This is a genomic window from Microcoleus sp. AR_TQ3_B6, assembly GCF_036702785.1.
Lineage (GTDB): Bacteria > Cyanobacteriota > Cyanobacteriia > Cyanobacteriales > Microcoleaceae > Microcoleus.
The window spans coordinates 57,672-115,342 of record NZ_JAUBVJ010000014.1 but is presented as its reverse complement, the minus strand read 5'-3'; the positions used below and the strand labels follow the sequence as shown (position 1 = coordinate 115,342).

Below are 57,671 nucleotides of genomic sequence, written 5' to 3'. Positions count from 1 at the left end.
CGACTGCAAGTTAACCGCCACTTCATTTGGCTTGCCCTTGTTCAAAAGAAACTTCTGATTCTTGAGCTTAATTTTGGTTTTGAAAGCGTAGTATTTCCGCAGTTCAGTAGGAGGCTCAGCATCGCTGCTAATCTCTTTCACTTCACCCTCAGCAGTACCAAACTCCAGAGCCGGGAAAGCTTCTACATTAACTTCCACAGGCACGCATTGGTATTTGGTCAAGCCCAGTTTCTCTCTGTTAATTTCCTTCTCTGGACAAACGCAACTTTTACCTTTTTCGCAGTCAACCTTTTCTCCGTCTAATTGTTTGCCGTGATACGGCTCCAATTTTTCCCGTTTCTGCCTCAAAGCATCCAATACCAGAGCCACATTGCTGTTTTCCAGGTAAACAACTGCTTCCAGACCGTTTTCGTCATCCAAAACCTTGAGTAGCTTTTCAGTTTGTTGCGCTTCGTAATAAGCTTCTTCGCAGCGTTTTGGGCGCGGTTCGCCCGGTTTCACTACAGAATTAATAATGGATTGGCAGATAGGATCTTTCGCCAGATCCAGCTTAGCTTGCTCCTTCTTAGAAGGTTTTAAATCGAAGATAACACCGGATACCGGAGCCTTCAGAACTTGAGTATCGCGGTTTTGTTGAGCCTTTTCTAGCTGAGCGTTCACCTCGGACAACTTTTTCAGGTTTTCCACTTTGAAGCGGCTTAGCTGAGAATCGCTGCTGGCAATTAGTTTTTCGTTTTCAGCTATTTTGCTGTAAAGTTCTTTTGCCCAGGCATCCTTGGTGTTTTTTAACTGTTCTTGAGCGCGGTTGATCGACTGCTGAATGCGGTCTTGCTCTCCTTGTTGACGCTGTATATCAGCAGTAATTTTTTGGATTTCACCTTGACGCGCGTTAATTTCACCTCGGCGCGTATTGATTTCACCGAGGCGCGTGTTAATTTCGCCGAGGCGAGAGTTGATTTCACCTTCGCGCTGTTTGATTTGATCGAGCTGTTTGAGAACGTCGCTTTGGCCTTTGAAAACATCTTGTTCTTGACGTTCTTTTTGCAGTTCAGCGATGGCTCCTTCCTGCACCAGGGGGCCGAGTCTACCTAGAATGTTTTGATTCGACTTCAATACTTGTTGGGCTTTCGCTAACTGTTCTTGGGCTAAATCTTTCTGGGCCTGAGCCGATTTTATTTGCTCTTTCGATGAATCTAACTGCTGCTTGGCATAATTTAATTGGTTTTCGGCAAAACCCAATTGTTGCTGTGCTACGGTCATTTGATCGCGGGCGGCTTTCTCAGCATCTTGAGCTTGCTTCAGTTGTTTTTCCAACTCCTGAACTTGACCTTGGGCGGAGGCTACGCGAGACAGAAACTCCGATCGATAATTAACATAAAGTCCTTGTTGGGCAGCATCAAAATTTCCGCTGGCTCCCCTGTTGAGGTACAGCTCGTCAATCAAAGCTTGCAGCACTTGATTTTGTGCTGTCAGGCTCTGTCTGTCCTTGATTGTTGATTGTAGGTTAGAAGGAACGGGGCCTTGAATTTTGCCGCTCACCACATCTTCGTAAAATTTATTTTCCTTTTCCAGAGCTTCTTTAGTTTTCTGAATCGATGTTAAATCGGCACTGGGTGCAACGGGGTTGAAAGTGAGCAGAGGCTGGTTTTTTTCCACGCGATCGCCATTTTCAACGTGAAGTCTCACCACAGCGCCCGTAGCAGGTGCTTGGATGTCTCTAGCACCATCTTTTAGCTCTAATTGGCCCACAGCGGGGACAGCTTGCTCTACGCTAGCAAAATAAGCCCAAACTACAGCGGAAGTGGTTATCAGCATGATCATCCACAAAAACAAGTGCGACCAAATCGCTGGTTTTTCGAGAATGACTGGTTGCTCAGAAAGTATTACCGATTTCATTGCCATTTGTTAGTTGTCAGTTGTTAAGCGTTAGCGATAGGTTGTGAGTTTTTAGCTATCAGGTATTCGATGACTCTTGTTGTTGGAAGAGGCAGTAGTAACGCCCTTTAAGGGCCATTAATTCTTTATGAGTTCCCCGCTCTACTACAGAACCTTGATCCATCATAATAATTATGTCGGCGTTTTGGATTGTCGTCAGGCGGTGAGTAATGAAAAACACCGTGCGGCCGGCGAAAGCTTCTGCTAAATTATTACAAACTTGGCGTTCGGAATGGTAGTCGAGGGCGCTTGTAGCTTCGTCCAAAATCAGCAGTTTCGGGTTTTGCAAAATCGTGCGGGCGATCGCCAAACGCTGCCTTTGACCCCCAGAAAGCGACGCACCCCGCTCTCCGACTATCGTATTGTAGCCAGCAGGCAAGCCCATAATAAAATCGTGAGCTACCGCTAATTTCGCAGCTCGCACAATCTCATCCGTACTCGCATCGGGATTGCTCAGAGCAATATTTTCCTGTACCGAGCAGTTAAACAGCAAAGTATCTTGCAGCACTACCCCAAGTTGGCTGCGGAGCGAGTACAGTTCCACCTTAGCAATGTCATAGCCGTCAATAAATATCCGGCCCGACAGCGGCGGATAAAGACGCTGCAACAGCTTCATCGCCGTACTTTTACCGGAACCGCTTCCTCCCACAATTCCCACAAAACTGCCAGCGGGAAATTCCAAATTCACATTCGCCAGTTGCAGTGCCCCGCTTTCGAGGAATCGGAAGGAAACTTCCTCATAGGTAACCTGCCCTTGAATTGCCGGCAGCGGTATATTGCTCCGGTCTTCATCGCTGGTTTCCGTCGGCTTATCGACGATATCCTTGAGCATATCGATCGACATCGAGACTTCTTGGAAGCTCTGCCACACGCTGACAAAACGCAGCAGCGAACCTGTCACGTTCCCGGAAATAATTCGGAAAGCAATCAACTGACCCAAAGTAATCTCATTTCCCAGTACCAAATAAGCTCCCACCCACAACTGAGCTAAGTTACCCACCTGGTTTAAAAAGCTGCTAACCGTACCTGCGGTAGTTCCCGTGATAATTGTTTTAAAACTGGCTGTAATGTATTTTGCGTAGCGGCTAGACCATTCCCAGCGGGATTTCAATTCAATATTTTGAGCCTTAACAGTTTGAATCCCGCTGACTACTTCCACTAGATAAGATTGAGAGTCAGCAAAACGCATATTTCTCTGTTTGATCAGGCGCAGCACCAGCGGATTGATTAGAACAATCATCAGCCCCAGTATCGGTACCACTGCCAAAGATACAAACGTTAGCTGCACGCTGTAAGAGAGCATAACGGCGACGTAAACCACCGAAAATACCGCATCGAGAACCACTGTCAGAGCTGTACTCGTCATGAATTCCCGAATCTGGCCCATCATGCTGAATTTGTAAACCAGATCTCCCACGCGCCGATTATCAAAGTAATTCTGGGGCAGCCGGAGCAAGTGATCGATTACCTCCGCACTCAATTTGACATCGATGCGGTTTGAGGTGTCTATAAACAAAAAGGTACGCAAACCGTTGAGCAGTCCTTCAAACAGGGCGACACCTAACAGAAATGCCCCCAAAATATCCAAGGTGTCAATGCTGCGCTGACCCAATACTTTATCAATAATTACTTGGCTGATTAATGGGTTGGCCAGACCAAATAACTGTACAAAAAACGAAGCGAGCAACACCTCAAAAAACACTGTTTTGTGTTCCATCAGCGCCGGCACAAACCACCAGAAGCTGAACTGCTCTTTTTGTTCGACTTGCGGAGCTTGCAGCAGCAGGACTTCTCCTGATTCTCCCCAGATTTCTTTAAACTGAGGTATCCGCTTCCGCATCAACCCTTTTTCGGCTGTCGCCATCACCAATTCTTGCTCGGTAATGCTGTAAATAATGGCAAAGCTGTCTTCCCATTTAATCATTACCGGGGCTTTGATTCGGTTGATGGCTTCTGCTGGCACTTGCGCCAATTGGGGCGTGAGGCCGATGCTTTGGGCGATCGCACCGCAGGCTTGGATGCTGATGGAACCGGCGGTTTTTAACTGATTGTCTAGAACTTTGCGGATGATATCTCGACGAAATTTGAGGCCGAAATACTTGCTCAACATTTGGAAGCAAGCTAGCGGGGCGTCAATCTGCCCTTTGGCTCGGAAAACTGGGTATCTCGCCGCATCCTTTGGTTGGTCGGTTGTGGGTTCTGGCGGACGCTCTGGGGCTATCTGAATGTCGAGCAGTTTTCCGGTCGGATTCTGGCTGTCGACAGCAGGCTCTACCGTGCCATTTAATTGGTCTGGCTCGGGTTGGGGTTCTGGGGGTTCCCGGAAGCCGACCAAGCGGGCGCCGAGGCGACCTTCTACTTTTAACGATTTGGCTGCGTTTTCCACTATGAAGCGGCTGCCGGTGGGAAAGTCGCCCAATACGCCGCTGCTGACGAGCCAAACTCGATCGGCATCTAGCTCTTGGGCGAGGTCTTGAGTTTTTTTGTTGCCGTTTGGTACGTTGACAACTGCCGCGTCTTGCCAAGCTTGCAGGGTGAGTTCCTTGATATTGGAAGTGCCGTCGGCTTGGCGCTGCAACTCCAGGCTCAACAGTTCAAATACTTCGCTCAAGGAACTGTGTTCGCGAAAGGCTTCTCCAAATGTCGGCTGTTTTTCCACTACGCTCAGGAATTCTTCGGCAGGTAGGACGATCGCGATCACATCTGTAGAGGCTATCGCCGTCTCGCAGGGAACTCCCCTGAGCAAGCCAGCCCAGCCGAGAATTTCCTTCGACTGCACCAAGCGCAAACTTACGTGGCGCTGCGAGCGCTGGTCAAAGCCGAGCAGCCTCGCCTGACCTTGATAGATAATTGCCACCTGAGTGGGCATTTTTTCCCGTTCAAACAGGGGTTGCCCCGTCCGGTAGCCGAGGAGTTGGCATTTAGCCACCAAGGCTGACAGAGCCGTCTCTGAGAGTCGGTCAAAGGGAGGTGTTTTACCTAGGAAATCCTGAATTTGGGAGAGGGAAACAGCGGAAGAAGTCATCCGATTTTAGATTTTAGATTTTAGATTTTAGATTTGAATCCACAGATGAATCCGGAGGCTTTTTGTCAGGATGCTACGCTTTTTAAAGTCTCCACGGGTAAATCCGGGGGCCAAGGAGCAAAATTGCTTTCGGTCATGATATTGAAGACACGGAAGAGAGGGGCTGTAGCGGGCCTATTTGCGATATCTGTTCCGCGAGCCAGCCTTCAAAGAGTTCGTTAATCAAGTGCAGCCGCATCGATTCATCGAGCTGGGCTGGCATGAACTTTTCTAGTCGAATAATCACCATCCATTCTGCCAGAGGACGCGGCGTCCAGAGTTGATTTGGCTGGCTGACGGACAAAAGTTTGCTGATTGCCGGGTGGGGCTGCGAGAGCGGTACTGGCCCCAACAAGCCGCCGGACTTGGACTCTGGCCCTTCGGAAAAGTCGCGAGCCACTTCGGCAAAGGTTTGTTCCCCTTCGGCGATGCGAAAGTAAAGTTCGTTTGCCAGTGCTGGATTTTTGGTGCGTATCAGGGAATAGACTACGTGGTCTAGGCTGGCTTTGCGGGTTAAAAAATAATTATCTACTTTAGGTCTCCAAGTGGCTTGCTTAAATTTTTCGATCAGCAAGGGCCTAACTGCCATCTCTTGAAGTTCTTCTTCCGTCATGTTTTGGCTGCGCAGCCAAGCTTCTTTCGCTTCCGGGGCTGTCAGTTGGTATTGTGCCAGAAAGTTCTCGACGGCGGAGTGGCGTTCTTCGTCGCTGCAACTAAAAGATGCGATCGCTTGGTCTACGATTACGCCGCGCAAGAATTGCGGCATTAATTGGTACCGCTTCAGGAGCGATGGCATATCCTGAGCTTGCAGTAATTTATCGCCTATTTGAAAAAGTCCTGTCATTTTTTTATCTCCAACTGACTTGCGCTTTCCCTTTTAATTTAGCTGTGGCAGGAAAAGAGCGACAACCACTAACCCGTCGATTCCCCGATGATAGCAGGCCGTCAGTGGGCTAGCGCTATTGCTGTATATATTCTTGACGATCTGCAGCAGGAGGGGTTCCCCGCGTGTCTCACCATGGTAGCCGGATCGGGCGAGAGTGGGAGAATCTCCGATCGGCAAAATCTTTCTTCTGCCATCTTTTTTCTGCCATCTTCCTTTTTCCCTCAACATCCATCCGTTAAATCCCGTACAGTGTTTCCTGATCTTTCTTCCTTCTTGCTTCACTCTCGGAATAGTCTTTCAAAGAGTGTTCCGAGTTGCGTCGAGCAAGCGCGACTGTCGAGATATTTAGGGTTTGCCGCCATTTTTTGCTGGATTCTTTCGCGGTAGTGCCGGCGCAGTTCTGGGTTGGTTCCCAGTGCTGTACTCAGCTCTACATAAGACTTCTCGCTGTTTGCTACCAGGAACGGAAGTAGCAGTTCTTCGAGTACGGAGGCTGATTGTCGCGATCGAGTTGTTTGCCCTTTTCTTACCACCACAGGCAACCCGACCAACAGCGCTTCTGCTAAGGAGCAGACATCGCCGTATGGATAGGAGTCTAAATATATATCAGCCAATTCCAGACATTTTATGCGATCGGCGCGAGATGGCAGCGATTTAATCACAACTAACCGCTTTTTGTCAATCCCAAATTCCGCAAAGAGCGATCGAATGCTTTTGTAAAAAGGCACCGTCGGATAGTTTCCACTGCCGGAACTAAAGGGATACAAAACTAAAATAGAATTCGGTACAGCAGCAATAATTTTTGCCCAAGTTTCTCTCACTTCTGGGATAATTGTCAAAGCTTGAGCGCCGGACACGAACACTACAGATTCGTCTGTAGCTCCCCAACTTCTGCGAGTCGGTTCAACTCGGGCAGGTGCCGATCCTACAGTATAGCTTAAACAAACTCCCGAGCCTTTTAAAGTAATTAATTTTTCGCGAAACTCTGCTGCTGCACCTGCGGGCAATGTCAAATCTCCGGCAATGAAATAATCGATATTTCGGGTTCCGGTGGTGGCGGGTGTTAACGCATTCTTCGCTATTTGCACCCGCGCTAGTCGGTGCAGGCACAGCAGCGCGCTTGGTTGCGAAGTGTCGGCGGTATTGGTGCAGATTAGCAGAATATCTAAATCGTGCGATCGAATTTCTCGGACTTGATTTGGCAAATCTTCTGACAGTTGCACCAGTTTGTCAGCGCAATTTCCGCAATATTTCCCCAGTCGGTCGTCTTCTACCTGGAAATGGTACACGATTATTTCAAATTTGCTTCTGTCTAAATATTCAAAACTCGAAATTGCAGCACGAGTCTCGGATTTATCACTAATTTTATCTAGCAAAAAACCCACTCTAATTTTAGTTTCTTCACCTTCTCTACGAGCATAATTACAGTCTATTCGACAGCCAACATTTTTTAAATAAAATTCTAATATCTCAGCTCGCTGCGTCAATATATCGAGTAGATTTGCCTCGCTCAAATACAAAGCTTTGAAGCTAACAGTCTGCGCCATAAATGCCGCCAAATAACGCCAAACTTCAGAATCGGGAAAAGTGGCTATATTAGTAGCGACGTATTTGATTAGCTGCTGAAAATATTTAGAGTACATTTCAACTTCCCACTTTTCTTGAAAATAACTGGGAGACTGAAATAAGAATTTCAAAAAGTCGTCAAAAAACCACTGGGGAATCGCTGCATTTTTATACTCAAGCTGCAACTGATAAGCGTCGCGGTACAGCATCGCTGCCAGGAGATATTGAATTTTATCAGCAATTTCCCCTGCTTCAGCAAGTTTCGAGGATAACTGCTGGACAAAACTTTGTTCTGACTCAGTTAAAGTTTCATTTTTGAGACCGCTATCTAGTAGCAATTTATGAGCTTTCCCCGCTTCTTGCGAGTAAGCACTTTCTAATTTTTCCGCTGGCAAATTCAGCCAATTTATAGCTATGTCTTGGCGGTATTGCCGCAGTGGCGCGAGAAGAAACTCGTTTGATAGCGATTTTTTGTACTGCTCAACCAGTGCTGACAAGTCAGATTTACTAGGTTGGGTTCTTAATGCCAATTTCTGGCGGATTGTCTGTTTAATTTGTTGATTCAGAAAGCTGTACTCAGGACTATTTAGTAGTTTATTGTAAAATCTGACTACATCCTTATGATTTTCCCCAGCAGCGAAGTTTTTCCAAGTTTGTTGTTCGGGATGAATCCGCAGTGACGACAGTTTTTCGTCTACAAATCCGATGTGATAATTCCCCATGATTCGCCACCACATATCTAAGTCTACATACTGAGATAATCCCGAATCAAATAATCCTATTTCGGTAAAGACTCGGGCGGCAATTAAGACGGTACTCGGTTCGCCAATTTTGTTTATGGGGTTGCTCAAGCAGTTAGTATCTGCCAGTAACTCTTTTCCGGGCTGAATAGATTTTAAATTGGACCAACTTTTATGCAAATCTTTAATTGATTGGGAAGCTTTCCGCAAAATCGGGTTAGATTCATCTTCAGCTATGGTGATGCCGCGCGGGGAGAAAACCATACCTATTTCTGGGTGTTGTTGGGCGACTGCGACCATTCTCTCAATACATTCTGGTGCGAGCAAGTCGTCTTGAAAGAGAAATTTAATGTATTGACCTTTTGCTTGGGAAATGCAGAAATTCCAGTTTTGTGATAAGCCGTAGTTGCGGTGCAGTACGATGCGGAAATCGACTGAGGTTTGTACTTGGAATGATTGGGCGATCGCAATTGTGCGGTCTGTGGAGCCGTCGTCGGATATAATCAGTTCTATGTTAGGGTAGGTTTGGGCCAAAGCACTTTTGATTGCTTCCCCAATAAATGCTTCTCCGTTGTATGTCGGAATGCAGATGCTAACCTTCGGCTGCTCGTTTGGCAGTTCTCCTGTTGATTGACTTTGTTGCTTTGATTGTGGCAAGTTAGCCCTAATTGTGGCAGAGTTCGCTTTGGCTGCTCCTGACAGAGGTATGCTTTGAAAGTTATCCGTAATCTCCGCAATATATTCGAGACGTTTTCTAATTTTATTTCCTGTAACTTGCGGGTTGAGTAAAGTCTTAATTTCCTCAGCAGCCCTCGCTCCAATTTGTTTGGCCTCCCGGTAATTGTTGAAGACGTACCGCATTAAATCAGCAGCGTGTTCGACATCCGCTTCGGCCCAAACATTGCCTTTTTTGTAAGGTCCGCAATCTTTCTCAATTGGGATTAACTTATACTTGACTAAATAGCTGTTGCCGACATTCATAAATTCTGTATTTGATGAATAGCCGGTGGCAATTACGGGTTTGCCGTAAAACATGGCTTCACCCATTGTTAAGCCAAATCCTTCGCAGCGGTGCAGGGATAGATAACAGTCGCAATTGTACAGCAAACCGTTAATTTCATCTTTGGACAAATACCCGTCTAGATGTTTGATATTTGAAGAATTTTCTAGGGCAGAATTTAACAATTTTTGCTGCTCAATATTTTTGTCGGAGTTGGAAGTTTTGAGAATTAACAATAGGCGGTCATCTTCGCCAAAAGCTTGTTTAAATGCTTGAATGGCAGCTAAAGGATTTTTGCGCTCGATGCGGCTGCAAAAGTCGAATACAAACAAGAAAATAAATTTATCTTTAGGTAAATTCAGTGCTTCTCTTTTAAGGGAAGGTGCGGGGAGAGCAATACTGGGCATGATTTTGATAACGGGAATTGGCGAGACTGCGGAAATTGCCTCGGCGCAATAGTTGCTATAAGTCCATATTTCGTGAAAATGATTAAATGCTGGCTGCCATGCTGGGGGAAATGCGGGAAGTTCCCAGGCCCAAAAGCCGATATTGTATTTGTTTTCAAAATAGCTGGAACCTGTATGTTTGATAAAGGTTGCCACTTCATCGGCGTTGACTTGAATTAAGTTTACGGGATGGGGATTGTCTTGGCTAAAATTTTGATAGGTGGTGTCTTGTTTGCGGTGGAGACTGCGGGTAAAATTGTTGATATTGAAGGGAATGTTGGCGGCTTCTGTGGCTCTGATGTTGGCTCGGACACCTTCTCCTATGCCAAATTCGCCCCTGATGTAGCCGGCGATGTTAATTCCTAGATTTGGGTTCATATTTTCTAATGTATTCAGCAAATTGTTGTGTTGATTTTTGAGAAAAAGCAGAATTAATTAATCTCATCAATGGGGCTAAATGAGGGTATGGGTTGAGAATCAATTATAATTTTGCTCAATATTTGCTAAGATATAGCCATCCTTGCAGGATGGGTGAATAAGATTAAGTGAACCGCAGAGGGCGCAGAGAACGCAGAGGAAGAGAAGAGAGGGAAGAGAAAGAGTTGGCAACAGAAAATTTGGTGCTTGACAAATGTGCCGATCGCCATTGTATACTGGCATCGCAATGCTAACTTTCGGCTGGTCGTCTGTTGGCATGGGCGGATCTGTTTTATTTTACGATAAACTAATCAGGAATTTTAGAGAAAGTGATCGATCGCGTCAACCACGACCTCTTGAAGCTGCTACCGCCGGATGCTAAAGTCATTGTTGAAATTGGCTGCGGTACGGGCTCGACGGGCCAAGAGTACAAGCTGATCAATCCCCATTGTCAGTATATTGGCATTGAATGCGATCGAGAAAAAGCTAAAATTGCAGTCGATCGCCTAAACTGGGTGACGTTCGCCAATATTGAAGAGATTGCCATCGAAAGTCTCGACATCGCCCCAGGAAGCGTCGATTGTTTGGTTTTTGGCGACTTGCTACCCTACCTCAAAAACCCTTGGGATATCCTCAAGCAGTACACTGCTTTGCTGAATCCAGAGGGGCAAATTCTCGCCAGAATCCCCAATGTTCAATACTGGCGGCGAATTGTCAATCTGCTGCGCGGACATTGGGAAAATCCCGACAGCAAGATGCAGCACTGGTTTACTCTAGAAAGTATTAAATCACTATTTGCTCAAGCCGGATTGCAGGTTTATGAATTTCAAGGAAAGGGACACCAAACCGAAAATTTTGTCCACTTTCAGCAATTGCTGCATCCAATGGTAAAGGCTTTAGAGCTCACATCGAGCAGTTTTGCTACGGAAACCGGTGCTGAATATTATATCGTGCGATCGACCAAATCAACCCTACCTGCGCGCCGACTGCTGGTTCAGACTATCATTATGGCTCCTACAGGGTGCGATCGCGTGCGAGTTTTGGAACCGGACAAATTTAGCGCCACAATTCCCGGTGTCCGCACGGTATCCGGCGTGAAAACAGGAGAATTAATTCCGCCGCTGTATGGAGAAGAAAAAGTCTTCATCTGGCAGCGGACAATCATGCAATATCCGGCCTATATTCCCAAACTAAAAGAACTGCTCCAACAAGGCTATTTAATAGTAGCTGAAATTGACGATAATCCCGTCCGCCGCCGCGAATACGCAGACAATAATTACCTCAGCTATCGCGGCTGTCACTGCGTTCAAACTTCTACAGAACCGCTAGCCAAAATTTTGCGGCACTACAATCCCAATGTGGCCGTATTTCCCAATCAATTAGCTTATCTACCTCCGCCGCGAATTTATCCGCCCGAAGATACAGTCACAATCTTTTTTGGTGCGCTCAACCGCGAAAAAGATTGGCAGCCGATTATGGCAGCGCTAAATCGAGTTTTAGTTGCACACAAATACCACATTCGAGTTAAAGTAATCCACGACCGCAGATTTTTTGAAGCCTTAGAAATACAACAAAAAGAATTTGAACCCTTTTGCAGTTACGAACGGTATCAAGAAATTATGTACAGTTGTGATATCGCTCTGTTGCCGCTCGTTTCCAACCCGGTTAACGAAATGAAATCTGACTTAAAATTTATTGAATGTGCAGCGCGGGGTGTAGCGGTGCTGGCAAGTCCCACCGTGTACGAACATTCGATTGTCGAAGGTGAAACCGGATTGATTTATAGATATGAAAACGAGTTTGAAATGAAGCTGAATTCGCTGATTTCTGACACTTCTATGCGCCGGGAAATAGCCGCGAATGCTTACGAATGGGTGCGCGGCAACCGCTTGCTGTGCGGGCACTACCGACAGCGGCGAGATTGGTACTTACAAATGCGGGACGAGTTGCCACGTTTAAATGCTGAGTTGCGCGATCGCCTGCCGGAGTTATTTGCTGACTAAATGCGGTAAGATTTATAGGCGTTATGGTGCGCTCTTTCTGTTTTATTGTTTAATTTTTAATTGTTACTCCACACCAATGCGAATTCTATTCACTATTGCTCACTTTTACAATCCCAGCGGCGACGGGAAACACGCTTCCCAGCGAAATGATCCGCAACCGCGACTAAATGCTTTAACCGCTTGCGTGACATCGCTGCAAGCTTTGTACGGCAAATCTCAGTCCATGATTGACATTCGCGAATGTGCAACTATCCCAGCCAATCAATCTCAACAGCACGAAATTGACATTGTTGTTTGCACTACTCAAGGTTATCATCTGTTGCCTCAACTCCCAGTGCAGCCCAGATGTTTTATGCACCACCCTACAAAATGCGAACCGCTGCTGTTGGGGTTTGAATGTCAAGCAGTTTTGCGAGCGTGTCTTAACAAATACGATTATTTCTGTTATTTGGAAGATGATTTAGTTCTGCACGACCCGTGGTTTTTTAGGAAATTAAAGTGGTTTACGCATCACGCAGGAAATGGGAATTTGCTGCAACCTAATCGCTATGAAATATCGCCTCAAGGCGCTGTTTTTAAAGCATATGTTGATGGAGATTTAGCAGACTCAGCGACTGCTCAGTTTCAAAATGTAGACGAGCAGCGACAGTTAATGGGGAAAATTATGGAACAAACAATCGCTTTTGAGCGCACTTTGAATCCTCATTCCGGCTGCTATTTTTTGAATGCGGAACAGATGGCACACTGGGCTAAGCAGTCTCATTTTTTGAACAGAGATACTAGCTTTATCGGTCCGCTGGAAAGTGCGGCGACTTTAGGAATTATGCGGACTTTTAGAGTTTACAAATCAACTCCTGCTTATGCTAATTTTTTGGAGATTCAACATTTTGGAGCGAGTTTTCTGAAGTTGATTGGTAATAAGGTGAGGGTGCGAGAAGAAGGATGAGTTAAGATATTCAGGTAAGCTGCAATACTTGAGAGGTAGCATGACCCCGGCAACCGAAAAGATTGTCCTTCCCTCTCCCTTCCCCGACCACACTCAACTGCCAGAGGAAGACGGTACTTTCGTCAAGAATTTTCAGGAGCATCCGCAGAGTATTATTTTGACTGATTCTATTGGCTCGGTATTGCAAGGGCTTCATCCCGATGGGCAATATGCTATAGGGCAAGACTGTGGCATCTACTGGCGAGAAACTGACCCGCTTGAAAAGGGAGCAGAAGCTCCAGACTGGTTTTACGTGCCGAACGTGCCACCAACATTAGGCAATCAGATTCGTCGCTCTTACGTGCTGTGGCGGGAATTCATGGCTCCGATGATTGCTTTGGAGTTCGCATCGGGAGATGGTTCAGAAGAGCGGGACACAACCCCACTATCGTACTCGGAAGTTGGACCGGCACAAAGGCCTGGGAAGTTTTGGGTATATGAGCGGATCATGCGGATTCCGTTTTATGGCATTTATGAGATCAATAGTGGCAGACTGGAGGTTTACAACCTTAACAATGGGTTTTACCAGCAGTTGCTTCCGAACGATCGCGGTCATTATCCGATCGCGCCAATGGGCGTAGAATTAGGACTGTGGCAAGGCAGTTATCAAAACCAGACAATGCTGTGGCTGCGGTGGTGGGACAGCGAGGGCAATTTGCTGCTGACAGGTACAGAACGGGCTGCTGTCGAACAGCAACGAGCTTCCTTAGCAGAGCAGGCTTTGAGTGCAGAAGCCCAAGCGCGGCGGGATGCCATCCCTCGGTTGTTGGCAATGGGATTGAATACACAGCAAGTGGCAGAAGCACTCGGTTTATCAGTAGAAGAAGTTAGCCAGCATTCACAATCTTAAGGTTGCTTTTGATTAAGAGACTATTGACTTGTAGGGTGCATCTCACATCTTGCACCATTCTCATGTACAGGCAATATATTCTCATGAACAGGCAAGATGCCTGTTCCACAAAGAATGAGTTTTCTTGTGGGGTGGGCAGGAGAGCCCGCCCGTAAATCCTACTATTTTACAGCAGTCAAAACATCGCCGAGTTTAACTGTGCCGCTGTTGATAATTTTGGCTAAAACTCCAGTTTGTGCGTGACCGAATTCCTGTTGGAGTAAACTGAGTAGGGAAATATCCCGATCGCCCGTTTCTGGATTCACTTCTATATTGACACAGCGCCCGATTCGTGCTGTAACTTCTATGCGCGCCGTGCCTAATTGAAACTGTTTTCCGATCAACTCAAATTCTGACCAAGCTGCCATACCTTCTAGCACAATGTTCGGGCGAAATCGGCGCACGTCAATGTTTTGAACAGCAATTTCTGTTAATTCGTCTAATGTGGCTTGACTGAGTAAAGAAATGTGTACGGGTTCTCGATCGGGATAACGAGTTTCGCCGCTGCTGTCGCCGACTAAGTGCAAAGGTGCAAATTGCGCGTGTCTCGCTTCTTTTGTGGGTTCAATTGCTGCCAGATATTCTGTGAAAAAAGTGCCGATGCGATCGCGCCCCGCTGCTGTGTTCGTTTCTGCGGATAACACTGCAACTCCTTCACGCTGGACTGTTAAAACGGCCGTTTCCGGTTGATAATGACATTCTAAAGCTGCTAACAGAGGCCAATCGTTTTGAACGGCAAAATGTTTCTTGCTCATCCAAGGCATATTTTGGGCGGGCATCTTAGCAGCTTCCAGATTATCTGCAAACATTAAGGCAAAAGCTCGATCGCCCTTAATTCCGTGTCCTGCTGTTAAAGCCAACTCCGACATTTCTTGCGGTGTCAGCCCTTTAATTGGATAAATAAATAACTGTTTTATTGTTGCTACTGTCATAATATTTTTTAGCTGCGCTTCAATTTATTAAAATGAACTATTGTCCCCCCTTACTATAGCAATCCTTGCAGGAGTCGTCATTTTTTTACCCACCCCAACCCTCCGCGAACCCGCAGGGAGGGAGTAATAAATTCACAAATGATTTAGGATTGCTATAAGGCTGGCTAGGGGGTCCAAGCTATTTCACACACATTAATAAAATTGCTATAAAAACCCGATTAAGCTAGCAATTCATAGCGGCGAATATCTGGAGGTCCAACGGCCAAACCGTCTAATTTCTTCACGGCGTCTTGAATGTGAGTTGAACCGAGATGTTGTTCGAGCAAAGCTACACTTTCCCACTCTTCAACAAACGTAAAATCTGTGGGATCGGCTTGATTTTGCAGGAGTTCGTATGTGATGCAGCCTTTTTCTTTGCGAGTTGGTTCTATAATGCTCAGCAGAAGAGATTTAAGTTCTGCTACTTTGTCGGGAAAGGCAGCAAGGCGGGCGACTACTCGCAAGGTTGTTTTGGACATAGGAAAAAAAAGAAACAGATATGACGATCGAATTTACCGATTTTTATTTGGCAAACTCAACAAAACACGATTTTACTTAAAATAACCTAAAGAGGTCGATCGGTCAATCGATTTTAGATTTTAGATTTTAGATTTTAGATTTTAGATTTGAAGCATTGACCCCACGGAGAAATACGTTAGGCAAGTTTCATCGGATACAGGTTTTTTATTTCACCGGTCCTGAGTCTGCTTTCGGAATGAATCCGGGGGCTTGTATCCTGGATGCTTTCGGTCAACCGCAGTAAAATTAGTCCAGGACGCGCTCAAATCTCAGAAACCCGGTTTTTTTGGGAAGTCTTCCTTAGCAACCGCAGAGCGTCGTATAAACCGGTTTCTTGGTATATTTTGACGAATACCAGAGGAACTCAATCTTTGGGATAAAATCGCTTGTTTTCTGTAGAATATTCCCAGGCGATCGCTTCCGGGTCTTTTTCGCGGCTCCACTGAGCAAACTCCGGCTTAACTTTCCACTTGCCGATCGTACTTGCGTGAACTTTGAACCTGCGGGAGAGTTCCGTCTGAGTAAAAGAGATTTTGGGTTTTTTAGGAGTCTGGGTTTGAGCAATGGGGAATAAATTGGGTTTTTTATCTTGTGTTTTTTCCCGATTTATGGGAGGCTCTTGAACAGCTATTGCCGCATTAGGTGTTTCGCTTTGATTGACAGTGGGAGCTATTTGAAAATAATACAAAATTCCCCCTTGTTCCGTTACTTCAAAATCCGCGGCAAACTCAGAGGCTCGTTCGTCGAGATACTCTTGAACCTTTTCTCCGGGGAGTTTCGCATTCATCGCCAAATCCAAAGCCGTCACTCGCCCTTGATTTTCCTTGATCAACTTGTAGAAAACCGAGTCTAAATGAGCGATTTTATTTTTTTGCTGCTGCTGATAGAGCCTGCAAGCCCAAGCAATGCCCGCTGTGGTGGCGATCGCCCAAAACATCTTTCCCGACTCGAAACTGGCAACCGCCGTCAAGGAAATAGGCAAAAGCAGGGTAAGATATCCCCAAATGCTTCCCTTCTTTAGGTTATTGCTGTTTTTGACCATAGTTCCCAAACAGGTACGTAGTTTAGCTTAGTAGAGCGTGTCTCAATGGCGCGAAAGTTTTTCGACTGTCGATATATCGATCGGCTAATCGCTCACGCACTCTACTACAAAATCCCCGAATCTACTTTTTTTTGCAACCGAGGGTTCATGTACTTTTTTCGCAAACAGATTGCCATCCTGCTGATAGTTGTTGCTTGCTGTACGCTGACGATTAGTTGCAGCCGCAGCAATAGCCGAGCTGTCCAGTGTACTAAATTTACTGCAATTATCACCAAAGGGAACGCTCTCATTGATGTTAAGAAAGACCGCAACGATGCTGCAACTACCAAGAACTTAGCTAAAGACTTGAACCAAACAGCCAAACAACTTGAGGCTCTGCGAATAACAGATAAAACCCTCAAAGAAATTCAGGGTGAGTCGGTTAAATCCTTCCAGCAAATGGGTCAAGCACTCGGCAACATAGGCCGAACTCTTGAGGCAGGAAATCGGGCTTCTACAAGTATAGAAGGTCGAGGGCAAATCCAAACAGCTCAAGCAGATATTATCCGAGCCGGACAGCAGGCGAATCAAGCCGCGGAAAATCAAGACGCTTTGACTGACAAACTGATTAATTATTGTAAGAGCCGTTCCTAAAGCCTAATAGTTTTGAGTTTTGAGATTGCAACGCGAGCCGCACCCAAGGCTGCGCAGTGCATGAGTTTGGGAAGGCGGATCCTTCACCGGGCATCTACTAATTCCCAATTAGCCCTTCCTAATTAGCCATTCCCAATTACCGATGCCCAATTACCCATCCCCTATTTTAGTGATGAATTTCTAGATTCAAAATATAGCGACCGAGTTGCACTTTGTCCGACCACAACTCATATTCTAACCGCAGGTGTTCCGGTTCCGGCTTTCCTGTCAGCGTCAAGTTGCGAGTGAAGTTACGGAGTCGCAACTGTTCCGGAGTCGCCAGCGATTCGCCCTGAAGCCAATAACGGCTCAGCCCGTACATTTCTCGTTCCCAGCAGTGGCGGTAACTGTATTTCCCGTTTCCTTGCATGGTCATAATGACTCGATAGGGTGAAACTTCTAGCCAGAGCAACCGGGGTTTTGTAGTTGGGGGTAAGATGGTAACTTGCTCGCCAGATTCGTCGGAACCCTCGGAAAATTGGCGATCTATTATTGCTGGTTCGTGCAACAACAAGTGAAAGCGATCCCGGTCTTTTTGATAAAGCGTACCAGCGGTTTCAACGACAGACCACAAAGGTAAATCTGTGGATACCAGCGATAAACTTACAGGCTTGCGGTGATGGGTCAGCATAAATAAAAGTGTAGGGGTTGTTGTGGATCGGGCAGTTTGAGATTTGAGATTTTAGACTTGAGATTTTAGATGGGCTGGGTTCCAAATTCCGGAGCTTTTGCTTAAAAAAATGAAAACTCTACAACTCGCAATCGAAAATCTAAAATTGTTCAGTCAAAATTCCATCATCTCGTCGATAACTGAGAGCAGAACCTGAAATCTGGGCAGATAGACAGATAGTATTTGTCAGGGCCCCTATGGGGGCTAGAAACCAGGTTTCTACGAAATTTTGCATTTACTAATGATAAATATACGAAGAAACTGGTTTTCGGAGGTCGCAAGTGCGATCGCGAATTATTTGTGAAATTAAGGTAAAATCCGTGCAGTTGCGCCCGCTCTTTCTTGTCGCTGACAACTGACAGCGCACTGTCCCGGCGAGTTTAATCAGCCTTGGAGTTAACCGGACACATTGGCAAAAAACCTGCAGGCATACCATTCGACGACTGACTTAGGACTGGGAAAAAGGTAGGATAGCTAACGCCATCCCATCCTAGTTTATCTCAATGCAAGCTGACATTATAACTACTTCGCTTCTTGACAAAACTCAAACTTTAAGCATTCAAAAACCTGCCTCGGGCTTGTCGCTGGTCGGGAGGATTCGAGTTCCCGGCGATAAGTCGATTTCTCACCGAGCTTTGATGTTGGGTGCGATCGCCCAAGGTGAAACTACTATTGAGGGACTACTCCTAGGAGAAGACCCCCGCAGCACGGCTAAATGTTTCTCGCTCTTGGGAGCCAAAGTTTCTGAACTCAACGCGGAACGGGTGACAGTCGAGGGCGTCGGAATTGGCCAATTACAGGAGCCTGTCGAAGTCTTGGACGCGGGTAATTCCGGCACGACGATGCGGCTAATGTTGGGAATTTTAGCCTCTCATCCGGGGCGTTTTTTTGCGGTAACGGGTGACAGTTCTTTGCGATCGCGCCCGATGTCGCGCGTCATTAAACCGCTGCAACAAATGGGAGCGCAAATTTGGGGTCGAAACAGCAATTCTTTAGCTCCTTTAGCGATACTCGGACAGCAGTTAAAACCGATTCACTACCATTCTCCGATCGCCTCGGCTCAAGTTAAATCTTGCATTTTGCTCGCCGGTTTGATGGCAAGCGGAGAAACTACAGTCACAGAACCGGCCCTGTCGCGGGATCACAGCGAGCGAATGCTGCGAGCGTTTGGAGCCCAATTGAGCGTCGATCCAGAAACTTGTAGCGTGACAGTCACTGGCCCGACACAACTGCAAGGGCAGAATGTGATTGTACCGGGGGATATTAGTTCGGCGGCTTTTTGGCTAGTTGCTGGGGCCATTGTCCCGGGTTCCGAGCTCGTAGTCGAAAATGTCGGCGTCAACCCAACTCGTACAGGGATTTTGGAAGCTTTGGAGATGATGGGGGCCGATATTGAACTGCAAAATCAGCGAGAGGCCGCTGGGGAACCGGTAGCGGATATTTTGGTTCGCCGAAACGGCCAATTGCGGGGATGCACCATTGCTGGCGACTTAATTCCCCGGCTGATTGACGAAATCCCGATTTTGGCCGTAGCGGCAATCTTTGCATCGGGTACTACAATAATTCGAGATGCGGCCGAGTTGCGAGTCAAAGAGAGCGATCGGCTGGCCGTGACTGCTGCCGAACTCAACCGCATGGGAGCAAAAATTTCCGAGTTACCAGACGGTTTAGAAATTACCGGGGGAACTCCTTTGACCGGCGCGGATGTTGACAGCTACACAGACCACAGAATAGCGATGAGTTTGGCGATCGCAGCCCTCAACGCCACAGGTATTACTAACATTCACCGGGCGGAAGCTGCTGCCATTTCCTACCCCGACTTTACCGCCACTTTGCAACAAGTTTGCCATCCAAATTGAGAGCGCCAGAGCCGGAGAGCGGGAGATTCGGAGAGCTAGGAGTGCGAGATTGGGAGAGGGGAGAGTGGGAAAATCTTCTTTATTCATTCTTTCTTCTTCCTTCTTCCTTCTTCCCTCTTCCCTCTTCATTCTTCCTTCAACATCCGTTTAAGAACCTTTACCTACCACTTGTTCTTTTAAAGAATCAATTTCCGTTAACAACTCTTGGCGGTTAGAAGCCTTGAGCAGATAGCGGTAAACAAACCAACCCGTATATCCCATCCCAATCAACTCAAAAACGGGAGCTACCAAAGGGACATCATTAATAGCACCTAAAACTCCCAGCATTACCTTAATACTAATACCGCCTGCCAGAATTAAACCAACAGTTATGAGGGGCTTTTGGTAGTCAGCAAAAAAATTGGAGAGATAGGTTGGAAGTTCCGACAAAATTGTCAGAACTTGGTCTTTAATATCTTGGAACTGGCTCGTCGGTGTTTCTGCGGTTGTCACTGTAGTCATGACTCCCGGTTGGTCAGGCACCAGGTCTACTGTGACGACTTCAGTGACTGTTTGTGCCTCGTCAGAAAAGTTAGCTTGTGTCATTTGATACTTCCTCCGGTGTCAAGTACAATTGCAGGCTTTGAGTTGCTGCCAGTATAATTCTCCGGCAATTAGCACAGCATTCGTGCTGCCGGGGCTAATTGATGAGACTAAGGCAGAACTTGACAAATTGCAAGCAAAAATAAGGATAATACTTGATTGTAAACAATTTCCCTCGTTGGCAAACCGGTCTTTTGACTCATTTTTTCACTTGAGCGAGGTCGATTTGATTCGGACAAGGGCGTCCTTGTTCAAAGTCCGTGATATTGCCGATCGTGGTTTCAGCGATATTTTTCAAAGCTTCCTCGGTAAAGAAAGCTTGATGTCCGGTAATCAGGACGTTGGGGAAAGTCAGCAAGCGCTGAAATACGTCGTCTTGAATCACGTGATTTGACAAATCCTCAAAAAACAGATCCGTCTCTTGTTCGTAAACATCTAAGCCCAGGTAGCCAATTACACCAGACTTCAGTGCTTTGGTAACAGCTTTAGTGTCAATCAACTGACCGCGACTGGTATTGATCAGCATCATCCCCGGTTTCATTTGCTCGATCGCCTCTGCACCGATCAAATGGTAAGTTTCCGGTATCAGCGGACAGTGAAGGCTGACAATATCACAGGCGGCGAACATTTCCGGGAGTGCCACGTATTCCATGCCTAGGGCGAGGCAATCTGGGTTTTGGAAAACATCGTATCCCAGCAGGCGACACCCGAAGCCGTGCAGAATTTGGGCAGTAATTGCGCCAATTCTGCCAGTCCCGACGATTCCCACCGTTTTCCCCTGGAGGTCAAAACCCAACAAGCCGTCTAGGGCGAAATTGCCTTCGCGGACGCGGTTGTAGGCGCGGTGGATTTTGCGGTTGAGGGACAACATCATAGCGACTGCGTGTTCCGCGACGGCGTAGGGAGAATAAGCAGGAACTCGGAGGAGAGTTAAGCCTAAATCCTTCGCTGCTGCTAAATCCACGTGATTGAATCCGGCCGATCTCAGGGCTAGCAAGCGGACGCCTTTTTCAGCGATCGCCCCGAGGGTTTTCGCGTCCAAGCAGTCGTTCACGAAGGCGCAGACGGCCGGAAATCCAGCAGCCAAAACGCTGGTTTCCAGGGTCAAATGCGGTTCAAAAAAAACCAACTCGTGTTGACCGCCGACATTGGCTGCTGTCAGAAAAGTGCGATCGTAGGATTTGGTATTAAATACGGCTACCTTCATGATTTTTGCCTGCAAATCCAGTAATAGTTGGGAATTCTTTCCAGATTAACTCTAAATTTTACTAAAACCCCCTTGCCCCAAACAACCCAGTTTCCCTGAGAAATATTGAGTTTCGCAACGATAGCATCTCTGAAGACACCAAATTTTTAGCCCTAGGGCAAGTCCTGCTTAATTTTTTGAATATAATTGCTTAGACCGTAGTAAAGCGCGATCGTTAATTGCTAACTTTTTAGGAGAAACTCAAATGCGTAAACAACTCCAAAATATAATACATGAAATATTATAATCCTCAGCAAGCAGCAATTTATACACTTTAGCCGATGACATTGTTATTACAGGTTTGATTTTGATAAACGTCGGAGCTTTTATTGCTTCTACTTCGCCCGCCTGGTCGCACGAACACCAATCGCTTTTGGAAAACATCGAAATTGTTTCATCCTTAGTATTTACAATAGAATATGTTTTGAGGCTGTGGGTGTGTACAGTCGATTGCAGATACAGCCACCCGCTTTGGGGAAGATTGAGATACGGTCTGACACCGCTAAGTCTGATTGATTTAATATCAATCTTACCTTTTTACTCCTTGGTATTATTTCCTAATTTAAAATACGTTAATTTAATTCGCATCCTGCGCTTGTTGCGCTTGCTAAAAATGAGCCGTTATTCAGAGTCAGTCCAAACTCTGGGAGCAGTATTGTACGCTAAAAAATAGGATTTAATCGCCACTGAATTTGCCGTTTTTATTCTGTTAATATTTGCCTCTAGCATCATGTATTTTGTGGAACACGAGGCGCATCCAGAATCTTTTGGGAGCATCCCCGATGCAATGTGGTGGGGAGTTATCACATTAACTACTGTTGGTTACGGGGATATTTATCCCATCACTCCTTTAGGCAGATTTTTAGGAGCAATATTAGCATTTTTAGGAATCGGCATTTTTGCGTTACCTGCGGGGATAATTGCAGCAGGCTTTTCCGAGGAAGTGCAAAGGAGAAAGCAGGAAAGAATGGCGGCAAATTTAGAGCTATCTGCGAATTATCAATCGGTCAAAAGGCTGGCGGAAATCGAGGTCTGGTTTGAACAAAAGCAAAGGGCGATCGCAATTCACATCGAAAGTTCATCCGAGTTGATGAAAATCTGTGTTCAAACGGCGAAACACAAGTTAGGAAGTGATTTTCAAAATGAACAAATTCTTCGTGATTTAGCTATTCATCTGTACAACGAGACTGTTAGCAAATTCCAGCTTTAATTACAGCCATAGCAGAAGGAAGGGAAAGGAAGGGCGAGCGCATCATCGACTGCCCGAGGATGCCGGGAGTAACTCAGTCCTCAATTGCCTCAACACCAAGTTGCCTAAGTCGCTCAATGTTGTCCTTAATAGCCTTGAGCGCTTCGGGCGAGTGCCCCTGCCAATCCGTGACCTCGCCCGTGACGCGCAGCGGCTCCCGGGACCGGTATGACTTCGTTGGATTACCCGGGTATTTCTTGTCCGTCAGATTGGGGTCATCCATAATCGGGCCGGTCGGTTCCACCATTTGACACTCCTGGGCCTAAAGGCATGAGGATTCTTGCGTCACAGGGATTCCAACGAATTTACTTGCAGGCAAGCATCACAGGCGGTATGCCCTACGGCTGCAAGTCCTCTGATAAGAACTACTTGTGCGGCTGCTACATCCCTATCAGTCGTATAGCCACAATCTGAACAAACATGAGTACGTTCTGAAAGCTCTTTCTTACCTGTCACAACACCACAACTGGGACAAATTTGGCTTGTCTTACGGCTATCTACTTTTTGGAAATAGACATCGCGCTTGAAACAAGTTTGATTGAGGATGTTGAAGAACTGACCAAATCCAGCATCTAAACAATGCTTACCTAGCATTCCTCGAGATAACCCAACGAGGTTTAAGTCCTCAACAAAAATCATCCCCACATTGTCACAAAGTTGATGAGATAGGTTCCGATGCCAGTCTTTACGACCGTTAGCGACGTACTCATGTAACAGAGCAACTTTCCTTTGGGCTTTCTTCCAATTGTTCGAGCCTAATCGTTTTCTGCTGACGCGCTGTTGCAGCAATTTAAGCTTGCGTTCGGCATCTATAAAAAACCTCGGACGCTTAATCAAAAGTCCATTAGAAGTTGCGACAAAACTTGTTAATCCTACATCTATCCCTACTGCGCCCCCGTGTGGCATAACCATTGGTATATCTACATCCCACTGAATTGTGAGCATAACATACCATCCAGAAACACGCTTAACTACACGCGCCTGTTTAATTATTCCACCACCAGGAATATCCCGCGACTGGCGCACTTTAACTGCGCCAATAACAGGTAATTTCACCACGCCATTAGATAACGGGTTTTGTCCTAACTGTGGGAAAGAGAAAGACCTCATCTGCCCAGGATTTTTAAATCTGGGAAATCCATGATTCTGCTCCCACATTGACACAAAAGCCTTCTCAAGCCGTTTAAGTGTTTGCTGCAAGGACTGAGCATTAACACGTTTTAAATACTCATTGTCTTTACGTACAGCAGTTAAAGACTTGCACTGGCTAGCAAATGTTGGACGTGGTGCATCAGCAGGAATTATGTATTCATGTTTAAGTGAACAAGCATTAACCTGACAACTACGAGACTTATACCAATCTTTCCGTTCAGCTAAAGCATAGTTATAAACTCGCCTATGAGTTTATAACCATTCTTCAAATAATGCTGACTGGCTTTGTGTTGGTTTCAGTTTAAATTCGTAAGTCAGGTTAAACACTTTTATCACCCCCTAACTACATTATATATTGTTTTCTATCTTTCGTGTTGCCGTTTGATAAAGTCGCCCGCTTATGGGCGAGGCTCTGACCCCAGAATTTTCGGTAGTTAGAGTTGTAGCCGGGAACGATTAGGTCTCCCGGCTTCAGGTCAGCCCGTGTGCCATGGTAGAACTGCTGCGGAATCATATCGTCAGTGGCTGTCATCGGCTCGCTTCTAATACTGTTTGTCCTCCGCTGGCAAATCTCGCGCCCGTCTCGACAGGGAGTAGGTTGGCCTGAGACTAGGGCGAACGCATCTAAATTTCATGTTAACAGAATATGGTATATTGCAATACAGTTGATTTAAGAATAATCTGACTTTCAAGAAATGCCTGTATTGCCTATAAAATCCTGAGATTACATTCGTCAAAAAGCGTTAAGTTAACCGTATTGACTTATGAACAGCGTTCAATAAGAGGCATTTTCCCTGGCTATAAAGGCTGCGCGAGCGGCTAAAAAGAAGGAAGAAGGAAGAAGGAAGTTGAGTTTGTAGGGTATGGAGTGTCCGACAAACTCCAATACAGTTGACTTAAGAACAATCTGATTGGGGAAAAATGCCTGTATTGCCTATAAAAGCGGAGCGTAAATTCGTCAAAAAGCGTTAAGTCAACCCTATTGCTACAAACTCAACCTGTGCTTACAGCACACCGTACAAACTGGACTAATCACTAATTACCAATGATTAATGACTAATTACCAATCGGGCGGCAAATTGTAATATTCAAGAGTCGATTTATCTTTCAGCAAATCTTCAGTTTGCCGATCGACCTGAATCTGCCCATCCGCCAAAACTAACGCCCTTTGAGTCGTTTTCCCGATCCAATTCAAATTGTGGGACGCAATCAAAATTACCTCGATCGGCAATTGGGACAAAACTGACGCCAAGTGACGCCGCCACGAGGGATCGAGTCCGTTAGTCGGCTCATCTAAGATTAAAATTGCCGGCTCTAAAGCTAAAATTGCTGCCAAAGCTGCTAACCTTCTTTGACCTCCCGAAAGTTCGTGGGCCGAACGGTTGGCAAATTCTACTAAACCGAATTCGTCTAATAGGGATAAAGCTCGATCGCGCGCAACTCCCGCCGGCACCCCATAATTGCGCGGCCCGAACATTACATCCTCCAAAATAGTCGGCATAAATAGCTGGTCGTTAGCATCTTGAAAGCAAAATCCAATCAGCCTGCGCGCCTGGGATAAAGTCGCCGGTTCCAGCTTTTTTCCCTGCACTCTAATCTCGCCGGATTGAGGCATTTTTAATCCGATTAAGTTTTCGAGCAAAGTGCTTTTACCAGCGCCTGTCAGCCCGAGTAGAGCAACTCTTTCTCCCGGTTGCAAAGTAAAAGAAATTCCTGCCAATACAGGTTGTTGCTGCGGATAGCCGAATACTAAGTCTTGCACTTCGATTGTTGGCACTGATTGGAGATTAGTCATCCGATTTGAGATTTGAGATTTGAGATTATTGAAGAATTGCGACCGCGAATAAATTCCTTCGCCGGTCGATCGGACGCTACGCTACTGCCCAGCCGATTGCTCTCGTAATTTTACTTGATTAAAATCAAAAAAAGAGCCATTTTTTTTAGGGTTAAACCCTTGACTCTCAGCATTTAATCAAGTACCATTAAATAATGGGAATGGTGACATTTTTTTAGTTTTTGCCACCACTCCCATTATCTAAAATATACCACACAAAAGCCAGCGAAGTCAATAGGTAATCCTTCTTTTTTACGGCCGAGCAGTTATTGACGGTAACGTAGAATTATTGATTCAGAATCAATAGGAAACAATATGAAAGTTTTTTTACCGCAGATAAACAGAGATAAACACTTCAGAAATTGCATCAGCGTTCATCCGTGTTCATCCGCTGATATCTGCGGTAAAAAACTCCCAATCAAACTATACCACTCCCCAAATAAGTTAGGACAAATCAGGGTAGGGAGAGCAGCGCTATCATCTTAGGAGAAATTTGGGATCGGAAGTCATTTGTTATGAGTTATTTGTGAGCCTCAAATTTACCACAACCAATAACCAATAACCACTTAGAAATTACCATAAGAAGCTATGGTTAATCCGGCAGCCATTAACATAGTTATTGTCAGCCAGAGTCGCTCTTTAGGTGTCGATTTAGAGTCGGCAGGCAAACTTCCTTGATATCCCCGAATTAGCATGGCTGCGTGTACTCTTTCTGCCCGATCGAGACTTCGCAAATAGAGGGCCCCGATCATGGAAGCACTGGCGTAACGCAGCCATCCTCCGGCGCCGGACAAGCCTCGGAGTTGGGCAGATATTTTCATGCGGTTGACTTCGGTCAGCAGGATTTCTAAGTATTGTCCCGTTAAAAGAACAATCTCTTGCAAACCTGCTGGTAGGGGTAATCCTTTGAGGGCGATTCCCAAACTGTGGGGTGGCAAAGTTAGCAGAAAACTGTTCATAATTAGCAGGCAAATTAGGGAACGCAGCAACAGAAAACTGGCACGTTCCCAACCTTGGGGCAGCACTAATAAGGAGAGAAAAAGCAATTCTGCTCCCAAAAGTTGCGCTAGGGTTCGCACCGGAGCCCTGAGCCAAAAAGACCAAAAAAGTGCGATCGCCCCATAAATTCCCAGCCACAGCCAAGCGCCAGTCTTCATAAAACCAATGCCGATGACAATTGTCAAAGACAGGCGCAATCGAAAAGGTATAGAGAGTTTAGCCATCTTTAGGTTTGACCACCACCAACTGAGCAATACCAAAGGCCGCGCCGAAGCTGAAGGCAGACCCCAAAAGTCCAGCAATGCTAGTACCAATAGGCTGTTCTTCTAATCCTTTAACTGTGTAATCTGCTAAAGGAGTAGGATTTTCGATCGCCACAGCTTCTTTATCTTTAAAGCCGTGTTTTTCGGCTACCGCTTCTAACCCGTCAGGCCAACTTGAAGCAAACAGCGACAGCACCCCCGAAATTAATAAAACTCCGATTACAGGCACTACCCATTTCTGCAATTGCGGCTGTTCTCCCGGCAGTAAATCCGGCCGCACTTTGACGAGATAAGTTAAAACGCCGCCTGTAATTACCCCTTCGCCAATCCCAATTAAAATATGTACGCCTACCATTGCTGGCAATGCAATATTGAGCGCTACTGTACCAGAAATTGCGAGTTCGATCGCCACACAAATAGAAGCAGCAACGACGCTGAGGCCGGCGGCGAGACCGGCGGCTAGGGGCAAACGATTTCGGGAACCTCCCAAGAGTTGCTGCAACGGCTGCAACAGCCACCAGCCCACCCAAATGCCAACTAGCCCCATGTTAAAAATATTGGCTCCCAGGGCGGTGATGCCCCCGTCGGCAAACAAGACGCTCTGAATTATAAAAACCGTGCTCATTGCCAAAGTTGCCGCCCAAGGGCTCCCCAAAACGACGGATGCCAGCGCCCCTCCCAACAAGTGCCCGCTGGTACCGCCGGCTACGGGAAAGTTGATCATCTGGGCTGCAAACACGAAAGCTGTGGTTAAGCCCATGATTGGCGCTTGTCGGAGTCCAAGACTCGCGCGGGTTCGATTCAGGGCAACTGCAATTACTGCTGCACTTGCTATGCCGGTGGCAATGGCTACTGGCGGTGAAAGAAAACCATCAGGTATGTGCATTCATGTATCCCAAATGAGAGAAGTTCCAGCCCTTTAGTCAACTATTTTTTACAAAAATTTACCATCCCCTCTGGGGGCATTGGTGCGATCGAGCGATCGGGGGATTGGTGGCGGGCGATCGCTTATTCGATATAGATTAGCGCCTCAGGGGCTGAATTTTGAGCAGCAGAAATTTTACATTAAATAATCCTGAAGAATTATTCGGATATTTTACCGACCACCCTCACATTGAAGCTTTTTGATAAGAATTATCAATATTTGTTTACAGATTCAACTCCAAAATTGTATTCACCGTCAAGCTCAAACAAGAATATTAAAAAAATATAAAGAATACACTGAAAATCTCTCATTGGTTTTATTGTCAACTCTTGAGAATAAATAGCATTAAGTTTTTGACTACCGCAACAGTGAAATTAGCAGAGAGCTAGTCACAGCCAAAGTATTGCGTGTTATAGAAACTAAAAAGTCCGAATTATTGCTAGTTCATGTAGTTAGCAGTAGGTTTGCAGTTGCCACTCGCGCCAAAGTGCGATCGGCTTTGCCCGCACGAGCTGCATTATCAAGAAACTCAAAATACTAATGCGCTTATTCTCAAGTAATTTTCCGCACAACCAACAGGAGGTTTGCCAGCGGTGCAGCACTCAACCCAAGACTCAACTACCGATTTAGTTCCATCTGAATTTCCCAAACAGTTAGATATCGCTCAAGTGTCTGTCTACGGACTTAGCTTTTTATCCGCTGGTTTATTTCTGTTTTTACCTTTAGTTAACCTACTGCATCCGAGCCCTTGGCAGCGGTGGATGGGAACCATTCACGGCATGGGTGCAATGTTGGCATTACTGGTAATGGTTTATACGGGACACTTGGCTTTTCCCTTGCTGCGAGGTGCCGGTAAAATCTTGCCACAAATGCGTACTTTAGCCTTTTGGTCAACTCTTTTGAGTTTTTTGGCGATTGCTACTGGTAACTGGGCTTATATGCGTTATCGAGCCGGCATAAATTTCGGCGGAGCTAGGGCTTTGCTTAAAGAAAACTCACCTTTAGGGCAGTATGTTTTGATGGAATATCACGAATTTAGCGTACTGTTTACATTCCCATTAACAGTAGCTTGTGCGTGGATTTTGTGGAACTATGGCGACGCAATTTTAGAGAAAAAAAATCGCCCGGTTTTAACAGCTACTTCCGTGGCTTTGATGGCCATCATGTTTTTTGCAATGGGCGGCATGGTAAGCGGGCTTGGCGTTGCTAAAATTCAGGCATTGTAGCTAATATTTAGGTTAGTCAACTATATTTAGCAAGATCTAATTACCAATTACAAAAATTAGGATTTTTTTGCAATGAATCGACAATTATCCCGCCAAGATTATCCGGACAATGAACCTTTATACGGGAAATTTTGGAGGCAATTAAAACACTTTCCCAGCGGTTTAGCCGAAGGAGCAGAAACAGCACCTAGTGTTTCCGGACCCGCCGCTGCTGCAGTAATTAGTGCAGCAATTGGTTGTTTTACAATGATGGTGACTCACCACTTGTCAGACACATCTAAAGCCACTGAAAAAATTGTTTGGAATCTCGGTACTTGGATTCCCGGAAGCAAGACAGATAGCGAATTGTGGGGAAATATCGGCAGTTACACAGGCAAAGAAACTATGTTGCTTTTGGGTTGGCTGATCAGTTGGCCAATTCTCCATACTCTGTGGAAGAATAAGAACATTAAAAGTCGCACCATATTTTTCTGGATGTTTGCTTTATTAATTGCTGCCACAGCTATGTGCTGGCATCCTCTATTTTTCTATTTGCCGTTAAGTTAATTAATGTGAGGTTTGATAATGGACACAAAAAATAAGCCGCTCCCAGCCAGGGAGATGCACAAAATAGTTTGGGTTAGCGTCGGAGTTTTAACTCTTTTCTTTATGACTTTTCCCATCGCGATGTGGCGCGTTAGCCAAAAAGAAAAGTTTCGCGGTTTTTACGTCAAGTCTTTGACAATCGAGGGGCAAAATCACGCTAATGCTGTTGCTAAGGGGCTGGTCCAACCAGCTATTGCCAGTAGCAGTGCGCTTCCGGCTGCAAATAATTGGAGTTTAGCGGTTGACAGCCAAAAAAAGCTGCCTGACAAGTCTCCAGAGGTTGTACCTTTCACTAATACGTCTACTGAAACGGCTATGGCGAGTAGCCGTACAGATAACACTGTCCAAGTTGTACCTGTATCAGCAGGTCAGCAGGAAGTTCAGGCGGTAGATGGAACAAATCAGAGAGCAGAAATTACCGATAGCGTAAAACTAGAGGAGCTAGCTCTGAAAGTCTACGATCGCATCGATCGAACTTGGCAAACTAGCCCTACGTTCAATCAAAATCTAGTCTATCGAGTCAGTACAAGTCAAGATGGGGCGATCGGCAATTTCGAGCCGCTCAATCAACCAGCCAAGGATTACATCCAAGAAACTCCTTTACCACATCTGCTCAAATCTTCCGAAACTAGCAGCAACAGTGCAGCACCAGTCGCTAAGTTTACTGTAGTGTTTGCTCCTACTGGAATCTTAGAAGTTAACCCGTAACTCACCATTAAACGAGACGGAAGCCCCTGGCTTTAGACACGGAGAGGAAGTCGGCAGCGGTTTTAACCGCGATCAATCTTTCTTTACACAATTGAGCGAAAGGTTTCGTTAGAATTAAATTGTAAGTAAAACAACCATCTACGTGTTGAAGCATTCTAGTATCGGAGAAATCCCGGCACAGTCAGCCACCACTACCACTAAGTAGTAAGCCTGTATAACTGACAAATAATGGCAGAATGTGAAGCGTACCTATCTGGCGTTGTGATGGACTATGAAAGCAAACACAATTCAAAAGTAAGCGCAATTGCAATACCTATCGCAAGACCTAGTTGTTTAGAGCGTATAGAGGTGCTTTGATAAAGCCTTTGAGAGTTTTCGGATTCATTCAAGAATCCCCGTGGCTTCAGCCCTGGGGAGTATCAAATACAACATCTCTCCGGTAAGGTGCGCCATCAGCACCTTACTTTTCATTTTTAACTTAAATGTGATATTATAAACAGCGCCCTCTAAGGCATTCTACATCTAAAACAACAAATGAAAGAACTTGACGAAAAAAAAACCCAAGAACTGCTATGCACCATCATGGAATGGGAACTTGCAGGTGTCGTGCGCTATACCCACTATTCACTAATGGTCACAGGGCCAAATCGGATTCCCATCGTGCAGTTTTTTAAAGCACAAGCAACGGAATCCCTACTCCACGCCCAACAAGCAGGAGAAATTCTCACCGGTTTAGAGGGGCATCCCAGTCAGAAAATTGCTCCCATCGAAGAAACCTACAAACACTCGGTGAAAGACTTATTGGAAGAAAGTTTAAATCACGAGAAAAAAGCGCTCAAAAAGTATAAATCTTTACTTGAAGTCGTGACAGACTCCAGCGTTTATTTGGAAGAATATGCCCGCAATCTGATTGGACAAGAAGAATTGCACCAAGTTGAACTGAAAAAAATGCTGCGGGATTATAGTTGATTTAATCATTAGTTAATTGTTATTTGTCAATACTTCGGACAGTTTCATTGCTCACGCATCGGGGGGCTAAAAACCCGGTTTCTAGGAATTTTGCCACGAGTCACGAGAAATCTAGGAAGAAACCCGGTTTCTGAGGTGTGCGTCAGTCCGCCCCTGCTTGCGTTTTTATGTCGTAGCATCACACCCTTGATTTTCACCAAGCCTGATAGCGTGCTTCCTAAGCGTTGCTTGCAGCCATTGGATCGCCCTGAAACCCTTATTCTCAGGTAGGCAATCAAAAACTGTCCGAAGTGTTGAGTGGTTATTGGTGATGGGTTAGTTGTTAGTTGTGATTTCTAATCACCAGTGACCAATGCCTCATGTCTATGCGCCATACCCCATACCCCATAATTATAAAAAATGAATTTTAGTGAAGCGTTACCGACTTTTTTAGTTACCCTGCGCGAAGGCGTAGAAGCCGCCTTAGTCGTCGGAATTGTACTAGCTTGCTTGAAAAAAGCCGAGCAAAGTCACCTCAATTCTTGGGTTTATGCAGGTGTCGCAGCCGGCATTGCTGCTAGCGGTATTGTTGGTGTTATATTCAATGGATTGCTCGCAGCACTATCAACATCCGAGCAGGCTTACGCACCGGTAATTAAACAGCTATTAGAGGGCGTGCTGGGAATTGTGGCGATCGCAATGCTAAGCTGGATGCTAATTTGGATGACTCAGCAAGCGCGCTTTCTCAAAGCTGAAGTTGAAGGAGCCGTTACAGCAGCTTTGACAGAAAATACCAATGCCGGCTGGGGCGTATTTGGCTTAATTTTTATTGCGGTACTGCGCGAAGGTTTTGAAACAGTTTTATTTGTCAGCGCTCAGTTTCAACAAGGTGTCAGTCCCGCTTTGGGAGCTTTGGGCGGTTTGACTGGGGCGGCAATAATTGGGGCGCTACTGTTCAAGTGGGGCGTAAAAATTGATATCCGCCTGTTTTTCAAGTTTATGGGGATTTTGTTGCTGTTAATCGTAGCAGGTTTGGCAGTATCGGCGCTGAAACATTTCGATCGAGCCGCTGAGATTTTGTCCCACATGGATAGCAAGTATGCAGCGATTTGTTTTTATTACGATCGCCTCGCACCAGTCCACTCTTGTATTTTAGGCCCCATGGTGTGGAATGCAGCGTCCAGTTTGCCCGATCGGCAATTTCCGGGAGTGATTCTCAAAACACTGTTTGGATACAGAGAGCGACTTTATCTCGTCCAAGCGGCTGCTTACACAATATTCTTAGCCACCATCGGCCGTCTTTATTTCCAAAAATTAGGCTCTCAGGCGACTGTTTCCCCAAAAAATACTCAGTCGGCTCAAGAATCAACTCTTTCTCGGTAGTTGTGTCGGCTATGGTTACAGATTATATCAAATCCGTTAGCATCGGAATAGTAAATTCGAGTTCACTGTTGACGGTTGACAGTGAACAGTCAACCGTCAACCTCATTCCGGTGTAACCGGAAATGATATTATTTCACTGCTTTCACTGCTTCTCAGGCAAAAAAAATTGCCTTATTTTCCAAAATCCGTCCAAAATTTTAGGGTTTTGGGATGGACTATTTGACATTTTTATGATATCATTTAATAATGGGAATAGTGGTTTTTTTGAAAATAAATAGTTAGATTTCTATTATATAATAATACAGTCAAGAGCTAAAAAAAGCAAGGGCTAACCCTCGAAAAAAACAAAATTTTTCTCAACCTCACCAACTTTATAAATCACAAGTCGTAGAGTGGGCGATCGTAGAAAATATGTAATTCGCAGAGAGCAGAAGTTGCTGGTAGTCAGGCCCGCAAAGGTGTCGATCGAGAAGAGGGGCGATGACCCACTACCAGCAAACAAAGGCAGGGTGCCTCTAAAATCTCAAATCCCATCATCAATCGTCGCCACAGAAGTCGAGTCCGCAAACAAAAAATCTACCCCAGCCCAGATTTCTGGCGAACAGTCTTTCTGATAGCCACTCAAGGCCCTTATAATTAATACAACAATTTTTACATAGCTCACAAAGTTCTTAATCAACCTTATAATTCTTAAATGAAGCTTAAAATTAAAAAATTGCTTGTTAAAGTTACCTGGAACCCCCAGAAGGCTGTAGCCTCCCCCATCTGGTTAGCGGTGAGATAAATAATGATGCCTCGGATACTTGTTATTGATGATGACGCGGCGATCGCCGAACTCGTAGCCGTCAACCTAGAAATGGCTGGCTACGAAGTCACCCAGGCCGAAGACGGCATCAAAGGTCAGGCACTGGCCATACAACTGCTGCCCGACCTGATCATGCTAGATCTGATGCTGCCTAGAGTAGACGGATTCACAGTGTGTCAGCGGTTGCGGCGCGACGAACGCACAGCCGACATTCCCGTCTTGATGTTGACCGCCTTAAGTCAAACTCAAGACAAAGTAGAAGGCTTCAACTCCGGCGCCGACGATTATCTGACCAAACCCTTTGAACTAGAAGAGATGCTGGCGCGAGTGCGAGCCTTGCTGAGGCGCACAGACCGCATCCCCCAAGCTGCCAAACACTCAGAAATCCTGAATTACGGCCCGCTGACCCTTGTCCCCGAAAGGTTTGAAGCTGTTTGGTACGTTCAGACAGTCAAACTGACCCACCTAGAGTTCGAGTTGCTGCACTGCTTGCTCCAGCGCCACGGTCAAACAGTCTCTCCCAGCGAAATTCTCAAAGAAGTCTGGGGTTACGACCCCGACGACGACATCGAAACTATTCGCGTACACATCAGACACCTAAGAACCAAGATGGAACCCGACCCCCGCCATCCTCGGTACATCAAAACCGTATACGGGGCCGGTTATTGCCTGGAGTTGCCCAGCAACGAGCAAGTAGCCGAGGAAAGCAAATCCTCTGCTTGAGCTAGCAGATGCAACAAGCAGTTAAAAATCCCCCTATAAAAGCCTGAAAGCATTTGCTCTCAGGCTTTGTTCTTTGGAGTTTGAGTTGACACTCAAGCGGTCTGAAGAAACACTCGATTCTTGAAGAAACCAGAATCTGACCTTCAAACCCACATTCCGCACCCTGAACTGTCACACTACGAATTTTCGGAGTTTGGCTAAATTGAACTGGCGATCGCAAGTCCATTTTCCCACTTGTGTGTATAAAAAATGACCATTGGGATTCACAAAATTCCGCAAAAACCGATTGTGACAGTGGAGGGTGCCGAAAGTGGGTTCAAAGGCATTGTCAATCTACCTCCTTACGCTCAAAACAACTATCTTTCGATGCTGCAATCACCCTTACTCTTAATATGCTTTCCGAGTTCATCAAACTTGCCAAATACGGTACGCTCCCCACCCTGCCATTACTTGCTCTTTTTGTGTTGCCTCTCAATAGGCGTACTAATTAACGTAGGCATTAACTCTCTTGATGCTGAAAAAAACCATCCCGCACCCCCTATAACCCCACTTTTATAGAAGCTTGGCCAGAGGAAAGTACCGGATTTCTTTTTCCACCTTGTCTTTTCCCAGAGGATTAAACAGCTACTTAAACAATACTCTAGCCTTAATAATACTATTTATCAATAAATTCTCAACTATTCCTTGAGTTACTATTTTTCCTAACGGGAAGCCAACTTCCGAGAGAGCCCCCAAAACAGTCATAAGCTTGTTCTCACAATGTTTTTTACTGTTCAGTTACATATCTCAACTCAGATTAGTGAAAAATTTTATCAAATACCCCTTGACGAAACTACTAAAATTGTTGATTATCTATATCAATAACCTGTAAGCCCTTAAAACTCAACAGACATCTTTCTCAAGAGGTAAATCGCCGTGACAAGCAAGGCCCAAATATCCTGCCCACCCGAAGGAGAATCCTTTCCCTGGTGGGCCGGCAACGCCCGCTTAACCAACCTGGACGGCCGTTTGCTCGGTAGCCACCTCGCCCACGCCGGCCTCATCGTCCTCTGGGCGGGAGCCTATATTCTATTTGAGCTTGGACGCTTCAACCCAGAATTGCCGGTGTACGAACAAGGCTTAATCCTGTTGCCCAACCTAGCCAGACTCAGCTTGGGCGTTGGTGCGGGAGGCAAAATTGTCGATACTTATCCGTACTTCGCCGTTGGCGCGATTCACCTAATCAGCTCAGCCTTTCTCACCTTCGGCGACATCTTTCACTCCCTCAAAGGGTCAGCCACCCTCCCAGAAAGAACTTCTTCCTTTGGCTACAAATGGGAAGACGCAGACAAAATGACCACCATCTTGGGCATCCACCTAGTTTTGCTGGGTGTCGGTGCCTTCTTGGGGGTGCCCAAAGCTATGTATTTCGGTGGTTTATATCAGACCACACTCGGGCAAGTGCCGATAATTTCGGAACCCACACTCAACCCCGCTGTCATTTTCAGCTACCTGTTCGGTGCAGGCTGCAAACATTGGCCCGCCGCCGTTGACAACCTCGAAGATGTTGTCGGCGGTCATATTTGGGCTCTAGGGCGCAATTCCTATTTTTTACCTACCAAGCGCCTTCAGATTACGCTCAACCTTGAAACAATAACCGTATGACTATCTTTTTCTACTGTTTCTGTATCACTTTGATGTTTCTGTTTTTGTGGAGTGTTTCAGTAGCATTTCGAAAAGGATTCGATCAAATCAAGCGCTTGGATCAAATTCCTTGTTCAGATTGCGATTTTTTTACTTATGACTACCGCCTCAAATGTACAGTGCGACCCTGTGTTACTTCTACTTAGGAAGCGAGCGGTTTTACGGACTTTGAACCTAAGATTTGTTTTGGCAATGCTTATTAGCAACATTGCTCTCAACTTCACAAAAATTACGCAAAAATACCGACAACCACTTTTTCAGTTCCCCTTTTTACAAGGGGGATAGGTGGGTAGAAGATCCCCCCTTGCTACAATGGGAGCCTAAACTTAGATTGCTTCTCCCGAAAAATACACTTTAGGATAATCGCACATGAAGCGCGAATAAATAACAGATAAGCCAGTAAGATTCCCGTTCAACTTTTTTATTTTTTACGACATGAATTTATACAGCGCTAACTCACTCAAAGTCGAACTCAATCAGAGAGGCTGCCGCCTGACTCCCCAGCGAGAAACTATTTTGAACGTCTTTCAACGTCTGCAGCAAGGAAATCATTTGAGTGCGGAAGAATTATACAAGACTTTGCAGAATCAAGGAGAAAGAATTGGCTTATCTACTGTCTACCGAACCCTGCATTTATTAGCAAGGATTGGGATTCTGCGTGAACTAGAATTAGCAGAAGGACACAAACATTACGAATTGAATTTGCGGGAATTGCACCACCACCACCATCTGGTTTGTATTCAGTGTCACAAAACCTTTGAATTTAGCGATGAATCGATTTTAAAAATTGGCAAAAAGCAAGTTGAAAAAGCTGGTGTAGAACTGCTTGACTGTCAATTAACTGTGCGTGCTGTTTGTTTGGAAGCGCTGCGGGAGGGATGGCCTTCTTTGCTGCCGAGCAATTGGTCCTGTCCGAGATATCATGCGGAAATTGAGGAGGAAATTAGTTGAGTTGGATGAAATACACTTCGGTAATGGGGAATTGGTAATTGGTAACTTTTTAACTTAGGTACGGCTATAGCGTTGCCAGGAATGTTAGCGAAGTGATTCTTAGGAAAGCAATCTCACGCATTCAAAACTTGCCGCTTTCTCCTTCCCCTTAATAGCGTTGCCAGGAATGTTAGCAAAGCAATTCTTAGGAAAGTAATCTCACGCATTCAAAACTTGCCGCTTTCCCCTTACCCTTCCCCTTCCGTCAAGCAACCTCAGAATCGCAACGTTGGTGTTCCATCCGAAATATGTTAGCGTACAAACTAGCAACAATCTGTTTGCCTTCCTGCGTCAACTGCAAGTAACCGAGAGATTCGCTGATGTGCGGATAAATGCCGCTCCAGTAAAACTTAGAGTAGCTTTGCAGCAAGTCGCCCGGATGTCGGTAGCCCAAAAGTTTAGTAGCACCGCTTTCTTCCAACTCGTAAAACAGCGCGCCTATTTTCTGCAAATATTGCGGGTTGCTGAGCTGACCTATCAAGTCAGCACCACGAACTAAACTAGAGTAATTAACTGCATCCTCCTCAGTGTTGCCGTCAAGCACCGAGAAACGAGTCTGTTCTATGTTATGCTTAATTATCTCAGCATTAATTAGCTTGTGGTTGCCGAAGCGCTCGTCAATGAACAATTTAGCTCTGTCAACTCGGTAAGGAGCTAAGCTAGCCGCTGTTGCACCGGGAGCAAGTGCAATTCTCATGTCATCTTTTCCCGTAGCATACAATCCTTCTGATTTTTGGTCTTGCCGGCAAACTCCTTTGACATATCCGATATCTTGGCACAGCAAAGAAATGATGAAGTGGAGCCAATCGTCGCAGGAAACTCCGCCCTTACGAATGTGTTTTCCCCGCAATATTTCTTGACCGACTAAGGTAATGCAAATGGCGTGTTCTACATTGTGATAAAGACCGTCGCTGTTGGCGATGTTTTCTAACGCCATTGCCCCCACCCAGGCAATAATGTCAGCATAGTCTGATTTGTAGCCTCCGTAAGTGCGCCTGTACCCGTTCTCAAGCTGTTCGATGAAAGCCTGGATCAGCAGTTCTGTAGAATTAAACATATCCTGTCGTTTTACCTTAATATTGCCTTTCAAGAGCGGTGAATCTATTTGGGAACCCTCTAATTTTATGGATGAGATTTTAACTCACAACTCATGCACCCCGTGTGCGTTGTTCGCTCGCGCCTAGCAATCTCAAAACTGATTGACGCCGCTACCCCCGGGGAGTCACGAAGCAATCTCGCGACCGCCCTCAAAACTCCCAAGCAACTGGGTTCATCACTGACACCCATCCGGGCCGTAATGCTTATAGCAGCCTGCTGAGAATTTTTCGCTCGTCAGAACTTCGTCCAGTACCCCAACTTGCTTCGCTGAAGTTGGGGGTTCCAACATCAACTCAATTCAAGGACGGTCTTATTCGTCTTTGGAGCTTTCCGTCTCATCCGCTGATGCCTCTAGACAGCCGTCTGTGTTTTGGTCTTACTCGCTGTCCACAGGCAGACCCTCGGCTTCCCCAAGAGTTATTTCTTTATTTATTTGGCTGCCTTATGTTTGGACTTATCTTTCTACCAGTGACACAGAGGGATATCTTAGACTGAGATCGAGAGCGAATCCCATGCACGCTTCTGAGGAAGTATCAAGCTTTACTATAGAGAACACCATGCAAGATAGCAACAAAAGTAGTATACAACATTATTACAATAGAACAAAACAATGTTGCTTCGCTTTTATTTACTGGTCAAAATTCATCCCCACCTTTTAGAAGGATGGGGAAGTCTTTTGACACTCAGTTAAACTGTGAGAATTAATTGCGTATTGAATAGGCTGGAACTGAGTCCGATCGATCTTACCGAATTTCCAAATGAGCGAGTATAGCCTTTCTCAGATAGATGAGGTACAAGTTTAGATTTTAGATTGGGGGATTGGGGGATTGGGGAATTGTTAATTAATTCGTGAATACCTCATCTTTCCGAGAACCGCTATAAAGTTCGGAAATTGCCTATTCAGGAATATAAACTTTGGTTGTCATCTGCGGTCAAATGAATGTAGATTTCTTATTGTCCGGCAATTTTAGATAACTTTATGTGATGTCTATCGGCCCTTGACTGTGATGCTGAGACTGTGATGCGATCGCCGGTTTGAGTTGATGGGCGTTTCCGAAAAATGGTGATTCGATCGAAATATCGATCGTCATAAATTTTGCTGACGGCTGTGACAAGCCTCAGGGTTGCGTTTAGATCGTAGTATGTCACATCTCATTCGCCAGTTGAGATCGCAAGTCGAAACTGGCAGCAAGGAAAGAACTTCGAAAGCGTTGCCAAATTCCTTGCCAAAGAAAGTCGAGTCATGTACAATATAGAGTCTGGTATCCTCACTTACCCATAATTATTTTCATTCATCCCGTCCCCCTAGAGGGGAAGGGACTTTCAGTGCGGATGCCGCTAAATCACTATATTCAGCAAAAAGCTAGAAATGCCGTAACTCATGCCCACTATTCAGCAACTCATCCGTTCAGCACGGGAACAAACGCAGAAAAAAACCAAATCGCCAGCTCTCAAGAGTTGCCCCCAGCGCCGCGGAGTTTGCACCAGAGTGTACACGACCACCCCGAAAAAACCCAACTCGGCGCTGCGGAAGGTGGCTCGGGTACGGCTGACCTCTGGTTTTGAAGTGACAGCCTACATCCCAGGGATCGGTCACAACTTGCAAGAACACTCGGTAGTAATGATCCGGGGCGGTCGGGTAAAAGATTTGCCCGGAGTTAGATACCACATCATTCGCGGTACATTAGACACCGCTGGGGTGAAAGACCGCAAGCAGGCTCGTTCCAAATACGGGGCAAAGCGTCCTAAAGAGAAAAAATAACCAGGATCTCGCCCGTCGGGGTTGGGAAGCAACAATAAATCCCATCGCGCAGATCGCACGCTCGATCGTCATAGATCGAGATCTGAACCCAAAACCCCAAACTCAATCATTCAAAATCAAAAATCCCCAATAGAACTATGTCTCGCCGCACAGTTATTCAAAAACGTCCAGTTCCGCCAGATCCAACCTACAACAGCCGGTTGGTAAGCATGATGGTGAGACGGATCATGCAGCACGGCAAAAAATCCGTTGCCTCCAGCATCGTCTACGACGCCCTCAAAACCATCCAAGAACGCACAGGGGCTGAACCGTTAGACTTGTTTGAAAAAGCAGTCAAAAACGCTACACCCCTGGTCGAAGTCAAAGCCCGCCGGGTAGGTGGCGCTACCTACCAAGTGCCGATGGAAGTGCGTTCCGATCGCGGCACAACCCTAGCCCTGCGCTGGCTGATCAGATTTGCCCGCGCCCGCACCGGCCGCTCGATGGCAGCTAAGCTAGCCAACGAACTGATGGATGCAGCTAACGAAACAGGCAGTGCTATTCGCAAGCGCGAAGAAACACACCGCATGGCTGAAGCTAACAAGGCTTTTGCTCACTACCGGTACTAATTGCCAACTCGGGCATGGAGAAGAGGGCGATCGTGCGGTATGAAAGCATCGGGCGAGAAATTGGCAAGTTTAAGTTTTGAGTGTTGAGATTGCTTCCCTGGGCTCCGTTGCCCGATCGCGCAAGCAAACTCAAAACTCCCCCAATCAAAATTCACGCACTCTCTGAATCCTCCATGTCGCATCCTTAATATTTTTGTAAACAAATCTTGCAAAAAATATTAAAATGTAACAATAAGCTCCAGAGATTGTAGTAAATCGCTGGGGACTGCAAAATAGGGTTACTGTGTAGTATAATAGTATTATAACAGCAACACAAGATTAAGGAGGTAGCTGTGGCACGTACCGTCCCGCTAGAAAAAACTCGCAACATCGGCATCGCAGCCCACATTGACGCGGGCAAAACAACAACAACTGAAAGAATTCTGTTCTATTCAGGCATGGTTCACAAAATGGGTGAAGTGCACGAGGGAACAGCAGTCACTGACTGGATGGAGCAAGAGCGGGAGCGGGGAATTACGATTACTGCCGCTGCTATCACCACCAGTTGGAAAGATTACAAAATCAACATCATCGACACTCCCGGACACGTAGACTTCACGATCGAAGTCGAACGCTCGATGCGAGTGCTCGACGGAGTGATCGCAGTGTTCTGCTCGGTAGGGGGAGTGCAGCCACAATCCGAAACAGTGTGGCGACAAGCAGATAGGTACAAAGTACCGCGGATTGTGTTCGTCAACAAAATGGATCGGATGGGCGCAAACTTCTACAAAGTCTACGGCCAAATTCGCGATCGAATGAGAGCGAACGCCGTACCCATCCAAATCCCGATCGGCAGCGAAGAAAACTTCCGGGGAATTGTAGACTTAGTGCAAATGAAAGCCTATATCTACAACAACGACACGGGAACCGACATCGAGGAAGTAGAAATCCCCGATGAAGTAAAAGAGCTAGCTGCCGAATACCGCACCAAGCTGATCGAGTCCGTAGCAGAAACCAACGACGCCCTCACCGAGAAATACCTCGAAGGCGAAGAGTTAACAGAAGCAGAAATTCGTGCAGCTTTGCGCACTGGCACGATCTCTGGCACGATCGTCCCCATGCTCTGCGGTTCGGCGTTCAAAAACAAAGGCGTTCAACTTTTGTTGGATGCAGTGATCGACTACCTGCCGTCGCCCGTGGAAGTTCCCCCAATTCAAGGACTCCTGCCCAACGGCGACACAGCAGAAAGATTTGCAGACGACAGCGCGCCGCTGTCAGCCCTGGCATTCAAAATCATGGCTGACCCCTACGGCCGCCTGACTTTCGTTCGCGTCTACTCGGGTATCCTCAAAAAAGGCACCTACGTCCTCAACTCCACCAAAGACAAAAAAGAGCGGGTGTCTCGCTTAATTGTCCTCAAAGCCGACGATCGGATAGAAGTTGAGGAACTGCGGGCAGGAGACTTGGGAGCAGCCTTGGGTTTGAAAGACACCTTCACAGGCGACACCCTCTGCGAAGATGGAGCGCCAGTGATTCTGGAATCCCTGTTTATTCCAGAGCCAGTCATCTCTGTGGCTGTCGAACCCAAAACCAAACAAGACATGGAGAAGCTCTCCAAAGCCCTCCAGTCGCTCTCGGAAGAAGACCCCACCTTCCGAGTCAACGTTGACCCAGAAACCAACCAGACAGTCATCGCCGGCATGGGCGAACTGCACCTGGAAATCCTCGTAGACAGGATGCTGCGAGAATTCAAAGTAGAAGCCAACGTGGGTCAGCCGCAAGTAGCCTACCGCGAAACCATTCGCAAAGCCGTCCGCGCCGAAGGTAAATTTATCCGCCAAAGCGGCGGTAAAGGTCAGTACGGTCACGTCGTGATCGAACTAGAACCAGCAGAAGTGGGAACCGGCTTTGAATTTGTCTCCAAAATTGTCGGCGGCACTGTACCCAAAGAGTACATCGGTCCTGCAGAACAAGGGATGAAAGAAGCCTGCGAATCAGGTATTGTAGCAGGATATCCCGTGATTGACCTCAAAGCTACTATGGTAGACGGGTCTTTCCACGACGTAGACTCCTCAGAAATGGCATTTAAGATCGCCGGTTCAATGGCAATCAAAGAAGCCGTGATGAAGGCGTCGCCAGTGCTGCTAGAGCCTATGATGAAAGTAGAGGTTGAAGTTCCCGAAGATTACATCGGGAACGTCATCGGAGACCTCAACTCACGTCGGGGCCAGATCGAAGGTCAAGAGACGGATCAGGGGATTGCCAAAGTTTCTGTAAAAGTTCCACTAGCAGAAATGTTTGGTTACGCCACCGACATCCGCTCGAAAACCCAAGGTCGAGGCATCTTCACAATGGAATTCAGCCATTACGAAGAAGTGCCGCGAAATGTGGCAGAAGCCATTATCGCTAAGAACAAAGGGAACTAAGGATTTTAGATTTTAGATTTTGGATTTTGGATTGAATCCAAAATCTAGAATCTAAAATCTCAAGTCTAAAATCGCTAAAAGAAACAAGGAACAGATCAAGAATGGCACGCGCAAAATTTGAACGGACTAAACCCCACGTAAACATCGGCACGATCGGTCACGTTGACCACGGCAAAACAACTTTGACCGCTGCGATTACGATGACTCTCTCTGCACTAGGTCAAGCAAAGGCTAAGAAGTACGACGAAATCGACGCCGCGCCTGAAGAAAAAGCACGGGGTATTACGATTAATACTGCTCACGTGGAATACGAAACCACAACTCGGCACTATGCCCACGTAGATTGTCCCGGACACGCTGACTATGTGAAAAACATGATCACCGGTGCAGCTCAAATGGACGGCGGCATCCTAGTAGTGTCAGCGGCAGACGGCCCCATGCCTCAAACTCGCGAACACATCCTGCTAGCTAAGCAAGTTGGCGTTCCCAGCCTGGTTGTCTTCTTGAACAAAGAAGACATGGTAGACGATGCAGAATTACTAGAATTGGTGGAACTGGAAGTTCGGGAACTCCTAAGTTCTTACGATTTTCCTGGTGATGACATCCCCATCGTGACGGGTTCGGGATTGAAAGCTCTCGAAGCGATGATTGCCAATCCCAAGATTACAAAGGGCGAGAATGAGTGGGTTGACAAAATTTACAAGCTGATGGAAGAAGTAGATTCTTACATCCCCACTCCAGAGCGCGAAGTTGACAAGCCTTTCTTGATGGCTGTAGAAGACGTATTCTCCATTACTGGTCGGGGTACAGTTGCCACTGGTCGGATTGAGCGCGGCACTATCAAAGTCGGCGAAACAGTAGAAGTGATTGGCATTAAGGACACTCGCAGCACTACGGTGACTGGTGTGGAAATGTTCACCAAGTCGTTGGATGAAGGCATAGCTGGCGACAACGTGGGTCTACTGCTGCGGGGGATTTTAAAGGCGGATATTGAAAGAGGCATGGTAATTGCCAAGCCCAAATCCATCAGTCCTCATACTCAGTTTGAATCTGAAGTTTACATCCTCAAAAAGGAAGAAGGTGGCCGTCACACGCCATTTTTCCCGGGCTATCGCCCTCAGTTCTACGTCCGCACAACGGATGTAACTGGTACGATCAACCAGTTCACTGCTGACGACGGCTCGGCAGCTGAAATGGTGATGCCAGGTGACCGCATCAAAATGACTGTGGAACTGATCCACCCGATCGCGATCGAACAAGGAATGCGCTTCGCTATCCGCGAAGGCGGCCGCACCGTCGGCGCCGGCGTTGTTTCCAAAATCCTCAAGTAGGAATCGACTAACACTCTTGGATAGCAGAAAAGCCACGAAATTTAATCAGGCTTTTCTGCTATTTAGTGATTAATTATTAGTCATGAGTCTGCAGTTAGCCGTTAGCCGAAACACAACTGCAAATAGACAACACACAACAGACAATAAATAACAAACTGAACCTAGAAAATTCAAGAAACAAAAATGGCAACAATTCAACAGCAAAAAATTCGCATCCGCCTCAAAGCTTTCGATCGCCGAATTCTAGACGCATCCTGCGAAAAGATTGTAGATACAGCTAATCGGACAGCAGCCACAGCGATCGGTCCGATTCCCCTACCTACAAAACGGCGGATTTACTGCTTGCTGCGATCGCCCCACGTAGACAAAGATTCTCGCGAACACTTTGAAACCCGCACGCACCGCCGGATTATCGACATTCACCAGCCTTCTGCTAAAACAATTGACGCTTTAATGAAACTGGATTTGCCAGCCGGCGTAGATATCGAAGTCAAGCTTTGACGTACTCCCCCGCTTGAAAGACGAACGAGGAGTTTGTAGGGTTGTGCCCGTGCATTGGTTGGTATCAACTTAAGATTAAAGCCCTTCAGAAATCTCGTTTTTATGCTAAGTCTAGATCCCCCTCGCATCCCCCTTAAGAAGGGGGACTTTGACTCAACTCTTGTCCCCCCCTTCTTAAAGGGGCTAGGGGTATCTAGATTTAATAGTCAAACAGCAATCTCTGACTGGGTTTGATATTAAGTTGACTGCCCTGCTTATTAAGGGGGGCCACTGCGGTTTTGGGGTCTCCTCAGAAGTCGCATTGTACTATTTTATTGAAATTTTTATGATCTTATTACCACTTATTGCATACCCTATATTTGGTACTGGAAAAGAGACGGACTCAATTAGCCCAACTTCTTTAAAATCCCCATTGCCGTTCCACGTAGCACCTCCATTATTTGTAAAATACATTGAACCGTATGAATGACCAAAACACCCACCCGAATAATTACCTCTTCCAAATGCATAGCCAATATTTTTATCGGTAAACTTTATAGCATAAATATCACTTGGAGAATTAACCAACTCTGTCCAGCTACTACCACCATTAGCCGATTTTAGAATTCTGCCTTGCCCTGAAACATAACTTACTCCTTCTGATGAAGAGAAAGAATAATAACCAACATCTTTATTTGGGCTAGTAATTTCCCAAGTTAGTCCACCGTTGTTTGTTTTAAGTATTTTATCAAATAAGCAAACAATAAACCCATTTTGATTGTCAATAAATGAAATTTTCATCATTTTACTACCAAGATTATTTATTTTATTTTCTATCCAAGTTTGGCCTCCATCATTGGTTTTAAAAATCACATCATTGCCTACACAAAAGCCTGTTGTTTTATCAATAAAATAAATAGAAGAAATTTCAATGTTACCTGAAGGAGTGAAAACCTTTGTCCAACTTTGCCCGCCATCCTGTGTTTTTAAAATGAAACCACCTGGCGGAGTACAACCAGTTCCTCCGCAAAATGTTTCACCACCTACGGCAATACCGTTAGAATTATCCAGAAAGTAAATATCACGAATAGGTAAAGTCGTTGTCGAATTTAACTTTGTCCAAGTTTTGGCAGAGTCTGTCGTTTTGTAAATTCCTCCATTACGACCTGAAATAAAACCGTCTTTGCCATTAATAAAAAAAATAGAAAGAAAGTCATCAGATAAATTGGTGTTTATAAAGGTTGTATTAAAGCCAATTAATGAAGTATTTTTATTCATATTTTTATTGTCTGGTAGTCCTGCAATATCAGGATCTTGATAAGGGTGGGTTAACCGTTTTATTCCCCAATTATCCTTGCCATGCAGGACTACCGTATTGTCTTTCTGGCAAACACTTAAAAAAACAAATAGCAGTATAAAATAGTTGAGGAAGTATTTCATATAATTTTTTTCAATGAATATCTAAATTCAGCAACCCTTCCAAGTATAGCAGAGATACTACATCATGGTAAGATATATTATATCCCCACAAGGTGCCGAAGGTCACGCGGAAAAATTGACACAACTGGAGTTGGCGGGGTTGGAGTTGGAGGAATTGTCGCCGCAGATTGGCAAGTGCCCTCCGCTTGAGCGTTTGATTTGGGGGAAAACGCAGATTAAAGAAAAGTTTAAAAGCTATTGTAACGACGGCGGCTGCGATCAGAGTTGGCATCGCAGGCTTCACAGAATTTGCCAATAGGGCGATCGATGAGGGGCGGATCGCGCCAGATTTTTCCCCGATCGCTCTTGCGCCGGAATTGCCTTTAATCAGTTAAAGTAAGAAAATGAAGCGCAAGTACCCTCACTTTTGAGCGACAATGGCATCCTCTTCCTCTGTAGCAGTTCGCGAACTCCCCTTATTTCCGTTGCCGGAAGTGGTTCTATTTCCAGGTAGACCGCTGCCGCTGCAAATCTTCGAGTTTCGCTATCGAATCATGATGAATACGATTCTCGAAGGCGATCGCCGTTTCGGTGTGCTCATGTGGGACCCCAACCAAAACAAAGTCTCTGCCGTTGGCTGTTGCGCGGAAGTGATTCACTGTCAGCGCCTGCCCGACGATCGCATGAAAATTATGACTCTGGGCCAGCAGCGGTTCCGAGTGCTCGACGCGGTTCGGGAAAAACCGTATTTAGTCGGTCTAGTAGAATGGATTGAAGACGAACCGCCGCAAAAAGACCTCAGACCCTTGGGAAAAGATGTCGAACAACTGCTGAGAGATGTCGTTCGCCTCTCCAGCAAATTGATGGATCAGCCGATCGACCTGCCCGAAGACATTCCCAGTTTGCCCACCGAATTGTCCTACTGGGTAGCCAGCTACCTTTACGGTGCAGCGACAGAACAGCAAACTCTTTTAGAATTGCAAGATACAGCAGCTAGGCTGGAACGCGAAACAGAAATTTTGACTTCTACTCGCAATCACTTGGCAGCGAGGACTGTACTTAAAGATACTCTCAAGTAGCCAATGGGCGCAGGAAAAAAGTACGATCGACTTTGCCTGCATTGAAGCAAGAATTACACACAAATCATTCGATTTTCGATTTTTGATTTTTGATTTTCGATTGACTGATGAACTAAGGATTTGGATCGCGGGCCTACAGTTCCATTCTTTTTGGGAACTGGTATCTGTTTAATCCTTAACTTCAAACAGGTTCGGATAGGTTCTTTATAGCAGTAAATGCTTGTGTTAGAAAATCTCGACCAACCGAAACCCTACGATGCAGTTAGAGGCGGTCAACTGCCGCCTCCTGTGGGCGGTGTCGTGCTCGGCGGACTAGCAGGAGTTAAACACCGGCTGTCTAGTTCTGTCAGCGAACATCGCATTGCCGCCGTGAAAGAGACATTGAATTACGGCGATGCAGGCTTAAAAATAGTCATCAAGATTTGTCAAAGCGAAACAGGGCCAGTGCAGCGGGCGGCCTGCGATTTGCTCCGAAAAAGACTCAGTTCGATCGCCCGCGAAAAATTACAGGCCTTTGTAGCTTCAAGTTCAGATTCAGAAGCTGAGGTAGACAGCACTCAAAAAATATTAGATAGCTTATCCGGTACAGTCTCAGAAAAAAATGACGCTCGCCAATTGTCCGAAGCCGAGTTAATATTTGAGACAATTACACAGCAGATGCAACCAAATTTGTTGCTGTTAGAAGCATTGGTAGCCTCTGTAGAGCGCGAAGAATTTACCAGCGAACTGATGAATTTTTGGGAGCTGTTAATCTTAGAAATTCAGGAACCTCTCAAAGAACTGCGTCAGGCTGTTGGTAGCGCGATTTCCGCGCAACTGCGTATTCAGTGGCTCTACAATCAAGCTGAATCTCAAGCCAATCAGTGGCAGCAGCGAGCGTTGCTAGCTCTTCAGAAAGAGGATGAAAATTCAGTCCGCCTCGCCTTAGTTCGCAAGCAGATTCAATTCGATAAGGCGGCAGAACTAAAAATTGACTTAGACGACCAAACTGTGCGAGTAGAAACTCTCAACCGCCACTTGCTAGCTTTAGAAAGTAAGATTGCTGAAGCTAATTCCCAGAAAGAGATACTCAAAATGCAGCTTCATTTTGCTAGGGTACAAAAGCAAATAGATTTCACTTTCAGCCAAGTCAATCGTATATTTTTTAGTCCTTAGTTGTCGGATTCTCCGCTTATATATTGCCTGATGTCAGCCTTGTCTGACGCAAAACTGTATTGCCCCAGTTAAAATTGCCCCATCTAGCTTAGCTCCTGCCATCTGAGCACCGCATAAAAATGCCCCGCTCAAATTAGCACCGCTCAAGTCAGCTTCTCTCAAATCTGCGCCCTCAAGGTTACTTTCACACAAAAATGCGCCTCTCAAGTTGGCTTTGATCAGACTCGCTCCCCGCAGTTTGGCATCACTTAGATTGGCTTTTTCGAGGTTTGTATGGTCGAAGCAAGCATCTATGAGGTTGGCTTCCATCAGGTTGGCGGCGTACAAGGAAGCTCCCCTCAAATTAACACCAATCATTTTGGTGTCGCTCAAGTTGGCGTTTTCCAGGTTTGCCTCCATCATGTCAGCTCCTGTTAATCTCGCAAAAGTTAGATCGGCTCGGCTTAGGTTAGCCCCATTTAGTTTGGTCATCACCAGGCAAGCATTCTTGAGGGTGGCACCTATTAAGTTGGCCCCACTTAGGTTGGCAAAAGCAAAATTGATTTCTTTCAAATTTCCACAAGCTAGATTAATATGAATTAGGAAAGCTTCTCGCAAAGAAGCCTCTCTCAAGTTTGTTTCATGAAAATTTCTTTCTCCGGCTGCATATCGCTTGAGAAGTTCATCAGCATTCATCTCGCCAGCCTCCTAAGTTTTACTTACAATTATACTACTGACAGTACACTGTAGCAACCAAAGATTTTTAAAGTTTCAGTGTGATTTTTTAACTCTTCGAGTGCCGATCGCACAAATGCTTCGCAGGCGTTAGCCTCAACGTCCATAAAGAAAATATATTCTCCGAGCGATCGTTTAGTCGGTCTAGATTCAATCCGACTTAAATTAATACCGCGACTGGCAAATACTTCCAAAGGTTTTACCAGTGCTCCCGGCATATTGGCTGGTACGCTAAAAGCTAGTGAGGTATGGGTGCAATTAGACGGTGAAGCATCGAGGATCAACTTAGCAGCAGATTTTGTGGTGGATTTAATGGATGAGCGCTCTGCTGCTTCTACGTTGGCGATTTCTCCCACACTCGTGCTGAGTACCCAAAATCGAGTGTAATTATCGGGATAATCATTAATGGGGTGAGCTAACACTGGCAAATTGTAAAGTTCCGCCGCTCTTGGCGAAGAGATCGCGGCTACACTTGTATCTTCCAGATATTGCAACGCTTCCGTGGTTGAATTCGCCGGAATCAATTGAGCTGAGGGAATAAACTGCCCCAACCATAACTGACATTGAGCTAGCGCTTGCGGATGAGAGTAAACTTTTTGAATCTCGTTAAAATTTTTAGCATTAGACACCAGGGCGTGGGAAATTGGCAAAACTAAGGCGTGTTGAATCCGGAGTCGATCGAGTCGCCACAGTGTATCAAGGGTGACAGTCACGCTGCCTTCGATCGAATTTTCGACAGGTACAACTGAATAGTCAACCTCCCCGAAGGCCGATGCCTCTAACGCCTGGGAAATGGTGGAATAAGGACACAGGGTGCATTCAAAGTTAGTTTTTTGGATCAACCAATTGGCATAAGCTAGAGTGGCTGTTTCTGTATTTGTACCAACAGGGCCAAGATGTGCGATCGATATTTTCATTTAGAGGCTATTTTAGGTTACAAATGTTTGCTTTACTCTCATCAGCTAGCAAGTATGATGAAAAATTACCGATGTCCCGAAAGCTTCGATCGGTGATTTCTCGGATGACATTGCTGGGTGCGCGACTTATATCACCTTAAAAAACGTGATAGTTTATTAAGATATCCTTAGGAATCCTATACTTTGATATTTTCTCATGTACACCCGCTTTAATGCTTCCCAATCCGTTGAGATCGCCGTACCAGAGGAACGGGTTCCCATTCAACATTATCTGCGCCAGCCGAGGCGACTGGTGAACGCCCTCGTCGATCGAAGTCGCACACAGCAGCTAACCGATGAGTGTTTCCGGCTGAAAATGCGGCCGTTACAATTTATGATGCTGAGCATTCAACCCACAGTAGACATGAGGGTGTGGGCACAGGCGGACGGCACAATCAATTTGGAGTCCGTCGCCTGCTTCATTCGTGGCGTGGATTATATAAACGATCGCTTTGCTCTCAATCTCAAAGGACAGCTTTGCGTACACCAAAGCAGCGGGGTATCATACTTGAAGGGAAAAGCGGATTTGGAAGTCCAGGTAGAGTTACCGCCGCCGTTTTGGCTGACGCCCAAACCAATTTTAGAAGCAACGGGCAACGCTTTGCTCAAGAGCGTACTGGTGAGCGTCAAACAGCGCTTGATGTCTCAGTTGCTCTCGGATTACCGCCGGTGGGCAAGCAACGAAACTGAGGTAATATCGATCGAACTCCCCCAAATCTTATCTTTAGAAGGGTGAGATCCTACTAGAGAAGCTGTTAATTAATTTATAGGCATATTTAGGCAAAAATCAGGCCAGTTACCGAAAAATTAATTAGTTAGATAATCGAATTGCGTAGCTTGAGCTTTGTTTGAGTTGGCTGGCAGGAATACATAGCTGCAGGTCAGTCAAGATCGATTTGAGTCAGCCCTCCCTGTTCATCGTCTTCGATGATTCCTACACCCCGAGGCCCTGCAGCTGACGTGTCTTTTGAAAGTTCGTCCTTTTGGCGGAGTTCGCGCTGCGGTGGCCTGGTTATTTTGCCCGGTTGATTCGTTGCGCCTACGCGAATCCTGATTTTTGGTCCGGAATTGCCCAAGCGAATTGTCATCCCGTCCACAACTGACACCTGAGCGATCGGTCTATCATCTACATAAGTGCCGTTAGCACCAAAATTAATAATTTTCCATGCATTCCCGTGATTCCACAGCTCTACGTGGTGGCGGGAAACTACAGCGCTGTAAATAATTACATCATTGTCGTTCGATCGACCGATCCGAACCACCGGTTCTGATTCAAAACACCAACTTTGAACCGGGACAGACTGGATAGGATGTAACAGAGTTAAGGTAATCACTGATGTTTTGACACTCCGCCGCCAGACACAAAGGGGGATGCTCCCAGATTGATTTTTTGGGATAAAACCGCAAAAGATTTGATTTTTAAAGGCGCGGTGAGTGCGCCACTATTCCTTCGCTGTGCCGTAAAAGTTGAACTTTTGGCTGATTGAGGCATTTGAACAAACTTTCGATCGTTAGCTTGGGGCGCCGGTGCAATTTTTGGCTGTCGGAGGTAACCACCAAACACGAGGTTATTAATCGGGTTAACTTCCCAGTAATTGACAGCAGTCTCAACCGCTTGATTAATTGGGTCTGAGATGGAGCGATTGCGCCGATGGGTGAGCCACTCAATACTAGCGGCCAAATAACCATTTTCCCGCTGACGAACCAGAGAATTTAACTCATAGCCGCGGTGGTTGCGCCGCACAAGAGAGTTCTCGATTTGGCGACAGTCAACGATCGACGAATCGCTGCTGGTGAACACAGAAGTTAACCAATTATTAATGCTGGGGTCTCTAGATAAAATACTTGTGGGTTGTATCAAACAGCATAGGTCTTTTGGAGTTGCTAACATTTTCCTTATTGATGCGATACATTTAAAATACAATGCTTTGAGGATCACTGCAATTGAGAGCGAGAACGCCTCAATCTCCTACACCGAAAATACAGAGCGACCTTCCTGGCGCGCACCACGCCCACTTCCGCGATCGGCAATTAGTTTCCCCCGCGATCAATCAGGCAAAACTTCAGCTCAAATCCGACTCGGGCGGCTCCGGAGCCGGCTCCGGCGGGGCAGATTCATACCTTTGCCGCTTCAACTCTGCAACTTTTTCTTGAGCTACATCCCTGACTTCTAGAGCTTTATCTTGGAATTTTTCCGCCAGACTTTGAGCGCCCCGCTTCACGCCTGCCACATTTTTGAGAGTTCGGTCGAAATCTTCGTGTAAAAACTCTGCTACGAGACCGACTTTTTTGTGCAGTCCCTCCGCGTACTGCTGGGGTTCCGATACAGCAGCTTCAGACACGATCGCCCGCTTGCTGCCGATCGTCGAAATAGCTGCCACCGGTAGCAAGTAAATCCCGTCTAAAACGCCGCGCCAGCCGCTCGATTGAAACAGGTAGTGGAGCACTGTACCCGTCCGGACATCAAATAGGTAGTCAACCACCGTACCTGCCTTATTCCCGGAGTCGGTGAGAACCTCAATCCCGATCGGACAAACAGCTTGTTCCGGCCGATCCAATTGGGGCAGTTCCGAGTTAATGGTGACAAAAATATTTTCGCCCACCGTATCAACTTGCGCCCAAGCGAACCAGCGTTTTTTGTTGCCCAAAAGTCCTGACTTGCAAGTAAAGCCGATCGCCCGCTGGGAGTGAGGATCGACCCAAAGCCGATCTACCCTGCCGACCTCTTCCGCCGTTGAGCGGTCTATCGTGCGGCGGTTGAGCAGTTCGCTGCGCCTAACTATCTGTGGTGATGTACTCATAAATAAACTCCTGAGTGCCGCGAACGTGAAAAATGTCGATCGTCCAAAGATGCCTAGTTAATATTCTTCTTCCGAATAATTGCGAGTATTTTCTGCCTCCGTTAACTCCTCCTCTTCCTTGGAAGTGCCAACTTCTTGTTGGTCGGGAAGAGAAATAGTGCTAATTTGCGCGCCGCCGGAAGGATCGTGAATTGCTTTAGCATCCCTTGGCTTGACGCTCAGAAGTCCTAACTGGGCTTCTGACTGATGCGGGCCGACGTTGATTTGAATTTTCGGACCCGAGCGAGCCAAGTGAACGATCAGACCGTCCACAACGGGAACCTTAACGATCGGCTTACCATCGAGGTAAGTGCCGTTGGTACCTAAATTGATCAGTTCCCAAGTTATGCCGCTGCGCCGCAATTCGATATGGTGACGAGAAACCACAGCGCTAAAAAGAACGACGTGGTTTTCCGTCGATCGCCCTAGCCGGACGACCTGCTCGTCTTCAAAGGTCCAACTGCGGACGGGTATAGACTGGAGTGGATGTAGCAAGGTCAGCTTAATCACATTGGCAGCATTGAGTTTTGGTAGAGCCCCTCAAGATGCGATTTTAGATTTTAGACTTTCGATGGCCCAATCCAAACTCGATCTAAGAGATTTGAAATAGAAAAGTAACCAGGTCTCCTTTGCCCAGAGATATGCGGTCTCCCGGTCGCAACCTGTGTCGGTTTCCCTGGGGCAGGGGAGTATTGTTGACGTAAGTGCCGTTGGAACTGCCTACATCTTCTAGGTAGCAAGCATCTCCCTCCACCCGGAGATTTGCATGTACCCGAGAAACTATCTCAGAATTAGCAAATCCGGAAACATCAATATCCGGCGGCACTAAGTCATTTGGCTTGCCTATGTGAACCACAGACAGACTGGGAGGCAATTCCATCGGCGTATTTGTCTGAACGTGTAGCAGGCGCGCCGACTGCTGTTGCAGTTGAGTTTTAGCTACACCTGGTGGCTGCAGGCCGCGAACCGGGGGAGAGGTATTTACTGGTGTTGCTACCGATTCTGTTGTAACAGGAACCGAGGGCGAAGGCGGGGGATCTGGAATCGTAGGAATGCTGGGGGGAATTTTTTCCAAGTTGGGTCCCTTATTTAGGGTAACTAGAGGTTCCATCGGCATCAGGGGTTCGGTTGGCGCTATATCCGGCGCCCGTGACGATACCACTGTCGGACCCACCGGCGAGGGGGACTGTACTTTCACCTCAACTTCTGGAACTATGGAACCCGGACGCAAGTTAAAGCCACACTGACCGCAAAATGCTGCATCTGTCTGAACTGCTGCACCGCAGTTCGAGCAACTTGCGGTAACAGGTAAAGGCGTGTAGCAAGCCTCGCACTGGCTGGCCCCGTCGGGGTTCTGGTGATTGCAATTGGGACAGACAATCATCGATTTCTCCTTGCTATCGGCCAGATTTTCAAATCAGCCTCATAAAACTACTGGTGTATATGCTCAAATTTTAACTTTAACCGCCACAATTCTTATATTGCTTCGCTCATACTAGGAACTGAGCTGACGCCGCGACGTTCGCGGTGATGCGTCTGATTGAGTTGGTGATAATGCTGACTGTGTTGGCACGCTTGCGGATCTGTCGGCTATTTTACGGAGGAGCCAGCAGCCGCATCGAGCAGCCACCAAAGTTCGCCTTCTGGTTGAACGAGTCTGGCAGGATAGGTCATTTCGTCGGCTGCGGGGGCAAAAATTTGAGCTAGGGCGGGTTGTTTGCTGGCTCCTGCGACCATGAAGATGACGCACCGGGCGCGGTTGATTAAGGGGACTGTAAAGGTGATGCGGGGTTGACCGTCTTTGTTGCCGACAGTTACTAGGGCGTCGCGGACTTGCAAGGCTGCTGTGCCGGGAAATAGAGAGGCTGTGTGGGCGTCGTCCCCTATGCCCAATAGAATGATGTCGAAAGCAGGAAACTCGCCATCGGATACTTTGAAGAACTGCTGCAATTCGATTTGGTGCGCCGAGGCGTCGGCTGCGGGGTCGCCGGCGCCTGTGGGCATGGGGTGGATGTTGCTGGCGGGGATATTTACTCGATCGAGCCACGCTAGGCGCGCCATTTTTTGATTGCTGTCCGGGTGTTCTGGGGGAACGTAGCGTTCGTCGCCCCAGAACACGTGAATTTTGTCCCAAGGCAGGTCTTGGCCCGAGAGCGCTCTGTAGAGGGGTTCGGGTGTGCTTCCGCCCGCGGCGGCGAGCGTACAAACTCCGCGTTCTGCTATGGCGGCGTGGATTTTTGACAGGACAATCCCGAGCGAGCGATCTATTAATTTTTCCCGATTTGCTAATACTTCTACTATTTTTTTCATCAATTTCCTCTCTCTCTTTCCGTGGGTGTTGTTCTGAGCAATTGCCAATTTTGCCTTGACATTTTGCCTTGACATTTTGCTTTCTGGTCCGGAGGCTGACACGCCCGGGAGGCCGGACACCGCGTCCCATCAAATTTTATCATCTTCTCCCCCTTGATTTGAGGAAAGCAAGACATATTTCTATCAGTGGGTTAGGGATTTTCACCTGTTGCATTGATAAGGGGCAACTTTCAATCCAAAGTCCGATCGCACTGCGAGCATCTGCGCTCCGAGTAAAAAGCGTTTTTTGGGAGTTGTCCGGCACAGCAAAGTTACATATAGGGAGACGATCGCACAGGGACAGTAAAAGCACAACGGATATGCTCGAGATCGCACTTACCCGGGGACAGCAAAAATAATCAAGATCGATGTGGTAGACTAGGAAAAATAGTTTTAAATCCGCAGGCTCGGATGGAAGCAAAACTATGTCAAGTTTTAAGCGATTTACATCTGTCCGCTATCTGATAGCGCGGTTGCGCCACTGGACGCAACCGACGGTTTGGGTTCCGCTAGCCGTGCTGTGTGCGGGAGGGGTATTTATCTGGGAGGTCTCTGTAGATCCAGAAAGGTTGAGCATAGATGGCGAAGAAGAAGCAGCCTCAAATAATGCAGCTTCCCTGGGGCTGTCTGCAGAAGATAGCGCCATTGCGGCTGAAATCGACAGCTTACCAGTGCTAGTCAATCAGTTAAATGGGTCTACTTCTTCTGGACTGAACTTGTTAAATTCATCAGCAGTAAAAAGCCAAGGTTTATTCGAGGAAATTAGCGCTCGGGGCGCCGGAATTCCTCAGCCATCTTCAGCTCCCAAGCGGGTGGCAAGCAGCAGATTTTTGCCATTGCAAAATTTCGGAAAGCCTGCTGTCGGAACCGCAAACAATAACCCGCAAAATTCTAGCTTGCCAAGTTCAGACGCGACATCAGCTTTGAGTCTATTTGGCAGTGGGGGACTGATGTCCGGGATAAAAACGATCGAGCCTGAGTCTGGGGGTAGAGCTACAGCGACTTTATCGCAGGCATCGAGTGCTGCTAATTCAGCCAAACAAAACGAAAATTCTCTTCCTTTGAGCCCGCTGCAAGCAGCTATGAAAAAATACGTCGTTACTAACACGGAGGCAACGGCAGCAGCGGCTCAGAAAACTGCCGACTCGGCTACATTGCGCGATCGACCGGCCCAGGTTCCGGCTGCGACAAATGCGGCAAATTTGCTCCCAACGACCGCTACAGCTCAAGCTGGAGCAAATCCTGTGAATGTTCCCGCAGCACTTCCCCCACTTGCGGCTCCGACAAATACTGCGATCGAGGAATCTGCTGGATTATTAAACCCCACACCTACAGTCACTGAATCATTTGCTGGGTTAAATTCCAGAGTACCGAACCTCCCCGAAATTAATGCAGGGGCTGCAACGGTGGCTTTGCCGAAAAATCCCTACCAAACTAATTTATCTGGTTCCGGCTTCGCACCAGAAGTTCAACCTGCTGTACTTCCAGTCGCGACACCAACGCCCTTACCTCTACTTCCCAATGTCGGACAGTCCCTCTTTCCGAGTGCTGGTAGCCCAAGCAAGATAATTAGCCCTCAATTCTCTCCTAATTCAGCGAATTCTGAATTTCAACCAGCTCAACCGAGTCAGCTTAACTTGCCGAACCCGCCTAACTTTGGAGTTGTTCCCCAAAACACAAATCAGGGCGTTGGGCCAATGCAACCGCAACCTTTTTCTACACCCCGCTCCCTGACTCCGGGACGCTACATTGGCGGCGGCGAAATCAATACTTTTGCTAATCCGTGAACTGCTTCTAGTATCGTCTCTGCAGGCGGTGAACTGAGGAATTTCCCCCTTTTTCCCCTCGACATCTTCAAATGTCGGGGGTTTTATATTTTATGTTCAATCTACTGCTAAAAAAATGGAAACATCAGAAACATTGTGGAAACATGGAAAAATTTGCTTGACGCGCCAGTGAGGGGGTGTGAGAATGTGTCAAACCTTACAAGGGGAGGAGAACCCCGTGAAAATCACAAAACACCGAGACAAAATCCTTGAGGTACTGCGAGAGTGGTTTCGCATCCACAAACAGGGACCAACGCTGGAAGAGTTGTGTACAGAACTGGCAATGCAGCCCCGTCAGAAAGCAACGGTGCAACGCTGGTTGCAGACAATGCGAGGCATCGACGTGGAATGGGAGGACAATGCTGCCCGCAGTCTCCGCCTGCTTGCCCCTGAAGCTGAAGAACCCGAACTGCAAATATCCGTAACGGAAACCTTGCGGTATCTGGCGACGGGTCTGGCAGAGTGGGAACAACGAGAACCCAGCAAGCAATCGCACATCCCAACAGCCCTCCGCATCGGGATGTCCCGAATGTACTTAACATCTTTATTGCAAGGAGACGAACAAGTCCCCTCAAACCTGCCAGATTTTTTTGACTGGGCAAAAAATCCTGTTGTTGAGTGGAAACCAGCAGCAGAAATTAAACACCTTTCAACCGATGTCACCCTCATCGAAGATGGCTCATT

49 protein-coding genes and 3 pseudogenes (2 of these 52 cut by a window edge) are annotated in these 57,671 nt (G+C 46.5%); 26 read left to right on the top strand and 26 right to left on the bottom strand.

Translation table 11 applies throughout. From position 1 onward, the window contains the following. The 4 genes from QUB56_RS09965 to QUB56_RS09950 all read right to left on the bottom strand — a co-directional run. On the bottom strand, positions 1 to 1,902 hold the 5' portion of the coding sequence (locus tag QUB56_RS09965) for a chromosome partitioning protein ParA (protein WP_445243324.1). The gene continues 105 nt to the left of window position 1, outside the view; only the first 1,902 of its 2,007 coding nucleotides appear in the window; it begins with the start codon at positions 1,900 to 1,902; its stop codon lies beyond the left edge, outside the window. A 52-nt stretch (positions 1,903 to 1,954) separates the two neighbouring features. After that, positions 1,955 to 4,960 (bottom strand): peptidase domain-containing ABC transporter, encoded by a 3,006-nt coding sequence (locus QUB56_RS09960; protein ID WP_332954983.1) that lies wholly within the window; start codon positions 4,958 to 4,960, stop codon positions 1,955 to 1,957. Positions 4,961 to 5,093: 133 nt separating this feature from the next. Next, positions 5,094 to 5,843 (bottom strand): peptidylprolyl isomerase, encoded by a 750-nt coding sequence (locus tag QUB56_RS09955; RefSeq protein WP_332954982.1) that lies wholly within the window; start codon positions 5,841 to 5,843, stop codon positions 5,094 to 5,096. Positions 5,844 to 6,163: 320 nt separating this feature from the next. Next, positions 6,164 to 10,015, bottom strand: a complete 3,852-nt coding sequence (locus QUB56_RS09950) for a glycosyltransferase (protein ID WP_332954981.1) — start codon at positions 10,013 to 10,015, stop codon at positions 6,164 to 6,166. A gap of 368 nt (positions 10,016 to 10,383) precedes the next feature. On the opposite strand from QUB56_RS09950, the gene QUB56_RS09945 reads away from it, so the two are divergent. The 3 genes from QUB56_RS09945 (at position 10,384) to QUB56_RS09935 (ending at position 13,892) form a co-directional block, all read left to right on the top strand. After that, positions 10,384 to 12,057 carry a methyltransferase domain-containing protein gene (locus QUB56_RS09945; protein ID WP_332954980.1) on the top strand — a complete coding sequence of 558 codons (1,674 nt, stop codon included), beginning with the start codon at positions 10,384 to 10,386 and terminating at the stop codon, positions 12,055 to 12,057. Positions 12,058 to 12,133: 76 nt separating this feature from the next. Next, positions 12,134 to 13,003, top strand: coding sequence for a calcium-binding protein (locus tag QUB56_RS09940; protein ID WP_332954979.1), 870 nt, complete (start codon positions 12,134 to 12,136; stop codon positions 13,001 to 13,003). A gap of 40 nt (positions 13,004 to 13,043) precedes the next feature. Further along, the gene (locus QUB56_RS09935; protein ID WP_332954978.1) at positions 13,044 to 13,892 is read left to right on the top strand and encodes a Uma2 family endonuclease; all 849 of its coding nucleotides are present in this window, start codon (positions 13,044 to 13,046) and stop codon (positions 13,890 to 13,892) included. Between the two features lie 161 nt (positions 13,893 to 14,053). On the opposite strand, the gene QUB56_RS09930 is transcribed toward QUB56_RS09935, so the two are convergent. From QUB56_RS09930 to QUB56_RS09920, 3 genes are all read right to left on the bottom strand, one after another. After that, on the bottom strand, positions 14,054 to 14,863 hold the full coding sequence (locus QUB56_RS09930) for an MOSC domain-containing protein (RefSeq protein ID WP_332954977.1): 810 nt from the start codon (positions 14,861 to 14,863) through the stop codon (positions 14,054 to 14,056). Between the two features lie 218 nt (positions 14,864 to 15,081). Then, positions 15,082 to 15,381 carry a putative quinol monooxygenase gene (locus QUB56_RS09925; protein WP_332954976.1) on the bottom strand — a complete coding sequence of 100 codons (300 nt, stop codon included), beginning with the start codon at positions 15,379 to 15,381 and terminating at the stop codon, positions 15,082 to 15,084. A 404-nt stretch (positions 15,382 to 15,785) separates the two neighbouring features. Continuing rightward, entirely contained in the window at positions 15,786 to 16,463 is a 678-nt protein-coding gene (locus QUB56_RS09920; protein ID WP_332954975.1) for a hypothetical protein, read from the bottom strand. Between the two features lie 45 nt (positions 16,464 to 16,508). Between QUB56_RS09920 and QUB56_RS09915 the strand changes: the two genes are divergently transcribed. Continuing rightward, positions 16,509 to 17,096: a hypothetical protein gene (locus QUB56_RS09915; RefSeq protein ID WP_332954974.1), complete on the top strand. Its 588-nt coding sequence runs from the start codon at positions 16,509 to 16,511 to the stop codon at positions 17,094 to 17,096. 166 nt (positions 17,097 to 17,262) lie between these two features. Here QUB56_RS09915 and QUB56_RS09910 read toward each other — a convergent pair whose 3' ends face one another. Beyond that, positions 17,263 to 17,766: a hypothetical protein gene (locus QUB56_RS09910; protein ID WP_332954973.1), complete on the bottom strand. Its 504-nt coding sequence runs from the start codon at positions 17,764 to 17,766 to the stop codon at positions 17,263 to 17,265. 542 nt (positions 17,767 to 18,308) lie between these two features. Between QUB56_RS09910 and aroA the strand changes: the two genes are divergently transcribed. Then, entirely contained in the window at positions 18,309 to 19,664 is a 1,356-nt protein-coding gene (gene aroA / locus QUB56_RS09905; RefSeq protein ID WP_332954972.1) for a 3-phosphoshikimate 1-carboxyvinyltransferase, read from the top strand. Between the two features lie 147 nt (positions 19,665 to 19,811). Here the strand turns inward: aroA and QUB56_RS09900 are convergent, their stop codons facing one another. After that, on the bottom strand, positions 19,812 to 20,249 hold the full coding sequence (locus tag QUB56_RS09900; protein ID WP_332954971.1) for a CAAD domain-containing protein: 438 nt from the start codon (positions 20,247 to 20,249) through the stop codon (positions 19,812 to 19,814). A gap of 196 nt (positions 20,250 to 20,445) precedes the next feature. Continuing rightward, positions 20,446 to 21,453, bottom strand: coding sequence for a 2-hydroxyacid dehydrogenase (locus tag QUB56_RS09895; RefSeq protein WP_332954970.1), 1,008 nt, complete (start codon positions 21,451 to 21,453; stop codon positions 20,446 to 20,448). A 325-nt stretch (positions 21,454 to 21,778) separates the two neighbouring features. Between QUB56_RS09895 and QUB56_RS09890 the strand changes: the two are divergent. Next, positions 21,779 to 22,702 (top strand): annotated as a pseudogene (locus QUB56_RS09890) (ion transporter). Between the two features lie 73 nt (positions 22,703 to 22,775). Here the strand turns inward: QUB56_RS09890 and QUB56_RS09885 are convergent. From QUB56_RS09885 to QUB56_RS09860, 6 genes and pseudogenes are all read right to left on the bottom strand, one after another. Further along, positions 22,776 to 22,988, bottom strand: a pseudogene (locus QUB56_RS09885) (NAD(+)--rifampin ADP-ribosyltransferase); the annotation flags it as partial. A gap of 38 nt (positions 22,989 to 23,026) precedes the next feature. Then, positions 23,027 to 24,082: pseudogene (locus tag QUB56_RS09880) on the bottom strand (RNA-guided endonuclease InsQ/TnpB family protein); the annotation flags it as partial. A 154-nt stretch (positions 24,083 to 24,236) separates the two neighbouring features. Next, on the bottom strand, positions 24,237 to 24,407 hold the full coding sequence (locus tag QUB56_RS09875; RefSeq protein ID WP_332954993.1) for an NAD(+)--rifampin ADP-ribosyltransferase: 171 nt from the start codon (positions 24,405 to 24,407) through the stop codon (positions 24,237 to 24,239). 546 nt (positions 24,408 to 24,953) lie between these two features. Then, the gene (locus QUB56_RS09870) at positions 24,954 to 25,688 is read right to left on the bottom strand and encodes an ABC transporter ATP-binding protein (RefSeq protein WP_332954968.1); all 735 of its coding nucleotides are present in this window, start codon (positions 25,686 to 25,688) and stop codon (positions 24,954 to 24,956) included. 605 nt (positions 25,689 to 26,293) lie between these two features. Continuing rightward, positions 26,294 to 26,950 (bottom strand): energy-coupling factor transporter transmembrane protein EcfT, encoded by a 657-nt coding sequence (locus QUB56_RS09865; RefSeq protein WP_332954967.1) that lies wholly within the window; start codon positions 26,948 to 26,950, stop codon positions 26,294 to 26,296. Further along, on the bottom strand, positions 26,943 to 27,875 hold the full coding sequence (locus QUB56_RS09860; RefSeq protein ID WP_332954966.1) for an energy-coupling factor ABC transporter permease: 933 nt from the start codon (positions 27,873 to 27,875) through the stop codon (positions 26,943 to 26,945). Before QUB56_RS09860 ends, QUB56_RS09865 begins: the two co-directional genes overlap by 8 nt. On the opposite strand from QUB56_RS09860, the gene QUB56_RS09855 reads away from it, so the two are divergent. The 9 genes from QUB56_RS09855 (at position 27,870) to QUB56_RS09815 (ending at position 36,926) form a co-directional block, all read left to right on the top strand. Next, complete coding sequence (locus QUB56_RS09855) at positions 27,870 to 28,010, top strand: hypothetical protein (protein WP_332954965.1); 141 nt, start codon at positions 27,870 to 27,872, stop codon at positions 28,008 to 28,010. The two genes, QUB56_RS09860 and QUB56_RS09855, sit on opposite strands and share 6 nt — an antisense overlap. A 497-nt stretch (positions 28,011 to 28,507) precedes the next feature. Further along, positions 28,508 to 29,140, top strand: a complete 633-nt coding sequence (locus tag QUB56_RS09850) for a hypothetical protein (RefSeq protein WP_332954964.1) — start codon at positions 28,508 to 28,510, stop codon at positions 29,138 to 29,140. A gap of 72 nt (positions 29,141 to 29,212) precedes the next feature. Next, a complete protein-coding gene (locus QUB56_RS09845) occupies positions 29,213 to 29,686 on the top strand; it encodes a hypothetical protein (protein ID WP_332954963.1) in 474 nt (157 codons plus the stop codon). 18 nt (positions 29,687 to 29,704) lie between these two features. Next, positions 29,705 to 30,433, top strand: a complete 729-nt coding sequence (locus QUB56_RS09840; protein WP_332954962.1) for a hypothetical protein — start codon at positions 29,705 to 29,707, stop codon at positions 30,431 to 30,433. Positions 30,434 to 30,967: 534 nt separating this feature from the next. Continuing rightward, complete coding sequence (locus QUB56_RS09835; RefSeq protein WP_332954961.1) at positions 30,968 to 31,402, top strand: ferritin-like domain-containing protein; 435 nt, start codon at positions 30,968 to 30,970, stop codon at positions 31,400 to 31,402. Between the two features lie 399 nt (positions 31,403 to 31,801). After that, on the top strand, positions 31,802 to 32,764 hold the full coding sequence (locus QUB56_RS09830; RefSeq protein WP_332954960.1) for an FTR1 family protein: 963 nt from the start codon (positions 31,802 to 31,804) through the stop codon (positions 32,762 to 32,764). A 790-nt stretch (positions 32,765 to 33,554) separates the two neighbouring features. Next, positions 33,555 to 34,292, top strand: coding sequence for a response regulator transcription factor (locus QUB56_RS09825; protein ID WP_332954992.1), 738 nt, complete (start codon positions 33,555 to 33,557; stop codon positions 34,290 to 34,292). A 915-nt stretch (positions 34,293 to 35,207) separates the two neighbouring features. Then, entirely contained in the window at positions 35,208 to 35,936 is a 729-nt protein-coding gene (locus QUB56_RS09820) for a hypothetical protein (RefSeq protein ID WP_332954959.1), read from the top strand. A gap of 474 nt (positions 35,937 to 36,410) precedes the next feature. Next, entirely contained in the window at positions 36,411 to 36,926 is a 516-nt protein-coding gene (locus QUB56_RS09815; RefSeq protein WP_332954958.1) for a transcriptional repressor, read from the top strand. A 244-nt stretch (positions 36,927 to 37,170) separates the two neighbouring features. Here the strand turns inward: QUB56_RS09815 and QUB56_RS09810 are convergent, their stop codons facing one another. Then, positions 37,171 to 38,022: an Npun_R2479 family HD domain-containing metalloprotein gene (locus QUB56_RS09810; RefSeq protein WP_332954957.1), complete on the bottom strand. Its 852-nt coding sequence runs from the start codon at positions 38,020 to 38,022 to the stop codon at positions 37,171 to 37,173. Between the two features lie 1,422 nt (positions 38,023 to 39,444). Between QUB56_RS09810 and rpsL the strand changes: the two genes are divergently transcribed. The 5 genes from rpsL (at position 39,445) to rpsJ (ending at position 44,670) form a co-directional block, all read left to right on the top strand. After that, the gene (gene rpsL / locus QUB56_RS09805; RefSeq protein ID WP_172186436.1) at positions 39,445 to 39,825 is read left to right on the top strand and encodes a 30S ribosomal protein S12; all 381 of its coding nucleotides are present in this window, start codon (positions 39,445 to 39,447) and stop codon (positions 39,823 to 39,825) included. Between the two features lie 137 nt (positions 39,826 to 39,962). Further along, the gene (gene rpsG, locus QUB56_RS09800) at positions 39,963 to 40,433 is read left to right on the top strand and encodes a 30S ribosomal protein S7 (RefSeq protein ID WP_006632196.1); all 471 of its coding nucleotides are present in this window, start codon (positions 39,963 to 39,965) and stop codon (positions 40,431 to 40,433) included. A 332-nt stretch (positions 40,434 to 40,765) separates the two neighbouring features. Next, a complete protein-coding gene (fusA, locus tag QUB56_RS09795) occupies positions 40,766 to 42,838 on the top strand; it encodes an elongation factor G (protein ID WP_332954956.1) in 2,073 nt (690 codons plus the stop codon). 101 nt (positions 42,839 to 42,939) lie between these two features. Further along, a complete protein-coding gene (gene tuf / locus QUB56_RS09790) occupies positions 42,940 to 44,169 on the top strand; it encodes an elongation factor Tu (protein ID WP_332954955.1) in 1,230 nt (409 codons plus the stop codon). Positions 44,170 to 44,352: 183 nt separating this feature from the next. Beyond that, a complete protein-coding gene (gene rpsJ / locus QUB56_RS09785) occupies positions 44,353 to 44,670 on the top strand; it encodes a 30S ribosomal protein S10 (protein WP_006632193.1) in 318 nt (105 codons plus the stop codon). A 306-nt stretch (positions 44,671 to 44,976) separates the two neighbouring features. On the opposite strand, the gene QUB56_RS09780 is transcribed toward rpsJ, so the two are convergent. Continuing rightward, entirely contained in the window at positions 44,977 to 46,089 is a 1,113-nt protein-coding gene (locus tag QUB56_RS09780) for a YCF48-related protein (protein ID WP_332954954.1), read from the bottom strand. Between the two features lie 64 nt (positions 46,090 to 46,153). On the opposite strand from QUB56_RS09780, the gene QUB56_RS09775 reads away from it, so the two are divergent. From QUB56_RS09775 to QUB56_RS09765, 3 genes are all read left to right on the top strand, one after another. Further along, on the top strand, positions 46,154 to 46,387 hold the full coding sequence (locus QUB56_RS09775) for a hypothetical protein (protein WP_332954953.1): 234 nt from the start codon (positions 46,154 to 46,156) through the stop codon (positions 46,385 to 46,387). Positions 46,388 to 46,505: 118 nt separating this feature from the next. Further along, complete coding sequence (locus QUB56_RS09770; protein ID WP_006632192.1) at positions 46,506 to 47,147, top strand: LON peptidase substrate-binding domain-containing protein; 642 nt, start codon at positions 46,506 to 46,508, stop codon at positions 47,145 to 47,147. A 216-nt stretch (positions 47,148 to 47,363) separates the two neighbouring features. After that, on the top strand, positions 47,364 to 48,302 hold the full coding sequence (locus QUB56_RS09765; RefSeq protein WP_332954952.1) for a PspA/IM30 family protein: 939 nt from the start codon (positions 47,364 to 47,366) through the stop codon (positions 48,300 to 48,302). A 33-nt stretch (positions 48,303 to 48,335) separates the two neighbouring features. On the opposite strand, the gene QUB56_RS09760 is transcribed toward QUB56_RS09765, so the two are convergent. Both QUB56_RS09760 and pheA read right to left on the bottom strand, forming a co-directional pair. After that, on the bottom strand, positions 48,336 to 48,977 hold the full coding sequence (locus QUB56_RS09760; protein ID WP_332954951.1) for a pentapeptide repeat-containing protein: 642 nt from the start codon (positions 48,975 to 48,977) through the stop codon (positions 48,336 to 48,338). Between the two features lie 29 nt (positions 48,978 to 49,006). Beyond that, complete coding sequence (gene pheA, locus QUB56_RS09755) at positions 49,007 to 49,933, bottom strand: prephenate dehydratase (RefSeq protein WP_332954950.1); 927 nt, start codon at positions 49,931 to 49,933, stop codon at positions 49,007 to 49,009. Positions 49,934 to 50,129: 196 nt separating this feature from the next. On the opposite strand from pheA, the gene QUB56_RS09750 reads away from it, so the two are divergent. Then, positions 50,130 to 50,708, top strand: coding sequence for a DUF1997 domain-containing protein (locus QUB56_RS09750; protein ID WP_332954949.1), 579 nt, complete (start codon positions 50,130 to 50,132; stop codon positions 50,706 to 50,708). A 145-nt stretch (positions 50,709 to 50,853) separates the two neighbouring features. On the opposite strand, the gene QUB56_RS09745 is transcribed toward QUB56_RS09750, so the two are convergent. From QUB56_RS09745 to pgl, 6 genes are all read right to left on the bottom strand, one after another. Continuing rightward, positions 50,854 to 51,306, bottom strand: coding sequence for an FHA domain-containing protein (locus QUB56_RS09745; RefSeq protein ID WP_332954948.1), 453 nt, complete (start codon positions 51,304 to 51,306; stop codon positions 50,854 to 50,856). After that, positions 51,303 to 51,863, bottom strand: coding sequence for a hypothetical protein (locus tag QUB56_RS09740; protein WP_332954947.1), 561 nt, complete (start codon positions 51,861 to 51,863; stop codon positions 51,303 to 51,305). Before QUB56_RS09740 ends, QUB56_RS09745 begins: the two co-directional genes overlap by 4 nt. Before the next feature lie 172 nt (positions 51,864 to 52,035). Beyond that, positions 52,036 to 52,773 (bottom strand): PRC-barrel domain-containing protein, encoded by a 738-nt coding sequence (locus tag QUB56_RS09735; RefSeq protein WP_332954946.1) that lies wholly within the window; start codon positions 52,771 to 52,773, stop codon positions 52,036 to 52,038. 57 nt (positions 52,774 to 52,830) lie between these two features. Continuing rightward, a complete protein-coding gene (locus tag QUB56_RS09730) occupies positions 52,831 to 53,322 on the bottom strand; it encodes an FHA domain-containing protein (RefSeq protein WP_332954945.1) in 492 nt (163 codons plus the stop codon). Between the two features lie 82 nt (positions 53,323 to 53,404). Then, positions 53,405 to 54,196, bottom strand: a complete 792-nt coding sequence (locus QUB56_RS09725) for an FHA domain-containing protein (protein ID WP_332954944.1) — start codon at positions 54,194 to 54,196, stop codon at positions 53,405 to 53,407. 206 nt (positions 54,197 to 54,402) lie between these two features. Continuing rightward, a complete protein-coding gene (pgl, locus tag QUB56_RS09720) occupies positions 54,403 to 55,122 on the bottom strand; it encodes a 6-phosphogluconolactonase (RefSeq protein ID WP_332954943.1) in 720 nt (239 codons plus the stop codon). A 464-nt stretch (positions 55,123 to 55,586) separates the two neighbouring features. On the opposite strand from pgl, the gene QUB56_RS09715 reads away from it, so the two are divergent. Together QUB56_RS09715 and QUB56_RS09710 are read left to right on the top strand one after the other, a co-directional pair. After that, positions 55,587 to 56,948, top strand: a complete 1,362-nt coding sequence (locus QUB56_RS09715; protein WP_332954942.1) for a hypothetical protein — start codon at positions 55,587 to 55,589, stop codon at positions 56,946 to 56,948. A 217-nt stretch (positions 56,949 to 57,165) separates the two neighbouring features. Then, on the top strand, positions 57,166 to 57,671 hold the 5' end (the start) of the coding sequence (locus QUB56_RS09710) for a restriction endonuclease-related protein (RefSeq protein ID WP_332954941.1). 814 nt of this gene lie beyond the right edge of the window; 506 of the gene's 1,320 nt are visible here — the first part of the coding sequence; it begins with the start codon at positions 57,166 to 57,168; its stop codon lies beyond the right edge, outside the window.

Excerpts from the sequence above, each read along its gene's own strand:
- QUB56_RS09960 (WP_332954983.1), bottom strand. The coding sequence starts at position 4,960 with ATGACTTCTTCCGCTGTTTCCCTCTCCCAAATTCAGGATTTCCTAGGT.
- QUB56_RS09955 (WP_332954982.1), bottom strand. The coding sequence starts at position 5,843 with ATGACAGGACTTTTTCAAATAGGCGATAAATTACTGCAAGCTCAGGAT.
- QUB56_RS09950 (WP_332954981.1), bottom strand. The coding sequence starts at position 10,015 with ATGAACCCAAATCTAGGAATTAACATCGCCGGCTACATCAGGGGCGAA.
- QUB56_RS09940 (WP_332954979.1), top strand. The coding sequence starts at position 12,134 with ATGCGAATTCTATTCACTATTGCTCACTTTTACAATCCCAGCGGCGAC.
- QUB56_RS09935 (WP_332954978.1), top strand. The coding sequence starts at position 13,044 with ATGACCCCGGCAACCGAAAAGATTGTCCTTCCCTCTCCCTTCCCCGAC.
- QUB56_RS09930 (WP_332954977.1), bottom strand. The coding sequence starts at position 14,863 with ATGACAGTAGCAACAATAAAACAGTTATTTATTTATCCAATTAAAGGG.
- QUB56_RS09925 (WP_332954976.1), bottom strand. The coding sequence starts at position 15,381 with ATGTCCAAAACAACCTTGCGAGTAGTCGCCCGCCTTGCTGCCTTTCCC.
- QUB56_RS09920 (WP_332954975.1), bottom strand. The coding sequence starts at position 16,463 with ATGGTCAAAAACAGCAATAACCTAAAGAAGGGAAGCATTTGGGGATAT.
- QUB56_RS09915 (WP_332954974.1), top strand. The coding sequence starts at position 16,509 with ATGGCGCGAAAGTTTTTCGACTGTCGATATATCGATCGGCTAATCGCT.
- QUB56_RS09910 (WP_332954973.1), bottom strand. The coding sequence starts at position 17,766 with ATGCTGACCCATCACCGCAAGCCTGTAAGTTTATCGCTGGTATCCACA.
- aroA (WP_332954972.1), top strand. The coding sequence starts at position 18,309 with ATGCAAGCTGACATTATAACTACTTCGCTTCTTGACAAAACTCAAACT.
- QUB56_RS09900 (WP_332954971.1), bottom strand. The coding sequence starts at position 20,249 with ATGACACAAGCTAACTTTTCTGACGAGGCACAAACAGTCACTGAAGTC.
- QUB56_RS09895 (WP_332954970.1), bottom strand. The coding sequence starts at position 21,453 with ATGAAGGTAGCCGTATTTAATACCAAATCCTACGATCGCACTTTTCTG.
- QUB56_RS09875 (WP_332954993.1), bottom strand. The coding sequence starts at position 24,407 with ATGATTCCGCAGCAGTTCTACCATGGCACACGGGCTGACCTGAAGCCG.
- QUB56_RS09870 (WP_332954968.1), bottom strand. The coding sequence starts at position 25,688 with ATGACTAATCTCCAATCAGTGCCAACAATCGAAGTGCAAGACTTAGTA.
- QUB56_RS09865 (WP_332954967.1), bottom strand. The coding sequence starts at position 26,950 with ATGGCTAAACTCTCTATACCTTTTCGATTGCGCCTGTCTTTGACAATT.
- QUB56_RS09860 (WP_332954966.1), bottom strand. The coding sequence starts at position 27,875 with ATGCACATACCTGATGGTTTTCTTTCACCGCCAGTAGCCATTGCCACC.
- QUB56_RS09845 (WP_332954963.1), top strand. The coding sequence starts at position 29,213 with ATGAATCGACAATTATCCCGCCAAGATTATCCGGACAATGAACCTTTA.
- QUB56_RS09840 (WP_332954962.1), top strand. The coding sequence starts at position 29,705 with ATGGACACAAAAAATAAGCCGCTCCCAGCCAGGGAGATGCACAAAATA.
- QUB56_RS09835 (WP_332954961.1), top strand. The coding sequence starts at position 30,968 with ATGAAAGAACTTGACGAAAAAAAAACCCAAGAACTGCTATGCACCATC.
- QUB56_RS09830 (WP_332954960.1), top strand. The coding sequence starts at position 31,802 with ATGAATTTTAGTGAAGCGTTACCGACTTTTTTAGTTACCCTGCGCGAA.
- QUB56_RS09825 (WP_332954992.1), top strand. The coding sequence starts at position 33,555 with ATGCCTCGGATACTTGTTATTGATGATGACGCGGCGATCGCCGAACTC.
- QUB56_RS09815 (WP_332954958.1), top strand. The coding sequence starts at position 36,411 with ATGAATTTATACAGCGCTAACTCACTCAAAGTCGAACTCAATCAGAGA.
- QUB56_RS09810 (WP_332954957.1), bottom strand. The coding sequence starts at position 38,022 with ATGTTTAATTCTACAGAACTGCTGATCCAGGCTTTCATCGAACAGCTT.
- rpsL (WP_172186436.1), top strand. The coding sequence starts at position 39,445 with ATGCCCACTATTCAGCAACTCATCCGTTCAGCACGGGAACAAACGCAG.
- rpsG (WP_006632196.1), top strand. The coding sequence starts at position 39,963 with ATGTCTCGCCGCACAGTTATTCAAAAACGTCCAGTTCCGCCAGATCCA.
- tuf (WP_332954955.1), top strand. The coding sequence starts at position 42,940 with ATGGCACGCGCAAAATTTGAACGGACTAAACCCCACGTAAACATCGGC.
- rpsJ (WP_006632193.1), top strand. The coding sequence starts at position 44,353 with ATGGCAACAATTCAACAGCAAAAAATTCGCATCCGCCTCAAAGCTTTC.
- QUB56_RS09780 (WP_332954954.1), bottom strand. The coding sequence starts at position 46,089 with ATGAAATACTTCCTCAACTATTTTATACTGCTATTTGTTTTTTTAAGT.
- QUB56_RS09775 (WP_332954953.1), top strand. The coding sequence starts at position 46,154 with ATGGTAAGATATATTATATCCCCACAAGGTGCCGAAGGTCACGCGGAA.
- QUB56_RS09770 (WP_006632192.1), top strand. The coding sequence starts at position 46,506 with ATGGCATCCTCTTCCTCTGTAGCAGTTCGCGAACTCCCCTTATTTCCG.
- QUB56_RS09765 (WP_332954952.1), top strand. The coding sequence starts at position 47,364 with ATGCTTGTGTTAGAAAATCTCGACCAACCGAAACCCTACGATGCAGTT.
- QUB56_RS09760 (WP_332954951.1), bottom strand. The coding sequence starts at position 48,977 with ATGAATGCTGATGAACTTCTCAAGCGATATGCAGCCGGAGAAAGAAAT.
- pheA (WP_332954950.1), bottom strand. The coding sequence starts at position 49,933 with ATGAAAATATCGATCGCACATCTTGGCCCTGTTGGTACAAATACAGAA.
- QUB56_RS09750 (WP_332954949.1), top strand. The coding sequence starts at position 50,130 with ATGTACACCCGCTTTAATGCTTCCCAATCCGTTGAGATCGCCGTACCA.
- QUB56_RS09740 (WP_332954947.1), bottom strand. The coding sequence starts at position 51,863 with ATGTTAGCAACTCCAAAAGACCTATGCTGTTTGATACAACCCACAAGT.
- QUB56_RS09735 (WP_332954946.1), bottom strand. The coding sequence starts at position 52,773 with ATGAGTACATCACCACAGATAGTTAGGCGCAGCGAACTGCTCAACCGC.
- QUB56_RS09725 (WP_332954944.1), bottom strand. The coding sequence starts at position 54,196 with ATGATTGTCTGTCCCAATTGCAATCACCAGAACCCCGACGGGGCCAGC.
- pgl (WP_332954943.1), bottom strand. The coding sequence starts at position 55,122 with ATGAAAAAAATAGTAGAAGTATTAGCAAATCGGGAAAAATTAATAGAT.
- QUB56_RS09715 (WP_332954942.1), top strand. The coding sequence starts at position 55,587 with ATGTCAAGTTTTAAGCGATTTACATCTGTCCGCTATCTGATAGCGCGG.